Genomic DNA, 57671 nt, shown 5'->3' with positions numbered 1-57671 from the left:
ATGGAGCGTGGTTCGCAACAAGTGGCCGAACTTCGAAGAAGTGTTCTTCGGCTTTAAGATTGAGCCACTATTGATGCTGTCTGACGAACAATGGGAAACCAAAGCGACCGACAAACGCATCATTCGCCACCTCACTAAAGTCATGTCGATTCCGGCCAACGCTCGCATGATCCATGAAGCAAGAATCGAATATGGCTCGTTCAGTAACATGATTGCTGAATGGCCTCGGGAAAAGATCACGGATCTATGGGGCTACTTGAAGAAGCATGGTAGTCGTCTGGGTGGAAATACAGGCCCTTACACTTTACGCCAAATGGGCGTGGACACTTTTATTCTGTCTAACGATGTCGAAGCTTATTTACGCAACTGCAAGATCATTGAAGGCGGCAAAGACACGAAAAAGTCCTTGGACTCTGCTAATAAAGCCTTTATTCAGTGGCAGCAAGAAAGTGGAAGAAGCTTGACCGAAATCAGTCAAATTATCGCGTTTAGTACTGGTGACAACCGAATTTAAACAAGCACTTTGTAGCTCTGGGGGCGAAATTCCGGCCCCCCCTATAACGCATGATATTTGCACGAATCACTCTACTTTAGCTCTTACTGATATTACTACTTTCTCGATTCCTCCACAAAAACCCTCCTTAAAGTGGCAAAATCCCCCTTCAAATCACAAAAAGTTATCATATCGACAAATTATTTTTCTTGTTCAATATTTTTATTTATCAAACATTTAATTACAAGTGCACAGTTTTTAGGCACTAAATATTGATGACGCTCAATTGCATTGCGCTGACAAACTGACTAGGATACACGCCCTTCCTGAGTGAACTATCAGAAACTTGATCGAGGAATTTATTCAAATTTCTCAACACTTCGTGAGCACTCACAACAATTGCACTCACTTTATAGATTTAAGGATCAACAGATCCGTTAATACAAATTCGACAGCGCAATAGAGTGCTGACTAGAACAACCATGACGCGATGTCACATGAGTGACTATTTTCGTGGTTTTGTGCTGGAAGTTATTTATTACATCAAGGCTGGTTAAAAGGATGAGCCCCTTGAACGCATTTACTGGAGGACAAGAAATGCCAAAAGGTCTAATGCTGACTGACTTAGCCATCGCTGGCTTACTATTAATTGCAGCAAAAGTAATTCGTGTACATATGCCTTTACTACAACGCATGTACATTCCATCTGCTGTATTGGCTGGGTTATTTGGTCTTATTTTTGGCCCAGCTCTGCTTAACGTATTACCTTGGACAGATACCTTTACCGCAAACGCAAGCCTCTTAACTGCTGCACTTTTTTCTGCGTTGGGTTTAGCAACAGATGTCCCGTCACCAAAAGTGGTTGCTCAACGAGCAGGCTCATTGTGGGCGTTTAACCAAATTGCATCCGTGTCGCAATGGCTGTTTGCAGCAATGTTTGGTTTAGTACTTACCACCTTCTTTTGGCCTGACATTAATCCTGGATTTGGCGTAACCATGTCCGCTGGATTCATGGGCGGACATGGTTCAGCATCTGTAGTCGGTGAAATCTTCACAGGCCTTGGCTGGGAAGATGGTTTTACACTTGGTTTAACGTTCGCCACGGTTGGGATCTTTATTTCAATCTCGGTGGGCATGTTAATGCTTCAGTTTGCGTTGAAAATGGGCTGGATTCGTAGCTTTACGACATTCGACAGCATGGACGAACACGAGCGCAAAGGCTTAGTGAAACCTGACGATCAAGAACCTGTGATGAAAGATACGATGTCATCATTGTCAGTCGATTCTTTCGCGATTCACGCGGCGCTGGTTGTAGTGGTAACCGCTTTCTCTTATGTAGCAGCCAACTACTTATCTTCTTTCCACGATAAGGTACAAATTCCGACTTTCGTTACTGGCTTTCTGGGCGGTATGTTAGTTCGAATTATCGCTAAGCAAACCAAGGCATCTCATTACCTATGTGACGGCGCATTCAAACACGCAGCGGGTATTAGTACGGATTACCTGATCATCTTTGGAATTTCAGCGATTAAGATCACGGTTCTAGCGCAGTATTTAATGCCAATGGTAGTGCTCGCAATTGGTGGTATCGCGTTCACGCTATGGCTTATCTTTTGGGTTGCACCTCGCATCATGGGAGATGACTGGTTTGAGAAAGGCATTTTCTCTTGGGGATGGTTAACAGGTACAGTCGCTATGGGTATCGCGTTATTACGCATTGTCGACCCCAAAATGCGCAGTAAAGTGTTAGACGACTATGCTATCGCTTATGTTCCAGGCTCAATTACGGACATTTTCATCATCTCGCTTATGCCAATCGCAATGTATAACGGCATGCACTGGCAAGCGTTAGGTGTTGGTCTAACCTATATTGCCGTTGTCTTATTCATTTGGCGATTTGTATTTAAGCGCAGCGGTCAAGCCGTCGCAAACGAGTCTTAATTGATCATTTCGGGAGGTATTTTATCCTCCCGAATTTAACTCTCTTCCCTTATTCGATAGCCGCCTCCCACCAGCATGCAACAAATAAGCAACTTGTTTTATATTTAAGATCTGCAAGCTTGGTCACCCCTTCCCATCCTTTTTTAATACTTGACCTACGCATTTTTATATCAAAATAGCCGCCAAACTATTCATGACTCATGGAGAAAAGGCAGTGCATCGCTCTCAAGGATTTACCCTCATTGAACTCATTGTGTGCATCATTCTCCTTGGTGTCGTTAGTGTTATTGCCCTTCCTAAATTTCTTGGTCTGCAAAAAGATGCCCGAGTGGCAGTACTATATGGCGCGAGGGAAGCGCTCATGACTGCAAACAACTTTGTGTACACTAAAGCCGTTATTCAATCTCAAGAGACGGTAGATGGCGACAAACAATATAACATTGATCTAGATAATGACGGCAATAACGACCTAATTGGTTACTTTGGATTCATTAAGAATGTCATTCCCGCAAAAGAGCTGGCAGGTTTCGACCCTCAACTCACTATCAATACTTGGTACGGGGTAGACAGCCCGGACGAACCCTATTTCCTTATCGGCTTTGCAAACAAACCTGTTGGTCCAGACCATATGTGTTATGTCGAAGTTTACTACCCAGAAACTCCAGGTGGCCAAGTCAGCTACAAAATACAAACTGACGACTGCTAGTTCCCCTAGTGAGTGAAAGTAACAGTTGCACTTTTGGTGCTTTCATCGCTTTTAGCAGAATACTGGCCCCAAAACCCATTATTAACAACTATTTCACATAATGTTGTTTCATAGTTAGCTTGCAGCGAGAAAACAAGTAATTCGCAACCGCACGCGCCCGTAATCGAAACAATCTATCGTTTTTCCGACCGCCAATAATTTGTGCTTGTAAACTCATCATTTCGCTCAATAATAGTTCTATAACAAATTCAATAATTTAAAGCGGGAGGCGTGATGAGAATATTCTGGCAGTTACGTTGGTATTTCCAACAAAAGTGGAAGCATTATGTCGGATCGATTTTGCTTTTCGCTGTGATATCAACTCTACAACTTGTTCCTCCTAAAGCGGTCGGTATCATCGTTGATGGGGTCGTAGATAACACGTTAGATACAAATACGCTGATTCTGTGGCTCTTGGGACTCACTGCACTGATCTTTGCCATTTATGGATGCCGTATCTTATGGCGAATTTGGCTTTTCGGCGCAAGCTGGGAACTCGGAACCATTCTACGTAATCGTCTCTATAGGCACTTATCGACACAACCACCCCGATTTTTCGAACGTTATAAGACCGGTGATCTGATGGCGCGTGGTACTAATGATGTACGTAACATCGTAATGACAGCCGGCGAAGGGGTTTTAACGGCAGCCGATTCCTTGATCACGGGTATTGCAGTTTTAATCATCATGGTAACGCAAGTTAGCTGGAAGCTCACCGTTATGGCACTTCTTCCAATGCCGTTTCTTGCAATCATCATCTTTTTTATTGTCCGTATACTGCATCAACGTTTCCGCATTGCTCAGGAAGCCTTTTCTACCATGTCAGACATGACGCAAGAGTCACTTAACGGCGTGCGAATGTTGCGAGCTTTTGGGTTAGAGAATCAAGAACAACAGCGCTTTGACGATGTAGTCGATGATACCGGTCAGAAAAATATCGCCGTCGCTAGAGTCGACGCGAGATTTGATCCAGCTATCCAACTCACCATCGGCCTCTCTTTCCTTCTCAGTGTCGCTGCTGGTGCTTACCTTGTCGATAAGGGAGAGATCACGCTTGGTGATCTAACAGCCTTTACGATGTATTTAGGGTTAATGATATGGCCTATGCTGGCCTTCGCTTTCTTATTTAATATTTTAGAGCGAGGCTCCGCAGCATGGAATCGCCTACAAGAGATCTTTGATGAAACACCAGAGATTGTCAGTGGAAATAAACCATTAGAAGATAAACCACTGCCATTAAAAATTGATATCGATGCTTTCCACTGGTCCAGTGATTTACCACCAGCTTTAGCCGAAATAAAAATCGAACTTGAACCCGGTAAAATGTTGGGAGTAGCTGGCCCTGTCGGAAGCGGAAAATCAACCCTGCTAACGCTGCTTTTGCGTCAGCACGACCTAACAAACGGTTCAATTACATTCGGGGATGTTGAGATTAAAGATGCCCTACTTCCTCAGTGGCGCAACCGCTTTGCCGTGGTTAATCAAAGCCCGTTTCTATTTTCAAAATCTATCTTTGACAATATTGCCTTAGGTAACCCTAATGCAGAGAAAGAAGAAGTCTATAGAGCTGCAAAGTTAGCCTGTATACATGACGATATTGAGAAGTTTCCTGAAGGCTACCAAACAGAAGTCGGTGAAAAAGGCATTACACTCTCCGGCGGGCAAAAACAACGTATTGCGATAGCACGCGCTATGCTGTTGAATGCCCAAGTGTTGGTTTTGGACGATGCACTTTCCGCTGTTGATGGACGGACCGAACATCAAATCCTTAAGAATTTGGAAACGCACTACCGTGATCAAGCCCTAATCGTTATTGCGCACCGCCTCACCGCATTGGAAGCAGCAGACGAGATCATTGTATTGAATCACGGACACATTACTGAACGTGGGCAACATAGCGCTTTATTAGCGCATAAAGGCTGGTACGCCGAAATGTTCGAGTACCAAAAACTAGAACAGGCGATGGAGGAATAATGAATGAAGCAGACCAGTACGTTTAAACGGTTAATGTCTTACCCATTATCTCAACCAAAGCCAATGATTAAAGGACTCGCCTTGCTGTTTATTGCAGCGTTAGCCAGCGCCGGCGGCCCTTGGTTAATTCAATATTTCATTGATGAGCACATCGCTAAAGGTGACTATTCACAAAATATTCTGATTTCGCTAGCAGTAGGTTATATCGCTCTTCAGATCGTATCGGCAACATTCCAGTATTTTCAGTCATTGCAATTTAGCATTGTCGCGGCTAACACGATCAAAGCGATTCGTAAGCAAGTATTTTCTGGCGTGATTAAGCAGCCGTTATCTGCGTTTGATTACACTCCTGCTGGAAAATTGGTATCGCGAATCACCAACGATACGGAATCTCTACAGCAATTTTATGAGCTCTTGATCGCGACCGTGGTGAAAAACGTGGTCATGATTGTGGTGATGCTTGGCGTTATGTTTTTCATGAGCTGGAAACTCACACTTGTTGTGCTTGTATTGCTACCGATCGTCATCGGCTTTATGTACTTGTTTAAGCAGCTAAGTACAGAAAGCTACCGAAAGATGCGTGACCTATTGACTGATATAAATGCGAATCTGAGTGAATCCATTCAAGGGATGAGTGTCATTCAATTAATGCAACAAGAAGAGCGTTTTAATAAACAGTTCAACGAGCTAACCGCAGAGCATTTGGTGGCATCTAAACGAGTGATTCGGCTAAACGGCTATCTGCTAAGACCATTGATGGACTTGCTCGCTGGCCTCGCGTTACTTTGCTTGGTTGCGATCTTTGGCTTTAACGGTATTGAGTTGATTGGTGTGGGGGTACTGTATGCGTTTATCAGTTATCTTGCGCGCGTTACTGAGCCATTAATTGAAATGACTCAGCAGCTTGCTCTACTTCAGCAAGCGTTAGTATCAAGCGAACGTGTGTTTGAATTGATTGATGCGAAAGAACAAACTTATGGGGACGATCATCAGCCATTAAGGTCAGGTGCTATCGAACTTAAAGACCTCACATTTAGCTACGATGGTAAACAGGACGTCCTAAAAGACATTTCGTTGAAGGCCAACCACCAAGACTTTATCGCGCTTGTCGGGCATACCGGAAGCGGTAAAAGCACATTAGCGTCACTCTTAATGGGCTTTTATCCAACGCAATGTGGTGAACTGCTCATCGATGGTCGTCCACTTAAAACACTAGGGAAAGACGTCCTTCGCAAAGATGTGGCAATGGTTCAACAAGATCCACATATTCTCCCTGCTTCAGTCAGAGAAAACATCTCCCTCAATCGGGCGGTTGATGATAATCAAATATGGGATGCGTTAGACAAGGTAGGTTTGGCAGAGCAAATTCACCGTTATCCTAATGGGCTAGACACGCAGTTAGGTCAAGGTGAAACCAATCTATCTGCTGGACAAAAACAGCTCTTAGCGTTAGCGCGTGTGCTTGTGGTAAAACCTAAAATATTGATATTAGATGAAGCAACGGCCAATATTGACTCAGGAACAGAAGCTTTAATACAAAAGAGCTTGGCAGTACTCAGACAAGACATGACACTAGTCGTTATCGCTCATCGACTTTCAACTATTTTGGATGCGGACCAAATCATTGTTCTTCATCATGGGGAGTTAGTAGAGAAAGGCACACACAAAACACTGTTGAGACAAAATGGTCGTTATGCCCAAATGTATCAGTTACAGCAAGCAAACCGACATTTACAGCAGATTGAAGAAGAAACCAAGCAACTCGAAGAAGCGGTGTGATTTTTATACCCATGCCTTCTTTTTATTTGGTAGGCATGGGCATAATCGGCCCAACTTCAAAAGTTAGCCTGATTAGCTTCCAATTTCTTCATAATGTGAACTAATTTTCTATTTCTTACCTATTATTGACATAACCCCTCGCTATATCACGCAAGGTCGTTGTAAAATCGTACGGTACTTCAGTCTGGTGCCCTTCGCACTAGACTGTTTTTCACTTTCTAATAATGCATATTAATCTCATGACACAAGTCCATGGACAAAGATAAGTTTACTAACATCTATCGCTTGCCTGGTTCGATTCAAATTCGTATCGGTAAATGGCAAAAAACGTTCCGCGGCACCTCTGATTTAGTTTTACATCAGGCGCTAATGGAGCGTAATAAGCAATTTAAGAAGCCAGACTTTTTACCTAAAGGCTGGTGCGTAACTCCTATTGACGAAAAAGATATTACTGTCACGCACCACGGTAAATATATCCAAACCGTCATGCGCACAATGTTGGACAGAAAGGTCTCGTACAAGCGATTATTCCTATCTCGAATGAGTGCGGAAGAAGGTGAAAAAGTGCTCCACAATTACAAACTGGAGTGGGTAAGAAAACATAACCAGATCGCCAAAAAGTACAATCAAATTAAGAAGAAACAGTACATGAACTTTGCAAGAGAAGAAGAGGAAACCCTCTACCCTTCGATTCCAAAGGGTGAGTTTGACAAAACGTTATGGAACAAGCTCGTCGTATCATCGTTTGGTCCGCAGAAAAAGTACAAAAACCCACATTTTGTCCGCAAAGCCGATTTCTAGATAAACACCCCTACACTAGGGGTGTTTATTTATCCGTTAAATCACCAATCGTAAGTTAAACTGGCAATAATATTTTGTCGATCGCCATACCAACAAAAACCATCACATGTCGCTATGTACTCTTTATCAGTGATATTTTTGGCTGCGACTTGTAGCTTGTAATCTCCAATGCGATAGCTGACCGTCGCATCCATTAAAAAGTAACTTGGTACTTTTAGTCTCTCTTTATTATCTCCGTATGACTCACCTGTATAGCGCGCACCTAAGCCAACCGAAAAGCCATCAAGAGGTCCATCAAAGAAACGATAATGTGCCCAAGCTGATGATACGGTATTCGCGACTTGAGAAGGTGTTTTGCCAACCCATGTCTTATTGACGTCTTCTTTTATCTCTGCATCAACATAGGCTATGTTTCCGATTAATGTTAAAGAAGGTGTCACATTGGCTACAGCTTCAAACTCAACGCCGTTATTTTCTATTTTTCCTATTTGCGTCAATTCACTCAAGTAGATACGAGCCAAATTTTCTTTTGTTGCCCGATACGTTGCGATATTGAAATAGCCATCGAATGAATCCGGTTGGTATTTTACACCGATTTCAATTTGATCACCGCTTTCCGGCTTCGCTGGCTTACCATTGCTATCTTCTTGAATAATTGGATCAAAGTACTGAGAGTAACTAAAGTATGGTGTGAAGCCTGAATCAGAAATATAAGCCGTTCCCACACTAAACGTCCACTCTCCGTTGTCGACTTTCGTGCGAGCACCCGTGGTAACATTATGTACTTCGTTACTTGTATCGTCGTAACGAGCACCCAATAACATTGCCCATTTATCGTTAATCAGCATATGATCTTGAAAGTAGACACCGAGCTGTCGGTTCTCGATTTTCGTTCTTTGCTTATCGGTTTCGCTCAATGGCTGTAGCGTATTCGGATCGAGTAACATTATATTATCCGAATAAGTGGGATTAAATACATTAAACCTAGGGTCAGGCAAAGCTCCCATTGGTGTGTTTAAGAGTGCATTACCATCAGCAACGATAGGATCATTAGCAAAGTCCTTACCATCGATACTGATCGTTTGAAAATCTAAACCCAACATCAAGTTATGCTCAACACTTCCCCAATTTACTTGGTGCATCAAACGATTATCAATATTAAAAGCATCGGATGACCCATCTTCTGTTGAAGCGCCCCGAAGTATGGTCTTGCGTTCATTTGATGGGTCTAAAATCGGCCCCAACCCAGGCACATCAGCCGAGTAAACGTACGAATACATTTGTCTCAACTTAATATCCATTTCGCTATAACGAGCAGCTTGAACAAATGAAGTAGTATCATTAAATGCATGAGAAAACTCATAGCCTAGAGACACCTGCTCACGCTCAAACGTCTCCCAGTTAGGATTGCCTATTGCTAAACTATCACTGATCTTTCCATTTTTGTTTGGCGTTAACGTTCCTTCAACTGGCAAAAATTGCAGATAAGGATCTGAGTCGTCTTTTTGATAGCTCGTTAGAAAGGTAATTTCAGACGTCTCATTAAATTTGTACGTCATTGATGGAGAGAGAAGAATGCGCTCTGCTTCCACCCCACTAATTCTCGTCCCATTTTTTCTCGCTAACCCTTGAAAGCGGAACGCCAACTGCTCACTCACCTCAGAGTTTACGTCAAGAGAAAGTTGTTTACGGTCTTCAGAACCGTACTCCAAAGATACAAGCCCTGAGCCCCCATCAAATTGAGGTCGCTTACTGACGACATTGATGACTCCACCTGGAGGGTTTTGCCCATAAAGAACAGAAGCGGCACCACGTAAAACTTCAACCCTTTCCAAAGCAAACGGATCTATTTGCCAACTATAAAAACCAGAAGAATATAAACGGGTACCATCTTGATACAGCCCGCTGTTCGCCTGTTTAAAACCACGAATAATAAACCAATCTTGCTTGTTATCTTCGCCAAAATAATTAGTTTGAATACTTGGTGTGTACTGTAGTGCGTCAGAAATGCTAATAGAGGCACGATCATCCATTTGTTCTCGCGTAACAACAGACACCGCTCTTGGAGTCTCATTGATAGCAATATCAGTTTTCGTCGCTGCCCGACTCTTCGCTCCAAGATAACTAAAATCAGGACCAACTGCACTGTCTTGCTGCTGTCCAATCACAACTATATTTTCATCTTCCTGAGCCAAGACATTTGGCGTTGATAACGCTAATACAACCGCCATTGACGTTGGTGTCAGCATAAACTGCCGAGTCATATTATTCTCCTTTTTTGTCGGCAGCCAAACCAACCCTTCATGACTTCAGCGATCGCTGAAAGAAAAGCGAGTTACGGCATCGCCAGTTGTTTCCATAAAAGACAAACCAGAGGTTTTGCATAAAGCACTCGCATAGGTTGCGAATGCCACTGCGAGTGCTTGTTTGTATAATTACTTTCTTCATTGAGGCTTAGCTCGTATCTATAAACGACGTAATCCCCACATCAGATACAAACCGCCAATGAGAGACGCCATAAGCCCTGTTGGTATTTCTTGTGGGTAAAGAACTTGTCGTCCCAACCAATCGGCCAACAACATCACGCCGGAACCCAATATCGCGGCGCATAACATGTGTTGTGACGCTTTGTTAAAGCCAAATAAGCGAGCTAAATGCGGAGCCAGTAACCCAACAAAGCTAATAGGACCAACAACCAATGTCGCACTGACCGTGAGACAAGAAACTAAAAGCAGCAGTATCGAGCGTGAACGATCAACGCGAATCCCAAGTGCTTTAGAGGAAGCGGCGCCAACAGGAAGAATATCTAGCCATCTTACGCAGAGAAAACTCAACCCTATAAAAACAAGCGCAGATAAAGACAATGGGAGTAACGTTTCAACCGAAACATAGTAGGTAGACCCAGACAACCAAGCCAATGCTTGATAACTTCTTGGGTCACCAGTGGCTAGAATAAAGCTCTGTATTGCATTCATCAGTGCGGTAATAGCAATACCAGTCAACAAAATGCGCTCCGGCTGAAAACCTGATTTACGGTTTAGCAGCACAATGACCAATACCGTCGCTAATGCACCTACAAGCCCGCCTAAAGAAAGAGTGAAAATTGACGAACCAAACCCAGTAAACATCGCGATAATCAACCCCATCGCTGTCCCTGAACTGATGCCGATCACTTCTGGACTGGCCATTGGGTTTCCACTTAGGCGTTGAATCATGGTGCCAGCAATCGCTAACATTGCCCCCGCAATTGCTGCTGCAAATAATCTAGGTGCGCGCCATTCCAAAAAAATCCAATTTTGGCTAGCAAACAAGTTTGTCCACCCTTCATTTTGCACAGCAACTGTGGCAAAAAGAACAACGGAAATTAGCGTGCCGATCAATGACAATAAGATCGCTTTAGGGTTTAGCCTGTAAACATGTTGACGGTGTCGAGTTAACACTGTTTGAGTATGGCCCTGCGTCTTTTGTGATAAGCGAGGTAACAACCATAACAGTAGCGGAGCGCCCAATGCAGCCGTTGCTGCTCCCGTTGGTATAAAACTCGCCATTAGCCCCGGCAGTTGCTGAATAACCAAATCGGTTAAAGTCAATAACATGGCACCAATCAGCATCGATACCCAAAGCTTATGCTGGATTTTATTGATACCTATCAATCGAGTAATCGCTGGCGCTGCTAATCCGATGAAACCGATGATTCCTACTGCAGAAACGACCCAAGAAGTGATTAACACCGCAAGCCCAAGACAGACAAAGCGCAGTTTGGCTAGCGAGACACCTAAACTCTTGGCACCTTGCTCGGAGAGTTCTAACAGACTTAACGGCTTTGCAAACACAAATGCGATAACCGTAGCAAGTGCGATTCGAGGTGCAAGATACGAGAAATCACCCCATCCGCTCTGAACAAGCGAGCCCGCTCCCCATATCATTAATCCATTCAGCTTTTCGGTATTCATCATCAGAATAACCGCACTTAATGATGCAAAGTACAGGTTTATCACTAACCCAGAAACGACGACGACCGTTGGAGATAACGCTCGTCGCCATGACAACAGCATAACCAACCCCATCGATGTCACACCGCCGATGAGAGCAACCAAATTAGGTGCAATATCCAACATCCAAGGTGCAAATAGCGTAGCTAACATCAAAGCAAAACTTGAACCGCTCGCCACACCTAATGTTGTGGGCGAAGCAAGAGGATTGCGCAGAACTTGTTGCATTAATACCCCAGCAACCGCTAATCCGGCACCAGAAATAATCGTGGTGAAGACTCGAGGCCACCAGCTAAAGTGAAGTAAGACGGAATCGATAGATTGAAAGTTAGGTTTCCATAAACTGCTAAGAGCCAGTGAGAATGAACTTGCTTGATACAATTGGAAAGCACCAATAGAAAAGGTAAATGCCGAAAGTAACACCACAAGGCTTAAAGGCATGGTTTTCATTGTTCTAACTCCTCGACCTTACTCGCCGTAACTAACTCCGCGAACCGAAGCGCTGAAGGCATAGAACCAAAACTCCAAACAGGCGCGACTTGCATGACCTTCTCACCAGACTGTTGAACAACGTATTGCCAAAACGGATCTTGAGAGAGCCGCTTTTCGCCACCGTGAGGCAATGGCTCAACGATAACAATTTGGGCTCTTATACCTGCTAACTTATCGATGCCGACTAAGCTGAAGCCCCAGCTATTTGTCTCTTCGTTCCACGCATTACTCAGCCCAATCTTTTCGATAGCCTGAGAGTAAAGACTATTCTGACCAAAAACACGAACGTGCTTCGTATCCATAAACTGAATCATTAAAAGCGGCGGCTGGTCTTTGTTTATGCGCTGTTTTAATAAAGAGAAACGTTCTTCATATTGTTGGATAAGTGCCTCAGCCTCCGCTTCTCTTCCTAGCTCTTCACCAAACCTCCGAGTGAAACGAGTAAGTACCGACCAATCTGTAATCCCGCTTTCATATAAGTCAATCGTGGTAACGGGGGCAATATCGACTAAGCGATGCTTCATTGAGGAGAAATACGGGGCAATAAAAATACGGTCAGGTCTGAGCTCGTAAATACGCTCTATATTGGGTTGAGTTCTTAACCCTACATCCTTAGTTTGAGGTGGTAACGGTGGCGATTTTACCCAAGCATCGTAATCTTGCCCTTGAGCGACGCCTACGGGCACAACCCCTAACGCCAACATCGTTTCAGTTTGTGTCCAATCAACCGACATCACCCGAGGTGACGCCTCAGCTACTGCTTGAAAGGAACTGACCAAAAGCGCACTAAGTGAGAGAGCGAAAGAGAAATGCTTAAGTCGAGTGTTTGTACTGCTCATTATTCAACCTCTAGCTTGGCATCGCCACCGGATAACCCGCAGGGTGGTCAGAGATCTTCATCTCTATCCCGTATATGTCCCTCAGCTTAGGTTCAGTAAACACCTGTTCAACATTGCCTTGTGCAATCAAATCACCTTGATGTAATGCAACGATATGATCGCAAAAGCGCGCCGCTAAGTTGATGTCGTGCAATACGATAATAACGCCCAAACCCAACTCTTTACTGAGTTTAGAGATGAGCTTCAACATATCGACTTGATGGCTAATATCTAACGCAGACAAAGGCTCATCAAGAAGCAAATACTCGGTTTTTTGCGCTAATAGCATGGCTAGCCACACTCGTTGGCGCTCCCCTCCAGATAGCGTATCAACTAAGCGATCTGCGTATTTTAGTGTTCCTGTCATCGCCATTGATTCTTCAACAATGTCATGATCTTTCTTGCTCAAACGACCAAGTAAACCATGCCATGGGTAACGACCAAAACCGACTAAATCTCGACCTAAAATACTGTCGGTCACCGGAAGATGCTGAGGCAAGTAGGCAATGTGTTGGGCGAATTTTTTCGCTGAGAGATCGTTAATGCTCGTTCCATGCAGAACCACGTCACCAGCGGTGTATGGCTGTTGCTGTGCCAGCAACTTTAACAATGTGGATTTTCCTGAACCATTGTGTCCAACAAGAGCGTATGTTTTTCCGGGTTCAAATGTCACATCAAACGCTTTTAGCAATGACTTGCCTTCAATCTCAAACTGGAGTGCTTTAGCTTCCAACATCCCTACTTCACCTAATAGCCATTCACAAATGAAAGCTAATCAATCGCTTTCATTCGTTCATCACGTTTGCCGTTCTTATTCAACAGAACGATTAATAAGGGAGGTTTTATATAACAACAAAGATACAAATGCAAACCGTTGTCATTATCATTACATCAATAAGATCATTGAGAGAATTACTAAGCGTTAATGATTATTCGTTGCGGATGACTTCATTAGCGGATTGTCGGCAGGTCAACGAGAGCAGCGGTCTCCCACTGCTCTCGCATAAATTTGAACGAATACTGCAGCGTATGAAGAAATGAAAAATACCGCAGTGAATACATTAATGACGAGCGTCAGCGCCAAACTCTACTTCTTTATAGATATCGGCCAGCGACTTTTTACCTTGTTTGTCTTTGGCTGAACGCTTTTTCTTAGTTTGATAATGGTATTCTTGCTCCTGAAGTGCTTGTTCGTGCTCTTTTGCTGACTCAACAAACTCAGGATTTGCAAGTGCTTGTTGGCGTAAGCGGTTTACTCTTTCAAGGGTTTCCCACAACATACTTCACCTCCAAACTTACTACTGTATATAAAAACAGTATTGTTTAAATATTCCTCCTCGTCAACATTTCAACTCCTTTACTGATCTTCACATCAGCCCCAATCCTGTATAGTGCTCGGGATATTTGTGGATGATTTGCTTTATATAACCTTGATGCTCTCGCAGAGCATTAACACATTCTCGAGATAACCATCCCTGATATACCCATTTTTCAAGTTCTAACAATGCGTATGGGATGGACCACGCTTGTCTGTACGGATGGTGCGTCGTCATAAAATCAAAGGCATTCGCGACAGCCGTAATTTGCGCGGCTATTGGTATATCGCCACCGGTTAAACCATACGGATAACCAGTACCATTTAAGTTTTCGTATTGATAAGTAACCATCTGCAAAAACAAAGTCACACTCGGGTGAACCGGATTTCCGATACGAGTCACTATGTCATCGGCCGAGTCGATGCAACGCTCAATATGTTGAATCAATATCGCCTCTTGTTCTTGAGTATAATTTGTTCGGCGACTAGCAATTTCAACTGGCAGCTGAATATCACTGAGCGCATGGAATTGAGCAAAAATACCAATATCTTCGACCATTTCATCATTCAGGTGATAACGATCCGCTAACTGCGTTGCGATGACTTGGCTGTAGTACTTCATTCGTTTGGTATGCGCGTAAAACTCAGGGGAGTAGCCTGGCATCATACATTGCATTCGGTTCGCCAACGTTTCTATCGCGCTAACGACGTGGTCTTCTGATTCAACCGCAAATTGAATCATTTCGAAATAAGGTTTGAGACTATTCAACGCTTCTAAGCTAAATGCATTGGGCTGAGTGGAATTTAAGAACACAAAGCCAGTAAATGCTTTATTGTCGTAACAAGGAATAGCAACCGACGACTGGTATCCGTGTTTGAGTAAGGTTTGAACCCGAGGACAGTGATTAATATCGTGAAGGTCTTCGACGATACGAGGAATCGCGTTTTTGGAGGCAATATTGAGGTGGTGGAGCTTACGGAATGCTGACTCATGGTGGGCTAAACACCAAGTGTCGAACTCACTTTCTGCAAATGATTTGAGCACATCTTGGTCTGGGTGATATTTAGCAAATGACACCCTATCAATACACGGCAAGTGCGCCTGCATCCTGCCCTTTAGCGTTTGCAGTTGCTCATTAAGCGGTTTTGCAAACGGGTAAAAACTCCGGTGCGCCATACTTCACCTCCACACCCAAGCAGAGAAACAAGAGAAGCTCATTGTGTTGCAAATTCAATGGTATTTTGAGCGGCTTTCTCCACTTAAATTATCGATATACCACAACTTAAGTGTACGAAATAAAAGCACATTTCTACCAATTCTTTCACCGAATATCTTACGGTAATTTGATCTAGATTAAAAAAGCCAACGAGCGAAACTCATTGGCTTAACAATACTGATTGATTACAATGAATTCAGTAACTAGAGGTTATTCAGAGAACGTTCTAAACAACTAGCCCAGAGCAGGAAGCACACCCAACGTAATTAACACCTGAGCTAATACGATACCTGTGCCAGCGATACCCGTTATCACTAATGCTCCTTGGCCACCAGCAACTCGGTACTCCCCCGTAAAATCATCCGATTTACGAACCTTGATCACCATAACCAAAGGCAAAAAGATGGCTAAAATCGCTAATGCAATCGCTGCATAACCCAAAGCCATAATAAAGCCTTGAGGGTAAAAAAGTGCGAAGCCCAGCGGTGGGGTAAACGTCACGAGTGCCGCAACCAAGCGATTAGGCTTATCGTTGCTCCCTTTGATGGTGTCACCCAAAAACTCGAATAGACCTAAACTCACACCAAGAAATGACGTTAACAGTGCCAAATCAGCAAATACACCGACAATGTTGCCTAAGTTTGATTGGTGCACCGTCTGTGATAGTTGACCAATAAGCGCGCTCAACCCACCGTTTTCAATAAGCGTACTTTGGCTAACCACACCCAATGTCACGATCTGCCAAAAGATGTAAATCACGAGCGGGATCGTCGAGCCAATAATAACGGCTTTGCGCAAAGAAGAAGTATCGCCATCTAAGTAATTCACAATTGCCGGAATGCTTCCGTGGAAACCAAACGAAGTAAAGATAACAGGAATCGCCGCTACAATAAGACCTTGCTCAATCGGCATACTCAATAAGTAAGATTCCGTAACGTTTGGAGCAAGAAAAGAAAGCACAGCAACCATCGCAACAAGTTTCATCGCGAACAACACTCGGTTAACTTTATCGACCGTACCTGTACCAACTGTCACAACTAAAGTCACAATCAAGGTAAAGATTATCGTTGATGTAGGCCCTGAAATATCAAGGTCAAACAATTGTGCAAGGCGGTCTCCGAACTGAGCACCACCGCCAGCGATGTACGCTGCACACAATGAGTAGAACAGAAACAACATCGCAAAACTTGCCACCCACTTGCCTTTTTGGCCCAGGATCTGTTTCGCTAAAGTATGAAGAGTTGCACTACTTTCTGCATGCTGATGAAGCTCAAGCATGAGTAAGGCAGTGAAAGCCATCAGAGCCCATAAACTGAGCATGATGATGATTGAAGTTGAAAAACCAATGCCGGCAGAGGCAAGTGGAAGGGCTAGCATGCCAGCACCTATTGTAGTTCCCGCGATAATTAGAGTACTACCGAATACTTTAGAACGACTCATTGTATATTTATCTTTACACTTTATTAGGAATTATCGGTATTAGATCGGGCAACGGCGTACCGAAACCAACACCATATTTGTAATGCTGTCGATATTGTAGGATCTTCAGCAGAAGATCAAGCAAAGTGTAAGGATAAAAAACCACAAGTGTAAATTAAAATTTACACAGTACTAATATCCAACAATAGCTGAGTACATTCTTCCCTGCTCATGAACTTAGGGACAGGGTAATTCCAGTGCGCCTCTTTCAGAATTAAATCTACAAGCGCATCAGCATCTTCGCGCTTAATGAGTGCACTTTTCTGCTTAATATCAATGCTTGCAAACAAAGACTCCACGTGCGTCAAAAAGTGTTGAGCACTCGCCTCACCTGACTGCCCTTCGGCCGTCAACGCATCGAGTTTTCTTAGTTGAGGCTCTATCTCTGATAATGAAAAGCGCAGCACAGGTAACAAGGCTAATCCGTTTGCCATGCCATGAGGTATTCCATATTTCGCACCGAATGTGTGAGCAAACGCATGAACATAACCCAAACTCGCTTTCGTAAATGCTAAACCTGCGTAGTAGGATGCCATGGCCATTTTATGTCGAGCTTCAACATCATCCCCTTGTGCTACGACCCGAGGAAGATACTTAAAAATTAACTTAATGGCGGCAACAGAGTAAGCCCTAGTTTCTTGAGTAGCATTTCTCGACACATACGCCTCAATAGCGTGAGTTAATGCATCAACGCCAGTATCAGCCGTGATCTTAGGAGGCAAACCAATCATTAAATTCGCATCTAAAGCTGCCATTAGTGGCACCAACTTTGGATCCATCAAAGGGGTTTTAATGTGTGAGGAGGGATCTGATACGACCGCGGCGATGGTGACCTCACTTCCTGTTCCTGCGGTCGTTGGAATAGCAAACAGAGGCGCTGGCATTCGCCATACTTTCAATAGTCCAGCTAACTTTTTTATTGGCCGTTTATTGGTAACTTTCGCAGCAATGACCTTTGCGCAGTCCATTGCCGAGCCACCACCCAAAGCTAATATGCCCTCACAATGAAAACGATGGTAAGCCTCTAGACCGCTTTCTACCTGATCATAGGTAGGATCGGGCTGCACTTTCGAGAAAACATCTAACTGCAAATCGAGCTGTGCTGCCGCTTCGAGCACCTTATCGACAATACCGACTTGGACTAACCCTTCATCGGTAACTAATAAGACGCGTTTAAATCCCAGTTCGGTCATCGATTCTAATAGCTCATTCATCGAACCGGGGCCGGAAAACAAGGTTGGTCTCGGCATAGGAAGGATAAGAGCTGCTATTTTTAGCCCTGCGGTGTAAGTCCGATATAAGCGATGCTTCAACATACGAAATCCTTTTCATTTAGAGCTATCATTCTAGCTACTTTTATCACCTATGCTTACTTTGCAATCACACATTTTTAATTAAGTCATTTCATCAACACATAAATGCTGCTGAGGGAGCAATACCGTTATCTTGATCTCCCCACACCACGTGAGCTGTAGAGAAAATTATTTTTTATGATTTGCCATTAGCGTTACCTTAATGACTCCCCCCTCTTCGGCTTCGCCGATCATAAAGTGGTTATTCAAGATGCTTTATCATTCATACAAACTCAAAAATATGGATTCTGCTTAATCACATAACTGTACGGTATATCAGTAATCTAATCCGAACATCACTTATAAAAATACAAATAAGAATGCGTTACATCATGATTTATTGTCGTTTTCAAATAAGTCAATAAAAGCAACAATAATCTTTCAAAACTAATACTTAGTTCAAATAACTGACTCTTAATCATGAGCTTCAGGTGATATTGTTATGCAACTAGGATTATTATCCGCCCCATAATTAAAACTACGTCTAAACGCCCACCTTTTTGGGGTCTATTCGCTGTCGTACCCAATTTTCCTATCACCTTCTGATTTGGGTTTCGCGTGGGCTAATTAGCAATGTCGGTATAAACCATGAATCATTCTTGCCATTCCCATACGGACACGGGCTTTGAAGTCGATCTAAAACAAGCACTTATCTGGGTTGCTCGAGCACTCGATTATGTCGGTGTTGACGATACTCACCACAGCCATCGTGTCGCTTATATCGCTTACCAATGTGCTCGCGTCATGGGTTGGGAGCCAGAAAAAGCGGAGTTTTGTTACTTCGCAGGTATGATCCACGACTGTGGAGTCTCCGAAACACAAGAACATAAAATGTTACTTGAAGAGCTGGTGCCACAAGACGTGAAAACACACTGCTTAAGAGGGTACCGAAGCCTCGAGCAGTGTCGTTTGTTGCGCCAATTTGCGACACCAGTTCTTTACCACCATACACATTGGAGCGAACTAAAAGAGCTCGATTTACCGCCTTTTGAAAAAGAGGTGGCCGCCCTGCTCTACTTATCGGACCGCCTTGATTTTATGCGCTCAAAATACGTCATGAACTGCCACTGTGACATTGTCACGCTTCATGAAGAATTGATTGCTGAGTGCATCATGGCAAACGTTGGAACCTTGTTTAATCCAAGCATGGCCGAAGCAATGGTTAAACTCGTCATGACCGACGCGTTTTGGTTCGCGATGGAGTCGGAAAATATTGAAACCATAGGCCTAAATTTTAAAAGCATTGATTGGCTTCAAAAACAATTAACCATCCAAGATATGAACAGCTTGGGAATGTTTATCGCTCAAATTGTCGATGCAAAGAGCCCGTTCACTTATCAACATTCACAAAAAGTAGCGGAATTATCTCGGTATCTAGCAATTAAGCTTGGGCTAAACGAGCACGACCAAGAAATGTTATATATTGCAGGGCTGGTGCATGATATTGGAAAGTTAAAAACACCAGATGAAATCCTTCACAAAGAAGGCTCTCTAAACAAACAAGAGTACACACGCATTAAACGCCATACCATTGATACTCAGCTCGCATTGCATAAGGTCTTCCCTAACGCGAAAATAGCGGAGTGGGCTTCCAATCATCATGAACGTTTAGACGGGTCGGGCTATCCCTATCACAAAACAGGCGACGAGCTCGATGTTCCATCGCGTATCATTGCTGTCGCGGATGTCTTCCAAGCCCTGTCTCAAGATCGCCCCTATCGAGGACGAATGACTCAAACACAGATCGCCGACATTATGGGTGAGCAAATAGCCAAAGAGGAGCTTTGCTCTGACGTTTATGCGGTATTAGAACGAAACATGACAGAGTGTTACGAACTCTCAACCGACGTTTAATCAAAACAGGGGCGAACACACGCCCCCCTTTTTAGGATGATAAGACTAGGCCGACAAATAGTTACCTAGCAATATCAAGTAAATTATCTCGCACACCATTGATTCTGAACCAACCAGCGATACTAAAACGCTCGGCATTGGTTGGTAACACCTCATGTGGGAACTGCTCTGATAAGAATACGAACAAACGCCCTGAGCGTGGGGGAATGGTTGCAATTTTATTGTCATTCAAATCGTATACTACTAATTCACCCGCGTCTTCTTCCGTCCAGGATTCGTTCATATAAAAAACGGTCGTCAATCGACGGTTTTCGTTACCTTTGAAGCAATCTAAATGTTTTTGGTAGAAGTCCCCTTTCTCGTACTTGGCAAAATGAGCTTCGTACTCAAAAAGTCCAAGAAACAAGTGACGGTTCACTTCTTGGCGGATCTCTTCCATTTTATCCAAGTAAGAAGCAACAGCATGCCCCATATTTGGCGATAACCATTGAATCTTGTCACTTCGAATAGATTCAATACGAGTCACATCATCGTTACGACCAATACGTGCTTTTTTCCAATTGCTTGGAATGCAATCTCGCAGTTGAGCCACCTCTTGTTCAGAAAGAAAATCATCCCAGATGTAGTAGCCATTGGTTGCTAACGCATCGATCATTTTATTCATTATTTTCGTTCACTCGTGTTAGTTGGGCGCTCTATATAAAAAATCTGCGACACAACAACAAATGCGATTTTTTATCGAGACGACAATGAAGCAAAACGAGAATTAAAAATGACGATACAAGATACAAAAATGCCGCTCATGTGAGCGGCAATGTCGTTTGTTATTGACGAGCTTCTAATCTCGTTGCTCGAATTCGCAACGGACGAAGACGCTTAATGCTAGGACGCTGTTTGTTTTTTAGCTGGATATGACAAAGTTCCAGAATCAAACCAAATGCCATCGCAAAGTACACATAACCTTTATTGATATGAATTGCGAAGCCTTCTGCCATCAATAAGCCACCCAATAAAACCAGGAACAGCAATGCCAACGTTTTAAAGCCGGGATAGCGCGTCACCAGATTATTGATTTTTTCAGCAGTCATTACCATCACGATTGCAGACGAGACAATCGCCGCGACCATAAGCGGGACATCACTTGTCAAACCGACGGCGGTTATCACCGAGTCCATTGAGAATACCGCATCCACAGCAACAATCTGCAGCAGCACTACCGCTAATCCAGTACGAGCATGAGTCGAGTGGCCAGATTCATTGTGATTTAACCAGCTCCACAACTCTTTCAGGCTTTTTGCCAATAGGAATGCACCACCCGCGATCATGATCACGTCTCTTCCGGTAAACGCTTGGTTTACGACGGAAAACAGTGGTTGAGTCAACTGCATAATCCAAGAGATAGAAAAAACCAATGCAATACGAGCAATAACAGCAAGGCCGATACCAAGGTTTCTTGCCAGTTTACGTTGATGCAGTGGTAATCTTTCACATAGGACGGAGATAAAAACGACGTTATCAACGCCTAAGACAACTTCAAGCGCAAACAAAGTGGCAAAAATCGCCCAAGCCTCTGGTTGCATGAAAAGTTCTAACATGAGTACGCCTCCAGTGATGGGAAGACATACGGTGAAGGGTTCTGTCGACTAAAGGGGTCGTCCATTAATTATTTATACCTCTGTTACTTAAGGATCTTGAGTAAATCACCAAACAATCAACAACACAATGGCTATTTTTAATAGGTAATGACGGCTTTTCATTCGTACACAAACTATTCAGCCCTCGCACTAGAAAGATAAATAAAATAGAAATTCTAAAATTGAAGAAAGAAAAACGCCAAAGACCTAACAAATCCAAGAGAGTTCTTTAATCTTACAAAGCTCAAATTATTTTTACGCAACACGTTAAATACATTGAGCTCAAAGCGAAAGATGCTCATTTACGAGATAAACAATAGTAAAAATTTGTTTCATCCTGATATACTGCCAAAAATCATAAGAAACCATGCTATTTATGGACTACATTGCTCTTTCACGCATTAGCCTAAAACATCTCACTGTATTGCATATGTTGTTAACCACTCACAGTGTTACGCTTGCCGCAGAGCGCCTGTGTGTGACACCTTCGAGCGTCAGTAAAACACTTGGGCAATTACGTGAAATGCTGAAAGATGACCTTTTCTATCGCGATGGTACTCGCTTGGTACCAACGGCATTTGCGCTGCACATTGGCCCCTCGATCCATGGCATACTCTCTAGCATGAATGGATTATTACATCAGGGCTCATTTAATCCAGCTTACTATCAGGGCAGTTTCTCATTAGCTATGCGCGAAAGTTCGTTTGAGCTTTTTGCGCCAGTTCTACAGCATTTATCTCAGCAACTCGGCAATCATGCACATTTGAATGTGCATGCAAAAGAGGAAATGAGTTTCGATGCGTTGGTAAGAGGCCAAGTGGACTTTTTGCTGCTTCCACACGATCTTAGTCAGCCGCCCACGCAAAACAAAGACTTGGTATGGCAAACCATTCTGAAAGACGAAATGGTTTGTTTAATGGGATCATCAAATCCACTCTCTAAACAGCCTTTGTCTGTTGAAAGCTACCTCTGTGCAAGACACATTGGGATTCATGATAAAGATCTCTCACAACCTTATTTCGAGCAGAACCTCACACAAAGGCACTCGAAGCGAAATATGGCTATGCGTGTAGCGGATTTTGGTTCAGCTGCAGTGATGTGTCAGCACTCAGATTACTTGTTCACCTGTTCCAAACTTTGGGCAAGGGCGGCCATGCAAGCAAAAGGCTTGGTTGAACAATCCCTTCCATTCGATTATGGACAGGTAGCCTACAGCCTCGTTTGGAACAAAGCGAGCTTGAACGATCCGGCTTTAAAATGGCTACAAAAACAATTGCTCGATGCCTGTGCCATGCTAGACGCGTGCGATGCGTGAGTAAGATAACGAATCAAAACTGCATTACGTGAGTACAGTCGGCACTGCGATGGGGTTACTCACGTAACGTAAAAGTTCTGATTTTAAGCGTTCGATATCATGGCGAGAGCACGCATCCCAGGTTAGCGCCTCCCCCATGACTCCGTGATGTTGAAATGCATTTAAACGGATAAGCACCGATTCAGGTAAAGTACTCAAATAGCGCCCAATCGCTACGATTTCTATATCTAAATCACTTTTCCCTGGAATATGCAGTAACCGAACTTCATACAATTTTTCATGCTTTGCAAGGTACTGAAGCGTTTTGAATACACGATGATTATCACGCCCAGTTATCCACTGGTGCGTCTCTGTCTGCCACGATTTCAAATCGATCATCGCACCGTCCAGAAAAGGAAGCACATGCTGCCAACCTGTCACTGATAAAGAGCCATTGCTGTCGATGAAACAAGAAAGGTGCTGTAACTCAGGATCTTGCTTCATCCCTTTAAACAGCTCAATAATGAAAGGAAGTTGTAAGGTAGATTCCCCACCGGATACTGTAACACCACTGATGAAAAAGCGATGCTTGCGTATCAAATCGAGCATTGTTACAACAGAGTAGTCAGTAATTTTTGGATTAGATTGGTTCTGACATATCTCTATACAATGATCGCAGTGGGTGCACTCCTCTTTAAGCCAAACAACGTTGTTGTTTTCGTCGAACTTCAGTGCGTCTGCCGGGCACTCACTCACACAATCACCACAGTGATTACAATGGTTTATTGTATGAGGGTTATGACAGTTCAAACACTGATAGTTACAACCCTGTAGAAAGATGACTAGACGATTTCCTGGCCCATCAACACAAGAGAAAGGAAGGATACGAGTGACTTTTGCCAAAAGGCTTCCACTTCGTCTAGACACCTTGTTCTTTCCTAAACCGACCTTTACGCCTGCGTGTAGGTCGGTGTCATTTCATGACTCACCACACGTGGTGAGCGTTCTAAAATCCCAGTATTTCTTGCCGCCTCTGCTCCCAGAAACGTCGTATTGGTTCTCGAACCTTCTGCATCATATTTTGCGATATCAGAAAGTTTGACCATGTATCCCGTAACGCGAATCAAATCATTTGAGGCCACATTCGCGGTAAACTCACGATAACCAGCATTTAACGCCCCTTTGCACAAATTGAACATCGCTTCTGGGTTTGATTTCACCGTTTCATCAATCGTCAAAATATCGCTGATACCTGCACGATAATACTGGTGATGCTCAGCTGTTGCTTGTACATAAGTGACAGGGTCTGGCTCTGCACCATAAGGCAGACGCACACCTGGCGTAACGCCAAGATCTAAGCTAATACCACCTTGAGCATGTAAGAGCGCTTTGCCATCCAAACCATATCTCACTGGGGTTGACTCCACTAGTTTCGCCAGTGTGGCTGAAACATCATGAGCAAAGGCATTCGCACGTTCATCTTTTCCGTACTGCCCTGTTTGGCCTTCTTTTTCGAACAGAAGATTCACCGCTTCTGCCATACCATAAATGCCATACATTGGTGCGAAACGGGACTCTTCAATCAACCCTTCTTGCGTCAAAAATCCTTGAAAGAAATTGGACTTTTCATGCAAGTGCGTACTTCTAGCGTCCATCAACTCAACCATTAATTGATGGTATAGAGGTAAAACACTGTTTAAGAAGTCGTTACAATCCGATGCTCGTTCTGCGACTTCTTTTAGGTTCATTCGCACCAGCGTGTTTGAACCACCAGCCAGTGGCAGTGAATTGTAGCAACTTACAATACCAAAACGTGAACCGCTGTAGGCTTTCGAGTGCACAGGGTAATTGGCAATATGAGGCTTACTACACTCGCAAATATTCTGCGTCGCTTGACGAAGTAAATCATCAGGCGTGACCGACTCGTCGTACATGAACGTAAGATTTGGCGCAATCTGCTTGAGCTCGGCGTCCACTTTTAAAATAGTGCGACAAATAATGTTGTCTGTCGGTCCGACATTCACGTGCATAAACGCATCTGGCAATGTGCGATCCAACATGATCCAAAAATGTTTTAACTTTTTGTAAATTTGATTCTCTGCCAGGTCGCCTATGTAAGGCAGTAAGACATGATCCAACTGACCTAAATACACCGGAATATTCGTTACCGATGGAACATGATGGTAAATGATGGTGAGCATATTCAGCGCATCATCGAAATCGTCAGCTGGAAGCAACTCTAGATACTCAGAGCCTTGCGATAGGAACTTAGCGTAATCAGGCAGCACATAGCGTGGTTTGAAAGGTGCATGGCCTTCAAACATATCACAGATGATTCCTTCATCCATTGCTTGTCTTAGCGATGGGGAAATCGACATGTAAGGAATACATGCTTCCGCCTCCAAGGCCAAAAAGTTCGACTTTTGTTTTGGAGAAAGACGAACATCAGTCGCAATGTCTAGAAAACGTTGTTGTAGTTCAGAAAGGCTTTTCATCTGAGATGTCCCTGAAAAAGTAACCACAAACCCACAAGATAAAACATGGATTCTACCCCTAAAGAGTAACGTGATTTTACTCCGGCTTACCTGTTGCCACTAATGAAAATAAACAAAACGTCTATTTCCATAATGGAAATAAGCTAACGCTAAATTAGGTTATTACAACTTACGCTATTGAAATAACCCAACCATGCACCAAACACGTGCTTTCTCATCGATTTGCCGTCGACAACATGACGCCCGCGCTAATAAATACTCCACCAGTCAGGCGATTGAACAACTTGGCTCTTCCAGCGACAAACAGCCAGTCTGAAGCTTTTACACCTAATAATGCATAAAATGTTAGCCAACTTAGCTCAAACACCACAAATGTAGATGCAAAAATCGCGTATTGAGCCAACAAAGGCGCAGAGGGATCAATGAACTGAGGAAACAAAGCGGTAAAAAAGACAATCGCTTTCGGGTTACTAGCGCCAACAATAAAACCACTGGTGAACGCGCTGAGCGCATTCGAGGAGCTTTGGACGGCTGCCGTTTTGTCAAAATCCGTTTGAGAAGTGCGCAGCGCTTGAATGCCTAACCAGATTAAATAAGCGGCACCACACCATTTGATGATATTGAAGACCAGCTCAGATGAGGCAATCACAACCCCTAACCCGGTAAAAGAAAGCGTTAGTATAATAGTGATCGCTGATAAACTGCCTAGCGCAGTCATGAGGGCAATACGAAACCCACTGCTCACACCTTTACTTAAACACAGCAATGAGCTTGGCCCAGGCGATGCAGTAAGCACCAAAACGGCCAGAGTGTAAAAAATCCATGTATCAATTTGCATTGGCATCCCTTCCCGCAAAAAGTAGAGGGTTATACCTCAATCTTTATTGAGATATTCCTAGCTCAGTTTCCATCCATGAAACTCGATTCTTTAATAACCACCTAGTCCCTACATAATTTAGAAACCATTAATAGATAGTTATGCAATCAAAATACGCTCTGCATGCAAGGTTGTAAAGCATGTTTATTTTTCTTAATCATAAAAAGGCTTGGGATCGATTTCTAACGATGACGGAGCGACTGCTCTTTCTATTTTGTGTAGGCTATTTTTCAAATCGACCATCGCCACATCGATATAACGCTGATATTTGCGTGAGTAAAAACACTTCACTTCTGGCTTTAAAGCTTGAGAGTCATTTGAGGACCAAACAATACCAACACGCCCATCACTCAACTCAACAATAGAGCCCACTGGGTACATCCCAACGCAATTAATGAACTTGTAGACTAGGTCTGCATCTAAATGAAATGGCGTTAAACTCAACAAGATTTTAAACGCTTCTGCTGAGCTCATGCCTTTTTTGTAGCAACGATCGGCCGTCAATGCATCGTAAATATCAACAATACAACTCATGCGGCCGTGAATCGGAATCTCATCGCCTTTCAAGCCTCTAGGGTAGCCATTGCCATCTAACTTCTCATGATGCATCAAACAGACATCGCGACTCACATCACTAAGGCCCTTTACATGGAGAATAATCTCACCAGCGAACACTTGATGTAGCTTCATGTGTTCAAACTCTTCAGGTGTTAGCTTTGCTGGTTTATGCAAAATCTTGTCATCAACTTTAATTTTACCTACATCATGAATGATGCCACCAATAGCGAGCTGCTTTAATGTCTGCTTATCTAACCCCAAGTACTTACCAAATGATACTAAAAGGCAAGCCACATTGACGGAGTGTTCCAACAAGTAGGAGTCTTTTTTTCGGAGTGCAGAAACACATTGCAAAGCATCTGAGTCGATAAAAACGCTTTCAATGACATCATCTGCCCAAGCTTCTACCTCATCAACTTCAATGATTTTGCCTTCAAAAGTTTGATTCAATAGTTTCTGCGCCAGATCTTTTGCTTCCGCAATTAGCTTTTTGGCTCGTTTATGTTGAACATCTCTCGAGCGATAAGCGCGTTGAACCTTCGAAAAGTCAGAGGACTTGGGCTCTCGCTCCTCTTCTACGGCAACAATGGATTCATCCACAGGCTTAAAGACACACTTCTGAGAAGATAATGTTTGATCTACCCAAACATACTTCACGCCGCTCGCGGTAAGCTTCTTAATGCCCTCTGGGCTAGATATCCGCCCTGCATTGGCTAAATTTACGCGCTTGTTGTGCTCTATCGCGGTAACAAACATACCAACGCCGACATCAGCGAGCGCAATTTTGATTGAATTTTTTGGATCGTACTGCATAAAAAGAAAGCTTACTCGATATTAACGGCAGTATTATAAGAGATTTGATTAATTGGCGTGATAATAAATTAGAATTGATTACTATTAATGAGCATCCTGTCAATTAATAACCCATCGCGATCACTAAGCCCTTTTTGTTATTATGGTCTTTAGCCTAGCAAATATACAGATATGACACTCAAGAACAGAACCTCTAACCGACACGTCTTAAAATAACTTGAGGATAATTATTCATAAATATTTATAGATTGCGGACAGCATCAATAACTGTATTTTATAAATGATTTTTACTGTTGACTATTTTTTATAAATGTCGATGATTAGCCGCCTAATCTTAGTATGTTATTAACCTAGTAGCGCATAAAATGATAGCCAAACAATTTGAACTGATACTTTTGTGATTGTAATGTACGCCAACAGATCAACTCTATGTTATCAAACCCCCACACTCATCTCTGATGCTAACACGCTCGAGGAGGAAATATCTTGACCACCATATTTGACCAACAAGCCTCAGATAGTGACCGAGAGTTCCTGAAAATCGTTGAAGAACGATTCATTCATATCTTCGACGTATTTAACGAAGGCCTCTTCTACATGGATGAGTTTGGTACCATGGTATTTTACAACAAAGGCTTCTATGAACAGCTCGGTATTAACGCTGGCCGAATCAGTTTAGAGCAATGGTTAGAGCTTGTTCATCCTCTTGATCGAGAAAGGCTGTCCACAAGGGTCGATGCGCACATCACGACCAACAATAAGAGGGTTACAACCACTTACCGAGTGCGTAAACCCAATGGACAATACGTCTGGATAGAAGGCGTAGCCATGACCAAAGAAACAGAACATGGCCATTACATGGTTGGCAGCCATCGCGATATTTCTGAGCGTAAGCTGATGGAAAGTTACATCCATCAAGTTGCATTTCATGACAACGCGTCAGGCATGGCTAACCGCGCCCATCTCTTGCTGGATATCGAAGACAGTGTACGTACCACCGATTCTTGCGCGTCTATTTGTTATATTCAGATCGAAGACATCAAATCTTACTTGAATCAATATGGCAGCGAACTGGTCGATGGGTTAGTAGAGAAGTTGCTACAAACTCTCAGTCACTTGCCCTCTCCAAACAGCTCGGTGTATCGCGTGCATGATGATGACTTTGCGATTTTGATTCACGATGAGTGCTCAATAGAAGCGCTACAGAGTTACGCCGAAAGTTTAAAACAAACCTACCATGAAGCGGTGATTGAAGAAGGCCAATACCTAGGTAGCAACATTAGCATTGGTTTGTATCCTTGTATTGACCCTAGTCACTCCGCAGAGGAAATTTTACGTAAAGCGGCAAGAACTTGTCAGTACGCGAGCGAACAAAATAGAGACCGCGTCGCGGTCTACAGTGAGAAGACGCAGCATGCCGTTGATCGCTACTTCTTTATTGAGCAAGGTCTTAAAAGTGCGCTAGAAAAACAGACATTAAGTGTTAAGTTTCAGCCAATTATTGACGCCAAAAGCTCAAAAGTGGTGAGCTTCGAATCGCTAGTTCGCTGGCGTAGCAAAGAGTTTGGCGAAATTTATCCCGACGAGTTTATCCCTGTAGCAGAGAACAAAGGATTGATCGTCGAACTGGGATATCAAGTATTTGCCAAAGCATGTGAATTCATCAAAAACTACCGTGAACGTTACCAAAACCAAGTTCGTGTTAACGTGAACGTTTCTGTACTTCAGTTAATGAACAGCGAATTCCCTACGCGAATTAAAGCCATGGCGGATGAAGCTGGCGTTGACCCCGAGTCCATTGTTTTGGAACTGACAGAAACGTTTATTTTGGATAATAACCAAACGGCTATTGCCCCTCTAAGCACGCTCAGGGAGTTAGGTTTTGCACTCTCGCTCGATGACTTTGGCTCTGGTTACAGTTCATTAAATAGCTTCTTCGACTTGCCGATGACACAAATCAAAATTGATAAGTCGATGGCATGGAAGACACTGACCAATCGCTCCTCTCAAGAGTATTTGAAGTTTCTTATCACTATGTGTCAGGAAAACAATATTGAAGTGGTGATAGAAGGCATCGAAGACGCAAAAATGTGTGACTTCTTTTCCGAGATGGGCGTCGATTATTTGCAAGGTTATTGGTTCTCTAAACCACTCTCTGTTGCCAGTGCCAGTCGCTATTCATTGAGCTAAACCGTTCTTCGGCGAAATAATCCCAGAATTAACGCTATTCCGCACGGCCACGTTAAGCATGCTGAACTACTCACAGTAAATTTCAGACACTAACTGGCCGTGACGAAAACAACCTTAGAGAGCCTTGATTAACGTAGGCGCTCAAAAACAACACTCTGATCTAAGTGTTCGTGATATTGAGTGTAATCTAAGCCCATATCAAAGATATATTGAGTCACCAAGTTTCTAACGCACTCAATCAATTGGCTCGCTTGCCATGGCTTCTCAAAGTAGCGATCAATACCTGCGGAGTTAATCGCATTAATGGTATCCGTGTGCGTCGCCTGCCCCGTCAGAAGCACTTTACGTGTGCGAACAAAACGACTGTCTTGTGATACCTCTGTCAGTAGTTCCACTCCTGTTTTACCTGGCATGACATGATCGGAAATTATTAATGCGATCATCTCGCCTTCTGCATCAAGCTCATCCATCAGTTCTATAACCTCACCTGCGGATTCGCAGTCTTCGATATTCAACCACTGATGTAACGGCTCTAAATCTTGTAGAACCGCGCTTAATACCTCTCGTTGGTCATCAACGCAAATTACATTAAGCTTCTCCATGTTCACCCTCTACTGGTAACTTGATTCTAAAAATTGTTTTTTCACTGTCGCTCTTTACCACAATAGAGCCGTTATATCCGGCGATAATGCGTTTCACAATCGACAGCCCTAATCCTAAACCAAACGACAACCCACCCTTTTTAGTGGTGAAGTTTGGCCGGAAAATTTTTCTGCGTGTCGCTTCATCGATTTCTGGTCCGTTGTTAGCAATCGTGACCAAAATTTTCCCCTTACTCTCTCGAGTATGTATTTCGATCCCCGGATCTTCGGTTTGACCAAGTGCATCACACGCATTCTTTAAAATATTGACCCAAACTTGGACGAGTTCGGTTTGAGAGCCGACAAAGTCCGGCAAGTCCGCTGGGCTAAAACGTACGCTCACGCGTCTTAAGTCACTTTGCAATAGGGCCAGCGCTCGATTGATTGAGTCATTAATATTAAACGCTTCATCCAGGTCGATATCCGTACGCCCCAATTGTTTCACTGAACGTACAATGCCAACAGTATGTTTAGAGGCAATACGCAAATCATGAAGGTCTCGCCCCATTTGCCAGAAACGTATCGCTTCTTCGGGTCTTTTTAACCAATGCTCCGACAGGAAATTATTTGGAACGGCACGTGCGAGATCACGCGCGAGATCCTTAGGTAAGCCGTAATATTTTTCGAAGTGGCGCCCCCGCTTTCTCGCTTCGCTGGAAGAGACTTTCTGTCCTTGCATCAAACCAAAATCAAAAAACTGACTCGCTTCCGGATGAACTTCTTCAAGCAATTCCATGATGACCGACTCGAGTCGCTCTGATTTACTGCTTACCACACCAATAGCATTGTTCAACTCATGAGCAATACCCGCGGCAAGCTGCCCTAACGTTGTCATTTGCTCTGCGGTATGCAGCTTTTGCAACGCTTTTTCTTTAGCCAAGGCCTCTTGCATTGCACGCCGTTGACGCCGAGATAACTCGTTCACCATCACAGGCATAAATTGTGTCGTCAATGGTCCGTATGTCGCCTCTTCCACCGCGGGCGTATCACGCTGTATCCAAGCCAGTTCAACGTCGGTTTGAGCAATAACTGTCGAAGAGGCCGTCCATGTACCAGAAAAGAAACTATGTACGCCAATAAACGCACCTTGAGACGCAGAAAATACCTGGATTGGCTTCTTGTCATCTTCCGCATAATAGCCAGCCAACTCTCCTGACAGCACGTAGTACAACCGATCGTTGTAGCCAGCTTGCTCAATAAGCACCGATCCGGATAGGACCGTTAATCGGCGTTCAAGATGGTTAAAATAGCGTTGTACTAACGCATCTAGTTTCGTTTCGTACATGGGTTACCCAATATGCCCAACGGTATGTAAAATCCAAACCATAACAAAACTAAGTAATACACCAATCACGCCCAGCACTGCACCGATACGAGCCATTTGGCTGCTTTCGACATGCCCAGTAGCATGAGCTAACGCGTTTGGTGGCGTACTGATTGGTAACGACATACCGAGTGAAGCGGCAAATGTCACGACTAAGATCAGCGTCACTTCCCCACCCAATGGCGTTAACGAAGTCATCGAGGTACCTAGCGCAGCCATAATCGGCATAAGTAAGTTTGCAGTAGCCGTATGCGACATGAAGTTTGCCATTAACAAGCACAAGAAAGCCGCACCAAACAAGACCACATATGGCGAGAACTGATCAAACGGAATACTGTGTACCACCAGCTTCGCAAGCCCTGTTTTATCCAGAGCAAGACCCAGAGCGATACCACCTGACACCAACCAAAGCACGTCCCAAGAAATTTTCTTCAAATCTTCCTTGTTGATAATGCCCGTCAATGAGAATACCGCGACCGGAATTAATGCCACTGTGTAAGAGTTCATTCCATGTGCTGAACCCATCAACCAAAGAATAATCGTACCTGCGAAGGTGACATAGACAATCATCGCTTTTGGTGTTTTCAAAAACTTGCTCTTAATATTCAGATCGATGGTGGTTTGCTCGGCTTTATACAAAAAGCCAATCAGAAACCACGCTAGCGCCATCATCACAATGACGAATGGCACGCCAAAGACCATCCATTCACCAAAGGTAATTAAGTTGTCACCAACCAAATATTTCAGCGCTATAGCATTAGGGGGCGTGCCGATTGGTGTACCAATACCACCAATGTTGGCAGCAACAGGAATACACAAGGCAAATGCAATTCGACCGGGATCTTTAGGTCCAAATACCGCAATCACAGGGGTTAGAATCGACAACATCATCGCTGTTGTTGCGGTGTTTGACATAAACATGGAAAAGACAGCGGTGATCAACATCAAACCCAACATAACGAACTTTGGGTTTTGCCCAAATGGTTTTAGCAACACGCGCGCTAAGTTGACATCCAGCCTGTACTTTGTCGCCGCCATAGCTAAGAAGAACCCGCCGAGGAACAGCATAATAATCGGGCTAGCGAAAGTCGCCATTATCTCGTTATATTGCAACAGCTCACCAAAATGTGGCTGCCCTTCTTGCAAGCGAAAAAGTACAATGCTTTTATTCGAAACAAGCAATAGTTCGAGCACAATGATAACGACCGAAGTGGCGTAGATTGGAATGGGTTCAAACACCCAACAGAGTGCAGCAAGCAAGAAGATTGCGATCACTCTCTGCTGGACGATAGTAATGCCATCAAATGGGAATGCAGAGAGGGGCATTAACCAAATAAGCAATGGTATCAATGTTGGAATAATGTATTTGAGATAAGGGCGCATAGTACTACTTCTCTTCCTGAGATGGTTAGCCAGACACGTTTGGCGTTTGGAACGCCATTACCCACCGCAATACCGAAGCTTTTAGGCTCTGACTAAGCCTTCAGAGACGAAAAATGCAGTAATGGCTTGTTCCAGAGAAGATTATGCACACTGTTTTCAAACAAAACTTTGGTGCGAGATCAATGAACTTGTTTTCACATTGGAAAACATTTTATATCTGTGTTCAAGCTCACTAAATGCTCACGATTTCAATGAAATATACTTTTCCATCATAAAGTTAGTTAAGGTTTCTCCCCTAACTTCAGCACGTTGCTGAACCTTAACTGTGAACCCCATTTTCTCGTAGAAAGGCCGGGCAGTGATACTCACTTCAGAGTACAGTCGCTCTATCCCCTTTACTTTCGCCTGTGAAAATAGAAAAGACATCAAATCACGACCAATACCTTGGCCTTGATATTCATGGTGACAAAAGAAATGGTCAATCAAGCCGTCACTTTGCAAATCACAATAGCCAACGATCTGCCCTTCTATTTCCGCGATATAGGGTTGAATAGCATCCATTGTGCGTTGCCATGAATTGAGATCAAAATCTGATGGGGCCCAAGCTGAAACTTGTGATTCGGTATAATCGCGACGATTAATGACTCGTACAGTGTGGTAAAAAAGTGTCCACAATATTGGAGCATCCTCTGTGCGATAGCGACGTATTGAGAGCATCGGTTCAACCATTCCTATTCGATAAATACCAAGTATTAACGCAAAGTAATACTGGTGAATTCATCATTTTCAATACCAACCACTAAAGGCTTTTCAAGCTGATCGCTGTTCATCAATACGGTGGTATTTAGCTCTCGACTTGATCTGCGTATTTTGCTTTTTCTGATGATATGTATATTCACAATGTAATCGGAATATTCCTTCGTGACTCCTCCAGAAAACTCCACATGTTCACTTTCATTATCTTGGACCACATGAAATTTTCGATTTGCTTGAATATCAGCGCTGAGTGAAGAGTCACCATAGTTAAGTACAACGGACGTTGGTTCACTATCTTGATTGGCAAAACAGCCAAATGCGAAGGTGCATAATGCAAGTATACTTTTTGATTTAAACATTGGTTATTCAATTTCTAGTTATTTTTCTGCCATTTGCATTACCAAACAGCACTCTCAATAATCGCCCATTGTGCCACAGGTGTACGCAAGTCTCTAAATACAGTAAAAGGATGTACGATGAAATTCCGCTAAAAATGGGGGAATCACAATGCAGTTGAGGATAAACCAGCCTATTTAATCGCCCCCAATAACACCCAAGCAATTGTTTTTATTTAATTTTAAATTACTAAATAGTGTAAGCAATATACGTACAAGCTCTTACTTTTCATACGCAACTAAGCAAGTTAATAGAGAGAGACAATATTGTCTATGCCACATGTTACAAATCTGCTTACCTCATTATTACGTATGATCCGATATTGTGGCGCTAGCCTTCCCTTCTTTTTAACGAAGGGAAGATTTAACAATAAGGCTTGCACCTATTTTATAGCTAAAATCAATAAAGCATTTCCAACATCGGTTGGTCTAGGAGCGATCAATGAAAAACTCTCTCAGTTTTACTCATCTATTAAAAGTTGGCTTGATATCAATCGCAGCTTTCATGGGTGGATGCACTCAAGGAGATTGGCGTACCGCAAGCAGAGAACCTGCCGGTATCGCGCCTGACCCTTCCAATGTGAAACATGCCGTAATTGAGTTTTATGCCGCAGATGCATTTGGTTGGCGAGGCTGGTTTGCGGTGCACACTTGGTTTGCGATAAAGCCTGAAAATGCGAACGAATATACCGTGTATGAAGTGGTCGGGTGGCGCGTGAATCGTGGACAACCCGCTCTGTATCAATACCAAACGGGCACACCAGATCGCTACTGGTATGGTGCGAAGCCAGAAAAAATACTCTCAATACAAGGTGAAAAAGCCGATAAACTTATCCCAAAAATACAAAGCGTTATCAACCAATACCCTTGGGCTGAAGAATACACGTTGTTTCCAGGACCAAATAGCAATACATTCCCGGCTTGGGTGGGCAAGCAAATTCCGGAGTTAGAACTCGACTTGCCATTTAGAGCAATTGGTAGCGGCTACGCCAACGAGTAAAACAAAAGCTTGGTAACTGGCGCGTTTTACGTTCAGCGCATAGCACTATACCTATTGTGCGTCTTCACCCAACTCGGTTCTGTTTCTTCCGTTGCGCTTTGCTTTATACAGAGCGTTGTCAGCGTCTTTCATTACCGCTTCAATTGGCATATCGTTGCCTTTCCAGTGAGAAACTCCAAGTGATACCGTTACCTTACCAACGACCAGGAAATCGTGTTTTTCTACGTTATTCCTAATCCGCTCTGCGACATCAACCGCGTGATGAACATCCGTCGCTTCAAGGAACATCATGAACTCTTCCCCACCAGAACGGCAAAGATGATCATTCGCTCGGGCTTGCTCTTTCATCAACTGAGCGAATTCTTTGAGTAGATTGTCACCCACATCATGACCATAGTTATCATTGACGCTCTTAAAATGATCAATATCCAAAGCTAAAATAGAAAAAGCGGTGTTTTCTTGCTTAAACAAGCCTAGAACTTTGTCTAAGCCGCGTCGATTTAACAACCCAGTCATCGCGTCTGTTAGCGTATCCAGTTGCAGCTTATCAATGGTTTTTGAAACGATACCAAACGCTTTGAGAAAACTGAGCTTCAAATGTGAAGCCTCAAAATACCAAGACTTAACCAGCTTCAAATCATCGATGGATGAGGAGTGCTCTTCTACTCCTCGAACAGCGCCAGCCAATTGCCATAATGGTCTTGAAATAAGTAGAGAGAAGAACCAGATCAACAGCAGAGTTAATAAACCAATTGGAATCGATTTGAAAAATACACTCCACATCTGCTCATCTAGCACCATTAACGTCATTGATTTCGGGCGCTGAGCGACAATTCCCCACCCTGATGATTCAACTGGTGCATACCCTGCTAGCATTTCAACACCGCGAGAGTTCACAATTTCTTTGTTACCACGCTGACCCATTGTCACGGCGTTAATTGCCATATTATCGTTGATCACTTCACCAACCCGCGATTTATCTGGGTGGTAGATCAGCGTATTGCTTTCGTCCACAACGTAAAGGAAAGAGCCATCTTTGTAAGCATGCTGGCTAAGTAATTCAGCAAGAATATTGTCCTTCTCTAAATAAATAGTACCGCCGATATAGCCTAAATATTCATTGGACTGAGAAAATATAGGGTATGAGATCGTTAACAGATAATTTCCTGCGGGTGAGATGAATGGCTCAGTGACAACGGGCGCTTGAGCATTTAAAGATTGACGTTTTCTTTCACCAACGAGCTTTACACCTTTCACCTGAAGTGTCTCTGGTGATACAGAAATAATGACGCCTTTCGCATTAACGACAACCACAGAGTTGAATGATTTGGTTTGCTTTCTCAGCCTCTCCGCCTCTTCGTCAAGAAACTGAGCATCGTGCATCTTATCTTTTAGCAAGTTCGCACTATATTTTAGCTGCGACATTGAGCTTTCTATGAAAGAGTCCGTCATTTCTGACATTTTTTGCGCATAAACGCGGTTGGACTCTAACGTGTTATTGATGATGAGATCTCGTTGCACTCGATAGATCGAATAAAACGCATTGATCAAAGTGACAAGCACACTGAAAACACACAGGATTACAATAAGGTTTCTAAGATTAAGTTTTTCTTTTCTTCTAAAGGACATTTGCCAACTGCCAGCTTCGATGGCTTTTTGTATGAATGAGCGTATAGGTTATATGAAATCGATTTAATTTTCAGGTAGGAAGTTGGGAGCAATATTAAATATTTTCTCACATAATAGGACGCAAAATGAGCTAATAAGAGAATTCAGTGACACAAAATAAATGCCGTGCCACTGTAATATCGCACAACTTTAAGCAAGCTCTGTGCTGGTCATTACCATTGTCTTTAATACATCGACAACAAGCTGATGATCATCTAACTGCGGTAAACCCGATACCGTCACAACCCCAACTAAACCAGAACCCAAGATTCGAATCGGGAACGCGCCGCCATGAGCACAATACTCACGCGCATCGAGATGTGGCTGATTTTCAAAATCACGCTGCTTTTGCTTATTGTACAGCGAGAGGTAGTAAGAGCTGTGACCATATCTCAATACTGAATTTCGCTTTCTACGAACCCAATCCAAATGGTCAGCGCACGTTCCTGTCATCGCGTATTGAAATAGCGTTTGTCCAAAACCGTAGACCTCAATAGCCACAGCCGCGTCACAGGCTTCCGCCGCTTCTTTTAAAGCTAAACCAATAGACCACGCTACTTGGTGGTTAAACTCTTTCAATTGAAGCTCATGCTCTTGTTGAGCGACGAGCTCAAGCGTTAAGCTCATGATTTCACCTGAATCGTTTTACCCGTTTTACTGCTTTCCAATGCCATCTCAATCAGAGCGATATTCTGTATTGCTTGAACGGCAGGAACCGGGTTATCAGTACCCAGGCGAATTGCGTCCGCCACACCAACAAAATAAGCTTGATACGCACCTCTCTCCGTTTTGATAGTTTGCGCACCGTCTTCGTCGTAGCGGACACCGTACAACGCCTCGTCCTCTTCTGACCAAGCATCGTTCTCCGGTAATCGGCCTTCTTTTAAGTAACCTTCTTGAGGATCTAATCCGAACTTTTCATATTTAGCCTCAGTACCCAATACTTTATAACGCAGGTTTGGTTCTGGGCTGTATAAGTTTGAATGTAAATGCACAATATGGTCTGGGTAATGAAGTACTAAGTTGTAGTAATCAATCGTCGTCGCGCCCGGACGCATCATTCGACACTGTGCGTCTATCGCATCTGGCAAACCAAATAACACCAAGGCCTGATCGAGAAGATGGGGAGCAAGATCGAATAAAATACCACCGCCATCTTGAGCCTGCTCTCGCCAGCGTTGACGAACTTCAGGACGGTAGCGATCAAAGTGCGACTCAAACAACCTCACACCACCTAACTTACCTTGTTCGATAAGCGATTTAACGGTGAGAAAGTCGCCGTCCCAACGCCTATTATGAAAAACGCTCAGAACCAATCCTTTTTCTTCTGCTAAGACGATCAACTCATTCCCATCTTCTATGCGCGTTACAAACGGTTTTTCAACAATGACATGTTTCCCATTGTTCAACGCGCGCTTTGCGAGCTCGTAGTGCACGTCATTTGGCGCAGTGATGATCACAAGCTCAGCGTCACTGTCATCGAGTAAAGTATTGGCATCTGCAAACCACTGAGCATCTGGCCAATCATTTTGGACCGCTTCCTGTTGACGAGAACTTATTGCGCTCAACGTCAAGTTTGGCAGTGCTTTAATGAAGGGTAAGTGGAAAGTTTTTGCTGAATATCCGTAACCAATCACGGCGGTCTTTACGGGATCGTAAGCCATACTAAGATTCCTTATTTCGGTGAAACAACAATACATTCAATATCATTGTGGTCGAGAAGTTGTTGAAAATCTGATTGAGGAGCATGATCGGTAATAACGATGTCGATCTTTGACAAATCACATACATGGTGAAAATTGTCGCTTCCAATTTTGCGGGATTCACAAACGACAATGACTTGTTGAGCTTGCTCTATCATGGTTTGTTTCATGGTTGCTTCTAGCTCATTATTTGTCGTCAACCCTCGGGATGATAACGCGCACACACCAATAAACGCCTTATTCACATGATATTGCTTCATTTGCTGTTCTGCTTGTGCACCCAAGATCGCTCTGGCGTAGGGGTCAAAGTGTCCACCTAAGAAATGGACGTCCATTGATTCACTTTTTTCAGCAGCGAGCAGTACGTCAATACTGTTGGTGACCACGTTGAGCTTATCTTCTTCACAGCGTGCTTTTTCTACGTAAAGTGGGAGCAAAGATAAGATAGTACTGGTATCAATAACAAGGTGGTCACGCTCATCCACAAGCTTAGCGGACGCTTGAGCGAGGCGATGTTTAGTGTCGCTAATTGCTCGACTGGAGTACGCCTCTGTAGAGGAAGATATCGGGGCAAGCATGACGCCACCTCGGATTCTTTGTAATCCCGGTAGTTGGCTCAACTTAACTAAGTCTCGACGCGCTGAATCTCTCGATATGCCAAAATACTCGCAAACTTCCGATAACGTTATTTTGTTTTGTAGCTCTAGCTTGGCTCTGAGCTCTATCAATCGCTCTTCTTGCGTCATTACTTAAATTCACTTAAGTGGTTTTAAGCAATAATGCCACACAGCAATCAAATAACCAATACGGACGCACGCAATATTTGCTTATGCTAATACCAAACAGAATTGTTAAGTTGAGGAGATGAAGAGCGTTTTGCTCATCACCCCCTATCAAAAAATTTTTGGTGTAATGTTTACGTTGGCTGGGTCGCTACTTTTTCATCGCTTCTTTAAAAACTTGATTCCAATCTTGTTTCATATCGACAAACAACCAACCTTGCTCTTCACCCACTTTAAATGATTTGTCTAATTTCCCCACGTGAGAGTCTTTATCATACGCCCATTCACGCTTGTCATCCGTGTGATGGATAACCGCTGAAAATCGTGGGCCAGACCCCGCTTTAGTCCACTCTAACATTTGTAAGTCACCGTCAGAATTACCAAATGCCATCACCGGGCGCTTACCAATGAAGTTCTGAATCGTGACAGGCTTCACCGCTTTATCATTCACAAAATCAATTTCTGGCAAGCGTTGAATCGTTGGCTTTCCATCAACGACCTGATACTCCGCTTTTAATGTCGTCCCAACGATATTTTGCGTTGGGATCCCGTATACTTCTGGTGCCCAAACACGCATGAAATCAATGCCACCTCCAGAAATTATATAGGTCTGGTAGTCATTTGCTCTCAAATAGTCGAGTAACTCAAGCATCGGTTGATAAACCATTTCAGTGTATGGCTTTCCCGTCGTAGGATGCACGGCCGCTTTCATCCACTCCTTCACTTCTTGATGGAACTGATCAGTCGACATTCCGGAGTGAGTCGCCATAACAAGCTGCATCACACCTTCAAGGCCTTGCTTGCCAACCCCCTCCAAGTCACCTTTTATTGCCGAAGCAAAAGGTTCTGTTGTTTTCCAATCAGGATGCTCAGAGGCCATCTCTTTCACTTTATCGATCGCAAAAAACAGCTGTAGATAAACGGGTTTTTCTGCCCACAGCGTCCCGTCATTATCAAACGTAGCGATCCTTTGGCTTTCAGGAACATAAGCGTCCGAGCCTTGAGTCGTCGTTTTAGTAACAAACGCCACAATAGCTTGCTTCGCACCGGTGTTGTTCCATGACGGCAGAGGATCTTGCACATCAGCAGCAATGCTATAGCTAGACAGAGCAAAACTTGTCGCAAGGACAATCACCTTTAACTTTATAGCCATTTTAATTCCTTATATTGAGGTACGGGATGCAAATCCAAATGAAAGTATAGTTCACGATTAACAAGCGCAATTCAGAGCAACATATGTAACGACACCAGAAAGTGACCTTGTAACTAGAAACACGCTTTAATTAAAGAAGCTTACTGATAAAGTGTTGAGTTAGCTGGCGTCAACCTGCTCTGAAGTACTTTGACGTCCCTTTTTCTGATTAAGCTCATCAATCACGTAATCCGGAGCCACTTTCTTAAGTTCCGCTAAACACTGTTCAGACTTGGGGTTATCGTAACGAATGTAGATATCACACACTGCATAAAGCTGCTCCGGCGCGCCAGAGATCAAATAAGCTTTGTCAAAAGCGTCCACAGATTTTTTAAGATCTAACTCTTCTTGCAGAACACCATTTAAGTACCAAAAATAACTGTTGTTCTTTGCCATGTTAGCGGCCTTTTCAATTTCGCTAGCGGCATCATGCTTCTCACCAAGTCTTACTAGCGCCAATGACTTCGAGTAATGCAAAGCCGCGTTATCAGGAAAAAGTGTGATTGCTTCATCAAGTACTTGGATAGCTTGTCGATCTTTTTGTTGCGCTCGAAAATTGTCCGCATAGCTTAACCAGACTTGCGGGTTACTTGGCATCAGCTTGGTTAGCTCTGGATAAATCAATGCCGCTTTGTCCCACTCTCGATGCCAACGATATACATCGGCAAGGAGTAATCTAGAAACGTTGTCAGTTTTCTGCGACAAGTAGGATGTTAAATCAGTCACCGCGCCTTCAAGTGACTGTTGCTGCTCCGAACTTAAACTGGCGTAATCTCGAACCAAGTTTATCGCTGCAGTAATTCGAACCATTGCATCGTCATCACTTAGCAACGGGGAAACCAGACGCCAGCGATGCTCTATCATATAGGGTTGAGCTCCTACAATTGCCGCTTCACGAATTCCAGCATCTGCATCTTTCAAACCACGAGCGACGGCAACCAAAGCGTTTTGGCTGGGGTAGTTGGCCAGTTCACGTAAAGCATCAATACGCTTTTCTGAAGACAACTTTTTGTTTTGTGCATCATAAGACAACTTTTCGACTTGCTGTGCTGGCGTCATAGGTTCTTCTTGAGATGCTATCTCAACGGGTGAAACTCTATCTGAATTGAGCGGAGGTTTATCTTGAGCCCAAACGCCTTGGCTTAACGCTACACTCATCGTGAAAGTTAAAAGTGACTTCGTAAAACGCGTTATCTTTTGCATTGATGAGACCTTACTTTTATAAAACTGGACCAGTTGAATCTTAGAACTTAGTGTCAAAAACAGGTCGATTAGACGCTTTCAGGTGCAAAACCTTATCACTGTATTTACCGTGTACCACAGGGTTGCCCACCGCTCGTAAAATGTACGCCATTGATTTGTCGACATGCGCAAAAAACTTCTTCCAACCTGCACATAGATAGTTAAGGCCGGGCTCACCTTCTCTGGTGCGAATAAATCGGTTTTTAGGGCATTCTCCAAAGCATGCAAACTGATAATCACAATTAACACACTGCTGAGGCAGTGTACGACTTTTAGCAAACCCGAATTTCTGCTGGTCAGGGCTATAAGCGAGAGTATCGAGTTTTTCGCGGTGAATATTTCCGATCTTGTATTCCGGGTAAACATAGTGGTCACACGCAAAGACATCACCGTTTGGTTCCATTGCTAAACCTTTGCCACAGATTTCACCTAGCGTGCATAGTGGGTTTTTTCTTCCCATCCATGTTTCCAAACTCGCTTCAAAATACTGTACAAAAACGTTACCAATATCATGCACGACCCACTCATTGAATATCGCGATAAGGAAGTTACCCCATGCTTCATCCGCCACACAAAATGGCTCGACAACCGAATCCTTGTGGCCGGGAATCAGACGTTTATCACCTTGCATCAGTTGCTCATTGGGCTTCCAAGTTTGTGGCGCTGTTGTTCTGAAAGTTTTCTGCTCAACAATCGGAATAAACTGCATTTGAGGGGAACATACTTCATCTCGTAAGAAGCGATACACTTCCAAAGGGTTACGACTAGTCAAGTTGTTCACACACGTGAGCGTTGCAAACTTCACTTCATGCTTATGCAATAGCTCAACGGCGTTCATCACTTGTTTAAATGTACCTCTTCCCGCTCGGTTTGTTCGGTAAGCGTTGTGCATCATCTCAGGGCCATCGATGCTTAAACCGACGAGAAAGTGGTTCGCTTTTAGAAACTCGCACCACTCATCATTAAGAAGCGTGCCATTAGTCTGAAGATCATTAGAGATCGTAATACCATGAGGGCGGTATTTATCTTGTAATTCAACAATTCTTTTGAAGTAATCCAACCCCAGCATGGTTGGCTCTCCACCTTGCCAAGAGAAGATAATTTCAGGTGTGTTCTGCCCTTCTATGTATTGGCGGATATAGCTCTCTAAGGTTTCGTCATCCATTATTGGCGAGCACCCTTGCTTATATTCCAACAAATCTTGTTTGCTTAAGTAATAACAATAAGTGCAATCGATGTTGCAAGCAGCACCAATGGGCTTTGCCATCACATGTAAACGCTTAGATGCTTTTCCGTTGAACTGCGGCCCTTGAGTTATGTGCATTCATCACCTTCTTAGTTGCTAACCTGTCCCCAATGATGTCAAACCTAATCATCGAGTTAATCGCCTAGGGTGATGATAATGTTCAATTATTCTCGGCGCTTGTTATAGTGTGTATAACCGTTTGTTATGGTTTTGCTTGCTAGACTTTCAGACCAAAGTTGTTGACGGAGTTGCCGAATGAAGCATCCCAAAAGTAAGATTATTTCCTTTGTCTCAACCATATCGGTCACGCTGATAATTAATGGGTGTGCAACAACCCCACCAAACTCTCTCGCTCAGAAAATCGATCAAGATATGGTTCTTGTCGAAGGTGGGCAGTTTACGATGGGCGCAGATAATCCATCAGCCAAAAAGTCAGAGCGCCCAGCTCGCACTGTTAACGTTGATGGATTCTATTTGTCAAAATTCGAGGTAACTCAATCGCTCTTTGAAGCTGTCACTGGCTCCTCTCTGAGCTACTTTCGAGATCCAAATACACCCGTCAATAATATTAGTTGGCAACAAGCCAATTATTTCATTAAGAAATTGAATGAAAAAACGGGAGAGCATTACCGTCTACCAACAGAAGCAGAATGGGAGTTTGCCGCTAAAGGCGGAATTTTAAGTAAAGGCTTCACTTTTTCTGGATCAAACAATATTGACGAGGTGGCTTGGTATGCGAATAACTCGCACAATAAGGCTCATAAGGTAGGTCAAAAGCAACCAAACGAGCTCGGGTTGTACGATATGACAGGTAACGTAGGCGAGTTTGTTATTGATGCTTTTGACGAAGGTTATTACAAAACAGCGCCCAGTGATAATCCGGTAAACGCAAAAGAGGAAAAAGAAAGCCTTGCACACAAGTCTGTACGTGGCGGCAGCTTTGCTTATGACGCAGACGAATCTGAAAACTATCGCCGCGATTTTGCCAGCCAATCCGTCATTATGTCTGACATGGGCCTTAGACTAGCGAAAGACGTAGACTAAACTAAGTAGAGAAAGTGGCGCGATAAAGGCTCCACTTTTTACTATTGGTGTTTAATCTCTACAGATTCGTAATAGGTGCTTTCAGCTGATCAATAGCCTGCTTAGGAGCATAATTACTCAGCTCTTTTAGACACCTATCGAAAGCAAAAGCGACAGCGCCTTTTTTATGATTTCTCGCTAGAACTTCGCATTGAGCATATAAATGTTGAGGGTTCCCACCAACTTTAAACGCAGTCTGCAATGCCTTACTGGCTTCCAGAACGTCACTTTTTTCCAAAGCTAGACCATAAACATACCAGTAGTGAGCGTTAGTCTTTCCTAGTTCTGCGGCATGTTTAAGTAGAGCTTTGGCCTCATCTTCCTTGCCTTGGCGTAACAAAGAAAGACCGGCACTGTAAGGTAATGAGCTGGATTTAGGCTGAGCTTTCATCCCTTGTTGTAACACCCAGAGCGCAGCTTTTTCTTTCCCAAGGCGTCGATACAGGTCCGATAAATTCACGTAACTATTTTCGAAATAAGGCTCGATACTTATCGCTTCTTGGTATAACGCAATTGCCTTATCGATTTCGCCTAAGCTGCGGTATACATTTGCCAAATTGGTTCTACCAAAACCACGATCGGCGTTAAACTTTTGAATGTCCATGTACTCTTCAAGCGATGGTTGAATCCTATCTTTTTGTAACGGCGTCATTTGCGTATAGCTGGTCACTAATACCGAAGCCGCCTCCGCCCTCACTGAAAGTACGGGATCATCCAGCAGTGGTTCTAAAATTCGCCATCGATCATGAAACTCATAACCAGACGAGCCCGCGACTGCGCCGAGCCGAATCATTTCATTCTCATTTTTAACGGCCCTTGCGAGCGAAACAGTCGTATTTTGGTCAGTATTGCCGCCCATTCGCTCTAATGCAGAAGCTCGTATGATGTCTTTTAATGATGAATCCTGAGCAGAGTAAGCCAGAGCATTCGCCGCCCCTTTGTGCCCAATTGCATCGGCATAAAACGCGACAGCAAAGTGTTGTTGATTGCGGTATTGAGAGTGAGGAAACCATTCGGCTATCTGCGCATCCGCCCACTGGTTACTCTTATCCTCATGACAAGACGCACATACATTAGGCGTGTCGATGTGTTTACTCAAGTCAGGTCTAGGTACGTGCCAACTGTGGTCTCTACGAGGATCGACTTGCATATAAATCGTTTCTGGCATGTGACAAGTCGTACATTGTGACGCTTTGGATCCTGCTTCATGGAAGGTGTGGTTTTCTGGGGTATATTCTGACGCAATATGACATTGTGAACATACCGCCTCTTCTGGGATGTTTAGTTTTGCCGAATGAGGATCGTGGCAATTGGTGCATGTTACGCCTTTTTCAGCCATTTCAGACTGAAGAAATGAACCGTAAACATAGTCTTCATCGTAAATTTGGCCATCGTGGTAGTAGAGTTCTGGAGTGATCAGGCTTAACCGATATTTATCGAAAAATGAGCCTTGAATGTGATCACCTGTCTCATTTAACTGCGTTCGACGGCTGTGACATTGTGCGCACGTCTGAACTTGATTTGTTTCTGCGATTGCTTTTGGTTGTAACGTTCTGTGGCCCTTCTCAAATACCCACTCGGTTACCGCTTTAGATAAATTTCGGTCAAAACCATAGTGACTATCTGTATCGAAAGAGCCTCCTGTAGATGCGGACTTTTTCGCCAACTCGATGTGTCCACTTGCAGGGCCATGACACGCTTCACAACCAACATTGATCTCGGACCAAGACGTGTTGTAGGTATTTTTGATTGCGTCATAGTTCTTCTTTACATTGGTCGAATGACAGTCTGCACACATGAAATTCCAACTTTGCCCAGTGTTAGTCCAGTAAAACTCATCTGTCGTTGCTGTCTCTGGATAGAGGTGAAACCAGCGCTGACCACCTTCCGATTTCGTCCTTGAATCCCACGCAAAAGGAATGAGCTGTACACGACCGTCTTCAAACTCCACCATATATTGCTGTAACGGTTCCCAGCCAAATGTGTAGCTAATTTTATAATCATGCCATTGACCATCAGGGCCTTGAATATTGACCCAATACTCCTCGCCTTGTCTAAAAAAACGGTTGGGTTGCCCATCATGCGTCACTGTGCGGTTATCAAAATCACCTTGAACAGATTCTGAGTTTGCATGTTTCATTGCCATATCGTGATGAGAGCCCTTCCAAGCCTCCACCTCTTGTTGGTGACATTCCGCGCACGTTTGCGTGCCAACATATTCCAACCCAAGCTTCGTGGTATTTTGGGGACTCTCTATCACTGATGCCTGGGAAAAAAACGAACCACTCACCATGACGATACCCAGAAATAGACACCGAAACCGACCTGCCCACTGACTCATAACTATCCTTAGTATTTAGATGGTGCAACTTGAATCAATATAGTCGCTAACCCCTTGGTTATACAAATAATTAGAAGTGAAAGGCCTTCAAAATGAGTGCTCCATTCTTCGTCCCCCGATTAGGGAGTATCTCGGTGTTTTTTGCTGAAACTTTATTCGTCTCACCAGCAATCGGCAATGGTGTTCATTAGTGACCCATCTCTATTTTTAAAACCTCCCCAAACCATCAGAATGACAAGTATTTTTCTTTAGAAACAAATAGTTAAATACCCTCAATAACTTATGGTTATAAAGAGTATAAGAGGATTTTTCTATACACATCATTAACTTATGCAGCACCTAAGCACAAGGTTTACTTGTGCTTCTCGTTACTCTCAACCATCTGGAGTTTTTTATGGCAAACCAATTGAGAAAAATCGCAGTAGGCGTCGGACTGTTAGCAACGTCCAGCGCAGCGATGGCGGCAGACAAACCCAACATACTTGCAATTTTCGGTGACGATGTCGGTTACTGGAACATCAGCGCATATAACCAAGGTATGATGCGTTACAAAACCCCGAACATCGATCGTATCGCGAACGAAGGGGCTTTGTTTACAGACCATTACGGCCAACAATCTTGTACTGCCGGTCGAGCAGCATTCATTACTGGCGAAGAACCATTTCGCACTGGCTTGCTGACGATTGGTATGCCGGGTTCCGACCATGGGATTCCAGATTGGGCACCAACTATTGCTGACTTACTAAAAGACCAAGGTTATATGACAGCTCAGTTCGGCAAAAACCACTTGGGCGATCAAGATAAGCACCTACCTACCAATCATGGTTTTGATGAATTCTTTGGTAACTTGTACCACCTTAATGCAGAAGAAGAGCCCGAAACCTACTATTACCCTAAAGACCCAGAGTTCCGTAAAAACTATGGTCCTCGTGGTGTAATTAAATCTTATGCCGACGGTAAGATTGAAGATACTGGCCCAATGACGCGTAAACGCATGGAACACGCGGACGAAGAGTTCCTCGAAAGCACTTTATCGTTTATGGAGAAAGCTGTTAAAGCAGATAAGCCTTTCTTCATCTGGCATAACTCTACGCGCATGCACGTGTGGACCCGATTACAAGAGAAGTACCGAGGTAAATCCGGTGTTAGCATTTACGCTGATGGCATGTTAGAGCATGACGATCAAGTCGGCGTATTGCTCGACAAACTCGATGAGTTAGGCGTTGCTGACAACACCATCGTTATTTATACAACAGATAACGGCGCAGAGACCATGACTTGGCCTGATGGGGGCGCAACCCCATTCCACGGTGAGAAAGGCACGACTTGGGAAGGCGGTATGCGTGTGCCTCAACTTGTGCGTTGGCCTGGTGTCATTAAGCCAGGAACGAAAATCAACGAAATGATGGCTCATCAAGACTGGTTGCCAACATTGTTGGCGGCAGCTGGCGTTCCTGACGTGAAAGAAAAGCTTGCTGAAGGTTACAAAGCAAATGGTAAAGACTGGCGTGTCAATATAGACGGCTACAACTTCATGCCATACTTCGAGGGCAAAGAAGAGAAAGGACCACGTGAGTCTCTGCTCTACTTCACCTCAAATGGTGAACTAAACGCAGTACGCTGGAATGACTGGAAACTTCACTTTGCAACTCTAGAAGGAAACCTAAGCGACGCCGTGCGATCTGTGCCAAACTGGCCTAAAATCATTCACTTACGCGCTGACCCATTTGAAAAAGGTCCTAGCGAGTCACAAATGTATCTACGTTGGATGGCAGACAACATGTGGTTGTTTGTACCAATTCAAGACGTTGTTGGCGACTTCTTTAAAACGTTACCTGAATACCCAATGCAACGCGGTACAACTATGAACCCTGCTTCTTTAAATTACGACTCTTTGCAGATGCAAGAAAAGATGCAGCAGTTAGAAATGCTTAAACAGGAAGTGAATAAAGTTAAGTAATCTAATTAATCACTCTAGATTGCGTTACTGAGCCAGCAGAGCTCTGCTGGCTTATCTGTATCTCTACGGACACACTTAGCTCAGTAGTTTACTCCATGCAAAACGGGCCCATATTGAGAACACAGAAAAACAAAAAAAAGGAGAGCAAACCTGCTCTCCTTTGTATTTTAACCGTGAATAAACTAAGCTACGTTAACCGATTTAGTTAAACTATTGCTCTGAAAGAATTCATCATGCAACGCACAAATTGCACGCTGATATTCTTTATCACCCACGACGAACTGAACGTTTACATTTCTCATTGATGAGTGAAGTGCAACTGGCGTTACGCCATTGTTCATCAAAGAAAGTACACCTTTCGCCAGTGTCTTGTTAGTGTCAATTTGAGAACCGATGGCTGAAATCAGCGCGACCATACGGCCTTTAATCGACGCATTCGGATAGCGTTTTTCAGCTTTATACAATACTTTGTTCAAGCTATCAGTACTGCCACCTAGATAGTAAGTAATAGAGTTCGCGTTCATCTCTTTACCAACTAAACTTACGCGAGCATCAGAGATAATTTCCATTAATTCGTAGCTAACGTTATCAGCTTTTCCCACCATCGCTTGGTCAAACAAATGCAGTGCGAACACCTTTTCTTTACCTGCGATAATTTCGACTTTGTCTTCTTCTGGGCGGTAGCTTGAAGAGATCAAAGTGCCTTCGTGTTCAGGTTCAAATGTATTTTTAATCTGTAGCTCAATACCACTCTCACGTAAACCTGCGGCTGCATTTGGGTGAATCGCTTCCATGCCAAGGTTAGCAAGTTGGTCTGCTACATCATAGTTTGTACTACCAATTGGCAAAACTTTTTCAGGACCAACAACACGCGGGTCTGCAGAGCTCAAGTGATATTCTTTGTGAATTACCGCTAAATCCGCTTTTGTTATCGCTGCAATTCGGCTAAATGTCATTTCACTATAACCTCGGTCATAAGTGTGCATTAGGCCTTCCTTACAGTAAGCATAACCTGTAACGATTGGCAGTTCTTTTGACACATCGATATCAGCAAACGCATCACTGATCGATTCATCAAGGCTTCTTGGCGCTTGATTGTCCCAACCGGACAGGTCAACGAACTTAGCGTTAATACCCATATTTTTTAGTTTCAGTGCCGTGTTGTAAGCACTGTGCGCCTCACCTATAGACGACAGAAACTCTCGAATTTGAGGCAAATACTGACGTAGCGAAAACTGACCGTACTGACACGTTTCTAAAATGTTCGCAATACAGTTTTTTGCTTCAGCAATACGTGAGCGAATGAATTTATCTGCACGGATACGATTCATTGGGTCCGCGAAAATATTTTCATTTGTGAGCAGCATACGGCTTTCTACATATGCTAGCGCTTCTTCCCATTTGTCATCACGTTTCGCGATAAGCTGATAAACACCTGGCTTACTGGTTTTTTTACATTCGAGTAGCGCGTCGGTCATACCGCCGTATGCAGAGACGACAAAGATACGATTGTATGGCGATTTAGGACGAAGAATAATGTTGTCGAGAACAGCATCAAATGCTGTCATTGATGTACCGCCGATTTTTTCTACGGTAAATGTCATGATAAGCCTTTTTTGATTGGTAACTTTAAAAGAAAAAAGAAGAGATAGTTGATCGTGGGGCGACAAGCACCCCACCTCTATCTTTTAGTCAACGAGAGGATAAACACCATTTTCATCGTGCACTTCAGCGCCGGTAATTGGTGGGTTGAATACACACGCCATTACCATTTCTTTATTCTTATAAGCTCTCAAGTAGTGCTCATCGTGTTTATCAAGGATGTATAATGTACCCGGTTTAATCGGGTAAGTTTCTCCACCAACGACTTCAATTTCACCTTCACCGCTCATACAAAAAACCGATTCTAGGTGATTTTGATAGTGAATGTGTGTTTCAGTACCTTCATAAATCGTAGTAATGTGGAAAGAAAAACCCATGTTGTCATCTTTCAACAACATACGGACACTTTCCCAGTTATCTGAAACCACACGTCGCTCACTGTTGCGACACTCATCGAGTGTTCTGACGATCATAATTAATAATCCTTATTAAGATGCTTGTTTGAAATGTTTCGCAGCAATGGTTTCCACTGCACTTTCAAAGATGCTTAGTCCTTGGTCTAGTTCTGACTCGCTAATCGTAAGTGGGCAGAAGAACTTAACGACTTCGTCGTCAGGGCCAGCTGTCTCAATTACCATTCCGTTTTCGAAACAGTTTTTCGCGATTTCAGATGCCATATCACCGTTGATACACTCAATACCAACCATCATGCCGCGACCTTTTTTCTGTACAAACATTTGTGGGAAGCGACGAACGCAGCGATCAATAACAGCACTTACTTTGTCTGAACACTGCTTGATGTGTGTTTCAAAATCATCATTTGCCCAATAAATTTCTAATGCTTTCGCCGCGGTAATAAATGCATGGTTGTTGCCACGGAACGTGCCGTTATGCTCACCTGGCTTCCACTGGTCTAGCTCTGGTTTGAGTAGAACGACGGCCATTGGTAAACCGTAACCACCGATCGATTTCGATAGCGTCACGATATCTGGTTGAATACCTGACGGCTCAAAGCTAAAGAAAGTACCTGTACGTCCACAGCCAGCCTGAATGTCATCGACAATCACAAGAATGTCGTTGGCTTTACAGATTTTGCTCAAACGTTGTAACCACTCGTTTGAAGCAGCATTTAAACCACCCTCGCCCTGCACAGTTTCAAGAAGTACAGCGGCTGGTTTATCCATACCTGCAGAGTTGTCGTTTAGCATGGTTTCGAACAATGCTAGACCATCAACGCCAGCGTAACCTTCAAATGGAATACGAGTGACGTTACTTAAGCTAGAACCGTTACCTTGTCTGTGATGCTGGTTACCCGTTGCAGCCAGTGCGCCAGCTGTACAACCGTGGAAACCGTTGGTAAATGCAACGACGCTGTCGCGACCTTTTACTTTTTTCGCTAACTTAAGTGCTGCCTCAACGGCGTTAGTACCAGTTGGGCCAGTAAACTGAACTTTGTAGTCCAAGTTTCTTGGTTTAAGGATGTAAGTATCCAACGCTTCAAGAAACGATGCTTTCGCTTCTGAGTGCATATCCAAACCGTGAGTAATACCGTCCATCTCAATGTACTCAAGCAGTGCTTGCTTAAGTACTGGGTTGTTATGGCCGTAATTTAGAGATCCCGCTCCAGCAAGGAAGTCTAAGTATCGTTCACCTTGTTCTGTTTCCAGCCAGCAGCCTTTCGCTTTACGAAAAACCACTGGGAAATTGTTTGAATATGAGCGTACGTTGGATTCCTGCTTTTTGAAAATATCCATGATGAGACCGTTTTTAATTCCTATTGTTTGAGGATTATTTGAGAGGAATGCGATACAAATATTCTGTATCGTGTTTGCCTTTAAAGTGGGCTTCTTCATCCAAAAATGTGCTTACTTGGCCAGAGTTGCCGTTCATCGCATCTAACTTTTTGAACAATGCCCAAGAGGCTTTATTATCTTCCGTGATGGTAGTTTCTACCGATTTAACACCGCCCAATTCCTCTCGGGTGAGAAGTTCTTTCAACATGCGGAATGCTAAACCGTGACCTCTAAAGCGAGGTGAGACTGCAACTTGCCAGACAAATAAAACGTCTTGCTCGTCTGGTTTCTGATAACCGGAAATGAAACCTGCGATTTCGCCTTTTTGCTCAACCAAAATACTGGTTTTGCTGAAATGCGTAGACTGTAGGAAATTGCAATAAGATGAGTTCATGTCCAATGGAGGACAATCTGCGATTAAGCTGTAAATGTCGTCACCATCAGAGATTTTAGGCTCACGAAAAATCCATTTTTTACTTGAGTCTTCTCCAATCTCTGGATAAAGAACCCAAGGTGCTGATGTGATCATGTGGAAATACATATCCTTTGAGGTCTAATTAAATTTCCTTTTTATTATGGGCATCCCTCGCGACTAAAAATCAAATAATCCGCCTTTTTATCGGCATTTTTGTGACAATAATCACAAAAATAGGTCATTTAACCAAATCTTAAAATAGTTCGAGGTCTAATTTATTAAAAAATCACTTAAAGAATAAGTATAAAAAACGAACAGAAAAAACAGTCCTCCATGGCCTTCATTTCTCAGCAAAAAATTCAAAAATCAAAAAAAACGGCATGCTTTCGCATGCCGCTTTATTCAAATATTTAACTGCTGATGTTGGTTATTTCGATTTCTTCTTAGAAACCGCTTTTGGACGAGGTTCATCCATCAAGCCTTTTACTAGAGAAACCGTTGCAACAAGCAGAACAATCGTAAATGGTAGGCCTGTGGTCACGGCCATTGCTTGAGCTGCCGCTAGGCCACCACCAAGCATCAATGCAATCGCAACTAAGCCTTCAAACGTACACCAGAACACGCGTTGAGGCGTTGGCGCATCGACCTTACCGCCCGCAGCAATAGTATCAATAACCAGTGAACCAGAGTCTGAAGAGGTAATGAAGAATACCACCACCAAAATAATACCGACGAAAGATGTAATTTCAGCTAGCGGCATCACATCTAACATGGCAAATAGTTTTAAGGGTAATTCCGCGTTGAACACGGCTTCATAACCATCGCTCACGTATTGGCTTATAGCGTTACCACCAAAAGCGGTCATCCATAACACACAAACAGAGGAAGGGATAAGGATAACGCAAATAATGAACTCACGAACGGAACGACCACGAGATACACGCGCAATGAACATACCGACAAATGGTGACCAAGAAATCCACCAAGCCCAGTAGAATGCTGTCCAACCTTGAGAATAGTTTACGTCTTCTCGTCCAAATGGCATTGATAGGGCAGGAATATTAGCCACATATGACACTATATTTTCGAAGAAACCCGTTAAAATCGCGATCGTCGGGCCGACAACAATAACGAAAAGCAGTAAAAGCGCAGCGAGACCCATATTGATCTCAGATAAGATTTTCACGCCTTTGTCTAGTCCCGCAACAACTGAGATTAAAGCGAGTGCGGTGATGCCAATAATCAATAGTACCTGCGTAGTATTCGTCATTGGAACATCAAATAGGAAGTTCAAACCCGTTGCGGCTTGAGACGCACCGTAACCTAGAGACGTTGCCAGACCAAAAACTGTCGCTACAACGGCAAGAATGTCGATAATGTGACCAGTCCAACCCCATACACGCTCACCAAACAGTGGGTAAAAAATGGATCGCATGGTAAGTGGCAAGCCTTTATTAAACGAGAAAATCGCCAAACCAAGAGCCAATAGCGCATAGATTGACCACGGATGAAGCGCCCAGTGGTAAATCGTCGCCGCCATGCCTAGTGCAGATGCAGCACTTGCATCGCCTTCTGCACCACCTAGAGGGGCCCAGTCAGTACGAACACCGTTCTCAACGTTCACGCCACCAATAGCAGAACTAAAATGAGACATAGGTTCTGATACACCAAAGAACACCAGACCGATACCCATACCTGCTGCAAAGAGCATTGCCAGCCAACCCGCATAGGAATAATCTGGCGTCGCTTCTGTACCGCCGATTCGTACCCGACCTAGCGGTGTAAAAATCAACCCAACACAGACAATGACAAAAATATTACCAGATGCGAGAAAGAACCAATCCAAATGGTGTAACAAACCCGCTCTTAGATCTGCGAAAAACGGCTCTACCTGTTCTCGAAATAATAGTGTTACTACAACAAATAGGATGATTGCTAAACCAGAAATTGCAAAAACACGGTTATGAATATCAAGGCCAAACGGGCCTACTTTTAACGCGACGTTATCCTGACCAATTTGATAGTCAGTGTCTATCGCGTTTACCTTTCCATCGGGGCGTTGAATGCCACCGTTATTATCGGTGCTCACGGATAATCTCCTTAAAAATACGTGACCAAATTTAAATTACTTTCGTCGGAGTTTGAGTGATGAAGCCTCCCATCACTACCAAGCACATGTTCAAAAAACATAGTTCTTATAAGCGGTTACTCAGTCCGCCATCATAATCGCAAAGCCCCCTACCTTTCATTGCATTTTATTGTCTTCATCATAAACAACGCTTATTGCCAAATCGAAGAGATTGGCATGCTTCGATTAAAATGATATTGCAACTGTGCTTGAAACAGTTCAGCAGTTGCCAGCGCATCGGTCAAAGCGTGATGAGGTTGATAAGCAGGAAGGCGATACCTTTCGCGAGCATGCCCCAGCCTGACAGAGCCTGGTTTCTTACCTTTTAACTTATTGAATAGGCCACTGCATTCACGGCGCTGTATCGCGTGTTCAATGTCTAGCGTATCGACAACGGGAAACTGTATCCCCTCCCCAATGCTATTTAGCAACGCGTTATTAAAAAACTGCCTTTCGATATTTTTATAATGAACAAGCACAACTTTGCCTGACAGCGCATCCAATATTTCCCCTAAAATGTGGGTTAGTTGGGGCGCGTTTTTGACTTCAGAATCAGTGATGCCATGAATCACAACTGACTCTTCGTTTAACTCACGATTAGGGTTAACAACCCAATGCGCAGAGCCACTACATTGAACACGATCAATGGTAAACGGCACAAGTCCAATCGTGAGAATTGCATCCTCTTCCGCATTCAAACCTGTCGTTTCAAAATCTACCGAGACAAATGGCACTTCCTCAATTGGTGTTTCCCCATTAACCATCGGTGTCGAGTAATAACGTTTGAGCCTCTCGTCTCTTGCTTCTTTCGCGAGCTGTTTGAATAACGTTGACCACTCTGGCGTCCGAGACGTATCCAACAACGGCTGATCTTTTGCTGCATTTTTTGAGAACCACATTATTTGCTACTTCTCTGGTATCGGAACTTGATGAAGTTCTGTGCATTACTAAGGATTTGGAAAGCAGCTTTTAAGTTTCGGCGCTCAAACTCTGACATGTTCTCTGGCTCAATGTTGTTATCTGGTTCATCTCCATTTTCGATATCGAGTGCTTGATGACGAATTCGAACCATGTAGATCAATTCCATTGCATCCCTCAAGTCCATTCCTCGACCTTTAGGTAAAATGCCCGCATCATTGATATCGTCTAATCGGTCAAACGAGTTTTGCGAACGGGAACCAATTGCCAATGAATGTACTCGAATCAAATCTGCCAATGGCGCAGTTCCTCTTCTTTTCAAGTTAATAGAATTGCGGTGACGACCATCTTTCTCCATAACAAAATCTTTGAAGAAGCCCAATGGCGGTGTACGACGTATCGCGTTGTAAGCCATACATGCAAGGAAGCGGTTGTTTCTTTTCGCGCGCCTAACAATAAAGCTGCTTAATTGTTCCGCCCACTTCACTCGCCCATGAACACCTAATAAATCAAAAAAGATATTACTGTTTAACAACCTTTCAGGAGTTGGGTTATCTATCCAGTTGCCAAAGCACTCCTCCCACTCCGCTCGGGTTTTTCGCCACTCTGGATTGGTTGCCATAATGTCGCCAGTACAGTAAGCATAGCCGCATGCTGCTAAACCATCACACACAAATTTGGCAAACTTTTCAAAGTACTCCCCGTGCATCTCAACATCATAACTGTTGTCGAGAATAAGGGCGTTGTCTTGGTCCGTTACAATTAACTGCTCATCCCTGGCCATCGATCCCATAGCGACCAAACAATACGGAATTGGCGCAGGGCCAAGCTCTTGCTCTGCTAATTCAGCCAAACGCTGTTTAAAGCTACTACCAATGACCGACATGGCTCGACCAATCATATGAGCGTTGGCATCTTCATTCACCATTCGCACAAAACAGTCTTTCACTTGTTCAGAAACTTGCTTGAGATCTTCAACGCTGGTTTGTTGGAAGATAGAGCTAACGAGCAGCAAGCTGTTTTGAGATTCATAACGGACAATATCCGTCATGCCAATAATTCCTATCGGCTTTTTATCTTTTAAAATTGGGAGATGGTGCACGTTGTAGCGCAACATGGTTAACATGGCTTCAAAGACATAAGCGTTGTAATCCAGAGACACCACGTCATAACTCATGACCTCACTCACTGGGATATTGGTATCAATGCCCTGAGCTAATACGCGAATACATAGATCGCGATCAGTCAATATTCCAAGTAGTTGTTCATCGTCTTCTTCTGTGAGTTCTTCTGCTGGGCGAACAATAAGCAAAGAGGTAACATTTTCCTCCGCCATCAGTATCGCGGCTTCTTGAATCGATGCCGTCGCCTCCAACGTTACCGGATCTCTCGCTAAGATCTTACGTGCTTTGGCAGTGGTAAAGTCATTACTTTCTGAGCGGCTGGATATTGCGCTTCGCAAGCGCGCGCTGTCTTCCAGTTCCATGTAGTCAGCAAAGTTTTCAAACTCGTCACAAAGCTCGTTGAAAATATCCTCCGGAATACAGTAAACCAAGGTGTCTTCTATCGCTTTGGCAGGCATACGCACACGGTTGTTCATTAACAACCCCATCTGTCCAAACAGTCCACCAGCGTCAATCCTGTTATAGAGTTCGCCTTTACGTCGGTAGATCTCCACAGCGCCGCTTCTCACCATATATAAGTCGCGGATCGTGTCTCCAAAATTGAGTATCTCTGTGCCTTGCCGAAAGTATGCAACCTCGGCATTTAGAGCGATCTTTTTTAACTGCTCTTCGGGTAGATCATCGAAAGGTGGGTACTGGCTAATGAAGTTGAGCACTTCTAACTGTTCGGCTTCCATCTTTTATTCCATACGTTGCCTAAACTACAGCGATAAATATCACCAAGATTGAAATCAATCAATGA

The 57671-nt window shown here is 43.6% G+C and carries 46 protein-coding genes (1 of these 46 running past the window's edge); 12 read left to right on the top strand and 34 right to left on the bottom strand.

Annotation, left to right across the window (positions count from 1 at the left end):
- From MTR11_RS07700 to MTR11_RS07675, 6 genes are all read left to right on the top strand, one after another.
- On the top strand, nucleotides 1–514 hold the 3' portion of the coding sequence (locus tag MTR11_RS07700) for a DNA-3-methyladenine glycosylase I (protein ID WP_012841859.1). It extends 173 nt beyond the left edge of the window; 514 of the gene's 687 nt are visible here — the last part of the coding sequence; its start codon lies beyond the left edge, outside the window; it ends in the stop codon at nucleotides 512–514.
- 576 nt (nucleotides 515–1090) lie between these two features.
- Nucleotides 1091–2434: a sodium/glutamate symporter gene (locus MTR11_RS07695; protein WP_041852964.1), complete on the top strand. Its 1344-nt coding sequence runs from the start codon at nucleotides 1091–1093 to the stop codon at nucleotides 2432–2434.
- Nucleotides 2435–2627: 193 nt separating this feature from the next.
- The gene (locus MTR11_RS07690) at nucleotides 2628–3140 is read left to right on the top strand and encodes a prepilin-type N-terminal cleavage/methylation domain-containing protein (RefSeq protein ID WP_264762565.1); all 513 of its coding nucleotides are present in this window, start codon (nucleotides 2628–2630) and stop codon (nucleotides 3138–3140) included.
- A gap of 273 nt (nucleotides 3141–3413) precedes the next feature.
- Nucleotides 3414–5153 carry an ABC transporter transmembrane domain-containing protein gene (locus MTR11_RS07685; RefSeq protein WP_104969480.1) on the top strand — a complete coding sequence of 580 codons (1740 nt, stop codon included), beginning with the start codon at nucleotides 3414–3416 and terminating at the stop codon, nucleotides 5151–5153.
- A 3-nt stretch (nucleotides 5154–5156) separates the two neighbouring features.
- Nucleotides 5157–6932 carry an ABC transporter transmembrane domain-containing protein gene (locus MTR11_RS07680; RefSeq protein ID WP_243327250.1) on the top strand — a complete coding sequence of 592 codons (1776 nt, stop codon included), beginning with the start codon at nucleotides 5157–5159 and terminating at the stop codon, nucleotides 6930–6932.
- Nucleotides 6933–7184: 252 nt separating this feature from the next.
- Nucleotides 7185–7733: a hypothetical protein gene (locus MTR11_RS07675; RefSeq protein WP_005394187.1), complete on the top strand. Its 549-nt coding sequence runs from the start codon at nucleotides 7185–7187 to the stop codon at nucleotides 7731–7733.
- Between the two features lie 41 nt (nucleotides 7734–7774).
- On the opposite strand, the gene MTR11_RS07670 is transcribed toward MTR11_RS07675, so the two are convergent.
- The 8 genes from MTR11_RS07670 to MTR11_RS07635 form a co-directional block, all read right to left on the bottom strand.
- Nucleotides 7775–9997, bottom strand: coding sequence for a TonB-dependent siderophore receptor (locus MTR11_RS07670; protein ID WP_243327249.1), 2223 nt, complete (start codon nucleotides 9995–9997; stop codon nucleotides 7775–7777).
- A 201-nt stretch (nucleotides 9998–10198) separates the two neighbouring features.
- Entirely contained in the window at nucleotides 10199–12175 is a 1977-nt protein-coding gene (gene fhuB, locus MTR11_RS07665; RefSeq protein ID WP_243327248.1) for a Fe(3+)-hydroxamate ABC transporter permease FhuB, read from the bottom strand.
- Complete coding sequence (locus MTR11_RS07660) at nucleotides 12172–13056, bottom strand: ABC transporter substrate-binding protein (protein ID WP_243327247.1); 885 nt, start codon at nucleotides 13054–13056, stop codon at nucleotides 12172–12174. The genes fhuB and MTR11_RS07660 overlap by 4 nt, the downstream gene beginning before the upstream one ends.
- Nucleotides 13057–13066: 10 nt before the next feature.
- Nucleotides 13067–13831, bottom strand: coding sequence for an ABC transporter ATP-binding protein (locus MTR11_RS07655; protein WP_005394180.1), 765 nt, complete (start codon nucleotides 13829–13831; stop codon nucleotides 13067–13069).
- 325 nt (nucleotides 13832–14156) lie between these two features.
- A complete protein-coding gene (locus MTR11_RS07650; RefSeq protein ID WP_005377723.1) occupies nucleotides 14157–14375 on the bottom strand; it encodes a hypothetical protein in 219 nt (72 codons plus the stop codon).
- A gap of 87 nt (nucleotides 14376–14462) precedes the next feature.
- Entirely contained in the window at nucleotides 14463–15587 is a 1125-nt protein-coding gene (locus tag MTR11_RS07645; protein WP_243327246.1) for an HD-GYP domain-containing protein, read from the bottom strand.
- Nucleotides 15588–15861: 274 nt separating this feature from the next.
- Nucleotides 15862–17067 (bottom strand): aromatic amino acid transport family protein, encoded by a 1206-nt coding sequence (locus MTR11_RS07640; RefSeq protein ID WP_243327245.1) that lies wholly within the window; start codon nucleotides 17065–17067, stop codon nucleotides 15862–15864.
- 161 nt (nucleotides 17068–17228) lie between these two features.
- Nucleotides 17229–18422, bottom strand: a complete 1194-nt coding sequence (locus tag MTR11_RS07635; protein ID WP_243327244.1) for an iron-containing alcohol dehydrogenase — start codon at nucleotides 18420–18422, stop codon at nucleotides 17229–17231.
- Between the two features lie 624 nt (nucleotides 18423–19046).
- Between MTR11_RS07635 and MTR11_RS07630 the strand changes: the two genes are divergently transcribed.
- Nucleotides 19047–20312: an HD domain-containing phosphohydrolase gene (locus MTR11_RS07630; protein WP_243327243.1), complete on the top strand. Its 1266-nt coding sequence runs from the start codon at nucleotides 19047–19049 to the stop codon at nucleotides 20310–20312.
- Between the two features lie 61 nt (nucleotides 20313–20373).
- Here the strand turns inward: MTR11_RS07630 and MTR11_RS07625 are convergent, their stop codons facing one another.
- Together MTR11_RS07625 and MTR11_RS07620 are read right to left on the bottom strand one after the other, a co-directional pair.
- A complete protein-coding gene (locus MTR11_RS07625) occupies nucleotides 20374–20976 on the bottom strand; it encodes a 2OG-Fe(II) oxygenase (RefSeq protein ID WP_005394168.1) in 603 nt (200 codons plus the stop codon).
- 160 nt (nucleotides 20977–21136) lie between these two features.
- The gene (locus tag MTR11_RS07620; protein WP_047008736.1) at nucleotides 21137–21907 is read right to left on the bottom strand and encodes a TerC family protein; all 771 of its coding nucleotides are present in this window, start codon (nucleotides 21905–21907) and stop codon (nucleotides 21137–21139) included.
- A 415-nt stretch (nucleotides 21908–22322) separates the two neighbouring features.
- Between MTR11_RS07620 and MTR11_RS07615 the strand changes: the two genes are divergently transcribed.
- A complete protein-coding gene (locus MTR11_RS07615; protein WP_243327242.1) occupies nucleotides 22323–23261 on the top strand; it encodes a LysR family transcriptional regulator in 939 nt (312 codons plus the stop codon).
- Nucleotides 23262–23285: 24 nt separating this feature from the next.
- Here the strand turns inward: MTR11_RS07615 and MTR11_RS07610 are convergent, their stop codons facing one another.
- The 4 genes from MTR11_RS07610 to MTR11_RS07595 form a co-directional block, all read right to left on the bottom strand.
- Nucleotides 23286–24167 carry a YjjW family glycine radical enzyme activase gene (locus MTR11_RS07610; protein WP_243327241.1) on the bottom strand — a complete coding sequence of 294 codons (882 nt, stop codon included), beginning with the start codon at nucleotides 24165–24167 and terminating at the stop codon, nucleotides 23286–23288.
- Nucleotides 24168–24190: 23 nt separating this feature from the next.
- Nucleotides 24191–25735, bottom strand: coding sequence for a YjjI family glycine radical enzyme (locus tag MTR11_RS07605; RefSeq protein ID WP_243327240.1), 1545 nt, complete (start codon nucleotides 25733–25735; stop codon nucleotides 24191–24193).
- A 214-nt stretch (nucleotides 25736–25949) separates the two neighbouring features.
- The gene (locus MTR11_RS07600; RefSeq protein ID WP_243327239.1) at nucleotides 25950–26573 is read right to left on the bottom strand and encodes a LysE family translocator; all 624 of its coding nucleotides are present in this window, start codon (nucleotides 26571–26573) and stop codon (nucleotides 25950–25952) included.
- Nucleotides 26574–26765: 192 nt separating this feature from the next.
- Nucleotides 26766–27983 carry an HD-GYP domain-containing protein gene (locus MTR11_RS07595; RefSeq protein ID WP_005394162.1) on the bottom strand — a complete coding sequence of 406 codons (1218 nt, stop codon included), beginning with the start codon at nucleotides 27981–27983 and terminating at the stop codon, nucleotides 26766–26768.
- Between the two features lie 486 nt (nucleotides 27984–28469).
- On the opposite strand from MTR11_RS07595, the gene MTR11_RS07590 reads away from it, so the two are divergent.
- Nucleotides 28470–30173: a putative bifunctional diguanylate cyclase/phosphodiesterase gene (locus MTR11_RS07590; protein ID WP_104974149.1), complete on the top strand. Its 1704-nt coding sequence runs from the start codon at nucleotides 28470–28472 to the stop codon at nucleotides 30171–30173.
- A gap of 128 nt (nucleotides 30174–30301) precedes the next feature.
- Here MTR11_RS07590 and MTR11_RS07585 read toward each other — a convergent pair whose 3' ends face one another.
- From MTR11_RS07585 to MTR11_RS07565, 5 genes are all read right to left on the bottom strand, one after another.
- The gene (locus MTR11_RS07585) at nucleotides 30302–30775 is read right to left on the bottom strand and encodes a response regulator (RefSeq protein ID WP_243327238.1); all 474 of its coding nucleotides are present in this window, start codon (nucleotides 30773–30775) and stop codon (nucleotides 30302–30304) included.
- The gene (locus tag MTR11_RS07580) at nucleotides 30762–32099 is read right to left on the bottom strand and encodes a sensor histidine kinase (protein ID WP_053807362.1); all 1338 of its coding nucleotides are present in this window, start codon (nucleotides 32097–32099) and stop codon (nucleotides 30762–30764) included. The genes MTR11_RS07585 and MTR11_RS07580 overlap by 14 nt, the downstream gene beginning before the upstream one ends.
- Nucleotides 32100–32102: 3 nt before the next feature.
- Nucleotides 32103–33521, bottom strand: coding sequence for an SLC13 family permease (locus MTR11_RS07575; protein ID WP_005394158.1), 1419 nt, complete (start codon nucleotides 33519–33521; stop codon nucleotides 32103–32105).
- A gap of 240 nt (nucleotides 33522–33761) precedes the next feature.
- On the bottom strand, nucleotides 33762–34238 hold the full coding sequence (locus MTR11_RS07570) for a GNAT family N-acetyltransferase (RefSeq protein WP_150918632.1): 477 nt from the start codon (nucleotides 34236–34238) through the stop codon (nucleotides 33762–33764).
- Between the two features lie 35 nt (nucleotides 34239–34273).
- Nucleotides 34274–34636, bottom strand: a complete 363-nt coding sequence (locus MTR11_RS07565; protein ID WP_046875214.1) for a hypothetical protein — start codon at nucleotides 34634–34636, stop codon at nucleotides 34274–34276.
- A gap of 478 nt (nucleotides 34637–35114) precedes the next feature.
- Between MTR11_RS07565 and MTR11_RS07560 the strand changes: the two genes are divergently transcribed.
- Complete coding sequence (locus tag MTR11_RS07560) at nucleotides 35115–35672, top strand: DUF3750 domain-containing protein (RefSeq protein ID WP_085343877.1); 558 nt, start codon at nucleotides 35115–35117, stop codon at nucleotides 35670–35672.
- Nucleotides 35673–35723: 51 nt separating this feature from the next.
- Here the strand turns inward: MTR11_RS07560 and MTR11_RS07555 are convergent, their stop codons facing one another.
- From MTR11_RS07555 to MTR11_RS07525, 7 genes are all read right to left on the bottom strand, one after another.
- Nucleotides 35724–37301, bottom strand: coding sequence for a sensor domain-containing diguanylate cyclase (locus MTR11_RS07555; protein ID WP_145532169.1), 1578 nt, complete (start codon nucleotides 37299–37301; stop codon nucleotides 35724–35726).
- 189 nt (nucleotides 37302–37490) lie between these two features.
- Entirely contained in the window at nucleotides 37491–37967 is a 477-nt protein-coding gene (locus MTR11_RS07550; protein ID WP_161444701.1) for a heme-degrading domain-containing protein, read from the bottom strand.
- Nucleotides 37964–39004, bottom strand: a complete 1041-nt coding sequence (locus MTR11_RS07545; RefSeq protein ID WP_243327237.1) for an oxidoreductase — start codon at nucleotides 39002–39004, stop codon at nucleotides 37964–37966. Before MTR11_RS07545 ends, MTR11_RS07550 begins: the two co-directional genes overlap by 4 nt.
- 11 nt (nucleotides 39005–39015) lie before the next feature.
- On the bottom strand, nucleotides 39016–39789 hold the full coding sequence (locus MTR11_RS07540; protein ID WP_145532171.1) for a DeoR/GlpR family DNA-binding transcription regulator: 774 nt from the start codon (nucleotides 39787–39789) through the stop codon (nucleotides 39016–39018).
- Nucleotides 39790–39976: 187 nt separating this feature from the next.
- Nucleotides 39977–40978, bottom strand: coding sequence for an HAD family hydrolase (locus MTR11_RS07535; RefSeq protein WP_243327236.1), 1002 nt, complete (start codon nucleotides 40976–40978; stop codon nucleotides 39977–39979).
- A gap of 159 nt (nucleotides 40979–41137) precedes the next feature.
- Nucleotides 41138–42220 carry a tetratricopeptide repeat protein gene (locus tag MTR11_RS07530; RefSeq protein WP_243327235.1) on the bottom strand — a complete coding sequence of 361 codons (1083 nt, stop codon included), beginning with the start codon at nucleotides 42218–42220 and terminating at the stop codon, nucleotides 41138–41140.
- 40 nt (nucleotides 42221–42260) lie between these two features.
- Nucleotides 42261–43583: an anaerobic sulfatase maturase gene (locus MTR11_RS07525; RefSeq protein WP_225461634.1), complete on the bottom strand. Its 1323-nt coding sequence runs from the start codon at nucleotides 43581–43583 to the stop codon at nucleotides 42261–42263.
- 177 nt (nucleotides 43584–43760) lie between these two features.
- Between MTR11_RS07525 and MTR11_RS07520 the strand changes: the two genes are divergently transcribed.
- Nucleotides 43761–44549, top strand: coding sequence for a formylglycine-generating enzyme family protein (locus tag MTR11_RS07520; RefSeq protein ID WP_243327234.1), 789 nt, complete (start codon nucleotides 43761–43763; stop codon nucleotides 44547–44549).
- A gap of 58 nt (nucleotides 44550–44607) precedes the next feature.
- On the opposite strand, the gene MTR11_RS07515 is transcribed toward MTR11_RS07520, so the two are convergent.
- The gene (locus MTR11_RS07515) at nucleotides 44608–46929 is read right to left on the bottom strand and encodes a multiheme c-type cytochrome (protein WP_243327233.1); all 2322 of its coding nucleotides are present in this window, start codon (nucleotides 46927–46929) and stop codon (nucleotides 44608–44610) included.
- A 394-nt stretch (nucleotides 46930–47323) separates the two neighbouring features.
- Here MTR11_RS07515 and MTR11_RS07510 point away from each other — a divergent pair, with 394 nt between their 5' ends.
- On the top strand, nucleotides 47324–48889 hold the full coding sequence (locus MTR11_RS07510) for an arylsulfatase (RefSeq protein WP_104974159.1): 1566 nt from the start codon (nucleotides 47324–47326) through the stop codon (nucleotides 48887–48889).
- 182 nt (nucleotides 48890–49071) lie between these two features.
- On the opposite strand, the gene MTR11_RS07505 is transcribed toward MTR11_RS07510, so the two are convergent.
- The 7 genes from MTR11_RS07505 to MTR11_RS07475 all read right to left on the bottom strand — a co-directional run bounded on the left by MTR11_RS07505 (nucleotide 49072) and on the right by MTR11_RS07475 (nucleotide 57606).
- Complete coding sequence (locus tag MTR11_RS07505) at nucleotides 49072–50493, bottom strand: aspartate kinase (protein WP_005393366.1); 1422 nt, start codon at nucleotides 50491–50493, stop codon at nucleotides 49072–49074.
- A gap of 84 nt (nucleotides 50494–50577) precedes the next feature.
- Entirely contained in the window at nucleotides 50578–50964 is a 387-nt protein-coding gene (locus tag MTR11_RS07500) for an ectoine synthase (protein WP_005393369.1), read from the bottom strand.
- A gap of 15 nt (nucleotides 50965–50979) precedes the next feature.
- Nucleotides 50980–52245 (bottom strand): diaminobutyrate--2-oxoglutarate transaminase, encoded by a 1266-nt coding sequence (gene ectB, locus MTR11_RS07495; RefSeq protein ID WP_005393371.1) that lies wholly within the window; start codon nucleotides 52243–52245, stop codon nucleotides 50980–50982.
- Between the two features lie 34 nt (nucleotides 52246–52279).
- Nucleotides 52280–52813, bottom strand: coding sequence for a diaminobutyrate acetyltransferase (gene ectA, locus MTR11_RS07490; protein ID WP_005393379.1), 534 nt, complete (start codon nucleotides 52811–52813; stop codon nucleotides 52280–52282).
- Nucleotides 52814–53126: 313 nt separating this feature from the next.
- The gene (locus MTR11_RS07485; protein WP_005393381.1) at nucleotides 53127–54788 is read right to left on the bottom strand and encodes a BCCT family transporter; all 1662 of its coding nucleotides are present in this window, start codon (nucleotides 54786–54788) and stop codon (nucleotides 53127–53129) included.
- A gap of 191 nt (nucleotides 54789–54979) precedes the next feature.
- Nucleotides 54980–55726, bottom strand: coding sequence for a 3'-5' exonuclease (locus MTR11_RS07480; RefSeq protein WP_005393383.1), 747 nt, complete (start codon nucleotides 55724–55726; stop codon nucleotides 54980–54982).
- Entirely contained in the window at nucleotides 55726–57606 is a 1881-nt protein-coding gene (locus MTR11_RS07475) for a DUF294 nucleotidyltransferase-like domain-containing protein (RefSeq protein ID WP_006741594.1), read from the bottom strand. Before MTR11_RS07475 ends, MTR11_RS07480 begins: the two co-directional genes overlap by 1 nt.
- Nucleotides 57607–57671 lie beyond the last annotated feature (65 nt).

This window comes from Vibrio sp. CCB-PB317, from assembly GCF_022808245.1.
Taxonomy (GTDB): domain Bacteria; phylum Pseudomonadota; class Gammaproteobacteria; order Enterobacterales; family Vibrionaceae; genus Vibrio; species Vibrio diabolicus.
Note: the sequence above shows the minus strand (reverse complement) of the source record. Positions and strands in the feature narration are given on the sequence as shown.

What these genes read in the sequence shown, in the direction of transcription:
- MTR11_RS07505 (WP_005393366.1), bottom strand. Translation starts at nt 50,493, where the DNA reads ATGACATTTACCGTAGAAAAAATCGGCGGTACATCAATGACAGCATTT.
- MTR11_RS07570 (WP_150918632.1), bottom strand. Translation starts at nt 34,238, where the DNA reads ATGCTCTCAATACGTCGCTATCGCACAGAGGATGCTCCAATATTGTGG.
- MTR11_RS07565 (WP_046875214.1), bottom strand. Translation starts at nt 34,636, where the DNA reads ATGTTTAAATCAAAAAGTATACTTGCATTATGCACCTTCGCATTTGGC.
- MTR11_RS07670 (WP_243327249.1), bottom strand. Translation starts at nt 9,997, where the DNA reads ATGACTCGGCAGTTTATGCTGACACCAACGTCAATGGCGGTTGTATTA.
- fhuB (WP_243327248.1), bottom strand. Translation starts at nt 12,175, where the DNA reads ATGAAAACCATGCCTTTAAGCCTTGTGGTGTTACTTTCGGCATTTACC.
- MTR11_RS07675 (WP_005394187.1), top strand. Translation starts at nt 7,185, where the DNA reads ATGGACAAAGATAAGTTTACTAACATCTATCGCTTGCCTGGTTCGATT.
- MTR11_RS07545 (WP_243327237.1), bottom strand. Translation starts at nt 39,004, where the DNA reads ATGGCTTACGATCCCGTAAAGACCGCCGTGATTGGTTACGGATATTCA.
- MTR11_RS07605 (WP_243327240.1), bottom strand. Translation starts at nt 25,735, where the DNA reads ATGAAAAGCCTTTCTGAACTACAACAACGTTTTCTAGACATTGCGACT.
- MTR11_RS07615 (WP_243327242.1), top strand. Translation starts at nt 22,323, where the DNA reads ATGGACTACATTGCTCTTTCACGCATTAGCCTAAAACATCTCACTGTA.
- MTR11_RS07650 (WP_005377723.1), bottom strand. Translation starts at nt 14,375, where the DNA reads ATGTTGTGGGAAACCCTTGAAAGAGTAAACCGCTTACGCCAACAAGCA.
- MTR11_RS07695 (WP_041852964.1), top strand. Translation starts at nt 1,091, where the DNA reads ATGCCAAAAGGTCTAATGCTGACTGACTTAGCCATCGCTGGCTTACTA.
- MTR11_RS07685 (WP_104969480.1), top strand. Translation starts at nt 3,414, where the DNA reads ATGAGAATATTCTGGCAGTTACGTTGGTATTTCCAACAAAAGTGGAAG.
- MTR11_RS07520 (WP_243327234.1), top strand. Translation starts at nt 43,761, where the DNA reads ATGAAGCATCCCAAAAGTAAGATTATTTCCTTTGTCTCAACCATATCG.
- ectA (WP_005393379.1), bottom strand. Translation starts at nt 52,813, where the DNA reads ATGATCACATCAGCACCTTGGGTTCTTTATCCAGAGATTGGAGAAGAC.
- MTR11_RS07510 (WP_104974159.1), top strand. Translation starts at nt 47,324, where the DNA reads ATGGCAAACCAATTGAGAAAAATCGCAGTAGGCGTCGGACTGTTAGCA.
- MTR11_RS07515 (WP_243327233.1), bottom strand. Translation starts at nt 46,929, where the DNA reads ATGAGTCAGTGGGCAGGTCGGTTTCGGTGTCTATTTCTGGGTATCGTC.
- MTR11_RS07580 (WP_053807362.1), bottom strand. Translation starts at nt 32,099, where the DNA reads ATGTACGAAACGAAACTAGATGCGTTAGTACAACGCTATTTTAACCAT.
- MTR11_RS07525 (WP_225461634.1), bottom strand. Translation starts at nt 43,583, where the DNA reads ATGCACATAACTCAAGGGCCGCAGTTCAACGGAAAAGCATCTAAGCGT.
- MTR11_RS07475 (WP_006741594.1), bottom strand. Translation starts at nt 57,606, where the DNA reads ATGGAAGCCGAACAGTTAGAAGTGCTCAACTTCATTAGCCAGTACCCA.
- MTR11_RS07575 (WP_005394158.1), bottom strand. Translation starts at nt 33,521, where the DNA reads ATGCGCCCTTATCTCAAATACATTATTCCAACATTGATACCATTGCTT.
- MTR11_RS07550 (WP_161444701.1), bottom strand. Translation starts at nt 37,967, where the DNA reads ATGAGCTTAACGCTTGAGCTCGTCGCTCAACAAGAGCATGAGCTTCAA.
- MTR11_RS07625 (WP_005394168.1), bottom strand. Translation starts at nt 20,976, where the DNA reads ATGAATAAAATGATCGATGCGTTAGCAACCAATGGCTACTACATCTGG.
- MTR11_RS07655 (WP_005394180.1), bottom strand. Translation starts at nt 13,831, where the DNA reads ATGTTGGAAGCTAAAGCACTCCAGTTTGAGATTGAAGGCAAGTCATTG.
- MTR11_RS07480 (WP_005393383.1), bottom strand. Translation starts at nt 55,726, where the DNA reads ATGTGGTTCTCAAAAAATGCAGCAAAAGATCAGCCGTTGTTGGATACG.
- MTR11_RS07560 (WP_085343877.1), top strand. Translation starts at nt 35,115, where the DNA reads ATGAAAAACTCTCTCAGTTTTACTCATCTATTAAAAGTTGGCTTGATA.
- ectB (WP_005393371.1), bottom strand. Translation starts at nt 52,245, where the DNA reads ATGGATATTTTCAAAAAGCAGGAATCCAACGTACGCTCATATTCAAAC.
- MTR11_RS07690 (WP_264762565.1), top strand. Translation starts at nt 2,628, where the DNA reads ATGACTCATGGAGAAAAGGCAGTGCATCGCTCTCAAGGATTTACCCTC.
- MTR11_RS07645 (WP_243327246.1), bottom strand. Translation starts at nt 15,587, where the DNA reads ATGGCGCACCGGAGTTTTTACCCGTTTGCAAAACCGCTTAATGAGCAA.
- MTR11_RS07555 (WP_145532169.1), bottom strand. Translation starts at nt 37,301, where the DNA reads ATGTCCTTTAGAAGAAAAGAAAAACTTAATCTTAGAAACCTTATTGTA.
- MTR11_RS07585 (WP_243327238.1), bottom strand. Translation starts at nt 30,775, where the DNA reads ATGGAGAAGCTTAATGTAATTTGCGTTGATGACCAACGAGAGGTATTA.
- MTR11_RS07540 (WP_145532171.1), bottom strand. Translation starts at nt 39,789, where the DNA reads ATGACGCAAGAAGAGCGATTGATAGAGCTCAGAGCCAAGCTAGAGCTA.
- MTR11_RS07635 (WP_243327244.1), bottom strand. Translation starts at nt 18,422, where the DNA reads ATGTTGAAGCATCGCTTATATCGGACTTACACCGCAGGGCTAAAAATA.
- MTR11_RS07500 (WP_005393369.1), bottom strand. Translation starts at nt 50,964, where the DNA reads ATGATCGTCAGAACACTCGATGAGTGTCGCAACAGTGAGCGACGTGTG.
- MTR11_RS07595 (WP_005394162.1), bottom strand. Translation starts at nt 27,983, where the DNA reads ATGCAGTACGATCCAAAAAATTCAATCAAAATTGCGCTCGCTGATGTC.
- MTR11_RS07680 (WP_243327250.1), top strand. Translation starts at nt 5,157, where the DNA reads ATGAAGCAGACCAGTACGTTTAAACGGTTAATGTCTTACCCATTATCT.
- MTR11_RS07620 (WP_047008736.1), bottom strand. Translation starts at nt 21,907, where the DNA reads ATGTTAGAACTTTTCATGCAACCAGAGGCTTGGGCGATTTTTGCCACT.
- MTR11_RS07600 (WP_243327239.1), bottom strand. Translation starts at nt 26,573, where the DNA reads ATGCAAATTGATACATGGATTTTTTACACTCTGGCCGTTTTGGTGCTT.
- MTR11_RS07630 (WP_243327243.1), top strand. Translation starts at nt 19,047, where the DNA reads ATGAATCATTCTTGCCATTCCCATACGGACACGGGCTTTGAAGTCGAT.
- MTR11_RS07530 (WP_243327235.1), bottom strand. Translation starts at nt 42,220, where the DNA reads ATGCAAAAGATAACGCGTTTTACGAAGTCACTTTTAACTTTCACGATG.
- MTR11_RS07660 (WP_243327247.1), bottom strand. Translation starts at nt 13,056, where the DNA reads ATGAGCAGTACAAACACTCGACTTAAGCATTTCTCTTTCGCTCTCTCA.
- MTR11_RS07535 (WP_243327236.1), bottom strand. Translation starts at nt 40,978, where the DNA reads ATGGCTATAAAGTTAAAGGTGATTGTCCTTGCGACAAGTTTTGCTCTG.
- MTR11_RS07640 (WP_243327245.1), bottom strand. Translation starts at nt 17,067, where the DNA reads ATGAGTCGTTCTAAAGTATTCGGTAGTACTCTAATTATCGCGGGAACT.